We start from the raw sequence: 57671 nt of genomic DNA on the forward strand, positions 1-57671 counted from the left end.
TTTTCATTTATCCCATTGTCCAGTGCATCCCGGTTTGCAACCGGGAGGGTCGGCGGTTCGAACCCGTCAACTCCCACGGTCGAAAGGTTTCAGTTTACTGAAACCTTTTTTCATTTATGGCATTGTTCAGTGCATCCCGGTTTTGCAACCGGGAGGGTCGGCGGTTCGAACCCGTCAACTCCCACAGGTTGAGAGGTTTCAGTTTACTGAAACCTTTTTTCATTTATCCCATTGTCCAGTGCATCCCGGTTTGCAACCGGGAGGGTCGGCGGTTTGAACCCGGCAACTCCCACAGGTCGAAAGGTTTCAGTAAATTGACCTTTTATCATTTAAAGCTGCTGCATAGATCCCAGTTTACAACCAGGAGGATCAGTCCCGATTCCATTCGCGATCAGCGCTGCAAGAAGGTTGAGTTGTTTTTCTTTATATCTTGTAGTTAATAGCAAAAGAAGTCCGGTTCACTGTAAGGTTTTCACTTCTCTCCCCTACTCCTCCAAAAAGTCCAGATCCTTGTTGTGTGTTTCCGGCATGGTGGCAATTGCATAAAAGCCCAGGGCAAAAGCCAGCACCCCGACAATCGCCGCACTGTACAAAGTGCCGACAGAAGGTTTTGCAAACCCATATAGCGAAGTCATCAGTACAACCGTTCCCCGTACCATGTTCGGTACAGTGGTGGCTGCCGTCGCCCGCAGATTCGTACCGAACTGCTCTGCACTGATTGTCACAAACATCGCCCAATATCCGATCCCGAAGCCCATCCAAAGACAAAGCGCATAAACGAGGAAAGAGCTATCGATAATGCCTGACAGGTAAACAACACAACCCAACAGCGTAAACAACATCATCAACGCAACAGCCTTTTTCCGCGAACGCAGGTAATGACTTAAGAAGCCACTAAGCAGGTCACCGGTGGCAAGTCCTATATAACACCACATGATTGCCAGGCCCGGTTTTACTGGTTCCGCAATGCCAAATGCCTCTCCAAACTCATTGGAAAAAGTGGCCAGGATACCTATAACAAACCAGGTTGGCAACCCGATAGCAATACATTTCATATACAGCCTGAAACGCCGGCCGTCAGTGAAAAATGACAAAAAGTTCCCTTTGGTGATCTTGCCTTCATGTTTTATGTTGGCAAACAAACCCGACTCAAAAACGCCGATCCGCAGTAATAGTAACATGATACCCATGCCGCCACCGATAAAATAGGCATTTCTCCAGCCACCGAAATTCTCCACCGTAAAATAGGCGAACACTGCACCAAACAAACCCACACCAGCAACCAACGATGTTCCGATGGCCCTGAGGCGCTTCGGAAGGGATTCCGAAACGAGCGTAATGCCCGCTCCCAGTTCGCCTGCGAGCCCTATCCCTGCTACGAACCTTAGTAACTTATATACATCGGGATTAGTCACAAAACCACAAAGTATATTGGCCACCGAATAAGTAACTATCGAACCAAATAATACCGATAATCTCCCTTTTTTATCTCCCAGTACTCCCCATAATATGCCACCCAGTAAGAGACCGGTCATTTGCCAGTTAAGAATTGCTGTACCAACTTCTGAGACTTCAGCAGGACTTAGCCCCATATCAGTAAGACTTGGGATCCTTACAATTCCAAAAAGGAGTAAATCATAAATGTCGACGAAATAACCAAGAGCCGCAACGATAACCGGCAGACTGAACAAGTGCTGAAGATCTGATTTCTCTTTTTTAATGATCATTATCTTTTTGTGTTAGTGAATTATCACCAGGGTACCGGTTCTGAAAATTACATTTTCGATTCGAATATAATTGATTGATGGTACTTTCCTTGAGCCTTATCTTTTTGACTTAACTGTTTTCCAGGCAACTTTTTTCAGGAAGGCTGAAAAATCATTGGAGACGCTACCTGGTTTAAAATTAAGTTTGGAAGGATCTTCTTTGAACAGGAAGCTGTACCAGACAAGCCCGCCGAGATAACAACCCGCCTCGTTCGCATGATTAGCATCAAAAGTCATTTTGTTGTCTTTGGTCCAGCTGTAACCAATATGTATTGAATTTTCCTGTAGCGGTAACCGGGTGGGGGCAGGATTATTGTAATCAAAATCCCTGTCCTTTTTATAACGCCACTTTTTATCGGATGAAACTGTATAAAAAGCATCGCCGGTTGGTATAACGCGGATGCCTAGCTGTTTTGCTACCGAATGATATGCAGCTCTCGAAAGTTTCCACATTTCCTGTTGCGATCGGGTTGTATCCTTGCCTTTTTTAATCCCGAATTTTTGTGCATCGACACGGTAAGCCCAGGTTTGATGCATCACTACTTCAGCATCAGGTTGAAGCTGTTTGATAAAGTCATAAAGTTTTCGGGCAAAAGGTTGGTAAGTATCCTCGTCACTCGAGAACAATGAATATTGCTGGATAGTAACAATGTCCCATCTGCCCTCGGATAATTTTTCTTTGAGCGATTTACCGCCGTAAGCCTTGCCCCTTGTGGAATCACGGAGATTAACCTCCACTGAATCCCAATGACGTTGCAGGGGACAGCCACCTATTTCAGCCCTGCCAAATTCTAGAGAATGCCCCCCTTCCTTAGCCAGCTGTGGCAGGTAACGCGTAGCATTCTGTGAAAAACTGTTGCCAATAAGAAAAACCCTTAATGTTTTGCCTGGCTGCTGTGCCAAACCAGCAAAACAACTGAGTATTCCCAAATGGATGAAAACGTAGATTCTGGCTATTCCTTTCATAATTTAATGCCCTGTTGATTTCCGGTTAACGCTGATTTAATCATGCCAGCTGATCGCAAACATATATCAGGATTGACAACGAATAACAACAATTGCAATTTGATTTAGAATAAATTTTATTGCATGGATTTCCAGACTATGGCCATTGGTTCTTTCTGGCAAATCATTTTCTCTGAAGATATAGATTTATACTGCATCTCCCGCATCGGGTCAAGCAACAGTACAATTGATCAACATGTTGATCAATCATCGCGATCAATCAACCAGTTAGCAATAAGAAATATCAGGCTGGAAATAAAATGTAGACGGTTATCGGACAGTCTCTTCAGTTACTGGTGATACGCTGTGACTTTTTCGCATAGCCCCATTCCCTGATAATGGATAAATATATTTCCTGGAGTTCCACAAAAGTGGAAGGTTTCAGGTAAAAACCATGGATGCCAAGATCCTTCGCCATTTTAACATGTAATGGCTCTACCACAGATGACCAGATGACAAAAGGAATTTCTTCAAGTGCGGAATTTTTGTGTTCAATCAACTGGGTTCTGAGTTGAAGCCCATTCATGGTTCGGAAGCGAAAGTCGCAGATGATGAGAAGGGGCATCACTTTGAGCTTTAATAAAGCCGGAGTAACATCTTCACAGGCTGTAAAAGAAATCAGCGGATTTTTAATCGCTAACTCTTTATGAGCGTCGGACAGTAAGCGAAGATCATCCTGATCTTCATCGATAATAATGATTGGATTATGGATATTCATAAAGAATCGGAACTATTATACCCGGGGGTTTAACTTTTTAGAACCGGGCAAACTGCGATTTATGATATTGGGATTCTGAACAGGCTGCAATGTAACCGATTTCATGAAAATTGTCGCGCACGGTTTCAGAAAAAATTATACGGAATGCGAGTAAACCATTAGCAACCGGGCGGCTTTAGACTTATTTAATTTTTTTTATATGTCAGATGCCTAATACATCACAGCGGGCTTGCTGAACACGAATTCTGTTGTTACTGTTTGATTGAGCATAAAATCAGCGACGTCGGCACGCGAAATAGTAGCAGCGAAACCTGTCGAAAGAAGGTTTTCACCGGTCCGATATCGTCGACTAAGTTTGCCATTTGTCAGTGTCGGTGGCCGAACGATCGTCCATGACAAATTGCTTTCCACGATCATCTGTTCGCGGGTTTCATGTCCCAGGATTTCATTAGCCAGTATTAAAGGAGCGAGATATTTAACCACAAAACCCGCCTGGCTCCTGCTATCACGGACACCTATAAACGACATGTACACCAAACGATTGACACCGCAACTCTTCATACAACCAATGATCGTTTTGAAACCATCAATCAATGATTGATCATACCGGAAAGGACTTGTTGCACCCAGCGCTGACAGCACAACGTCCTGACCTTCCATAGCCGCCGTCAGTTGTCGCACGTTGTGCAGATCCCCGCGGATCACTTTTAATCGTCCATCGTTGATCTCAAATTTCGACTGCGGTCTCAGGAAAGCGGTCACATAATGACCTTTTTCTATAGCTTGCTTTACCAGGTGGTTGCCCGTGGCACCTGAAGCTCCAAAAACCAGGATATTCATTTATTCAGATTGATTTGATCAACGCTTAACCGGGATTTAATGCCGGCTGTTTACCGGCAGGCAATTTGATTAATGAATAAAAAACGAACTATACCTGATTATGAAAACATCATCACCAATAGTGGTGACCAGGAATGGTAAATAAACAGTGTTGACCTTGTTTACTTATTATTGCGCAGGATCATCGAACCAAAAATTATATTTGACTATATGAAACAGGAGATTGCCCAGATTGCCATTGTTGTAGACGATTACGATGAAGCTATTGCTTTTTATACCCAGAAACTAAACTTCGCATTGATCGAGGATACAAAACTCAGCGAATCCAAACGTTGGGTAAAGGTGAAACCCGTAGGTCCCGGAAGTTGCAGCTTGTTGCTGGCTAAAGCTAACGGTGATGAACAACGTACCCGTGTTGGAAACCAGACAGGCGGACGCGTTTTCCTGTTTTTGCATACAGACGATTTCGACCGCGACTATCAGAATCTTCTCAGGAACAAGGTGACCATTATACGGGAGCCCCTGGTTGAATCATGGGGTAAGGTAGCAGTGTTCCAGGACCTCTACGGAAATTTGTGGGACCTCATCCAACCCGTAATTTTCAGTGCCCCGCCGTCAGCTGATTAAACCGTGGTATTGATCGGTGAACGGCGAAATGGGTGTTCATCAGTAGAGATCTTTGGGAAGCCTGGGTTTGCCGGGCGGGAAGAGAAAATCCATTGGGTATTTCCGGAAATACCGGAACAATATCCAGATGAATTCGGGGTACTCTTTTAGCTTGATTCCCCTTGATTTGACCGCAACGAAAAAAGCCAGGGAAAAGCTTACCAGGAAGTTGATCATACCGATAAGCAGTACCCCAATGAAGACGGTGGCAAGATAAGCAGGTGCGAGATTCTCATATCCCACACCGTACAGACCGATACTTGCATTACCGGCTGCAATGGTGATATGCCTGATGTCGAAATGCACCCCAAGAAACTTTCCAAGTGGACCCGAAACTCCAAGAAAAATCCCGAGCATTACGCTTCCTGCAAAACCACCTGCACTGTTCTGCACGAACCTCGCCAGCCTGTTAAGTGCTTTTGGTGAAAGGGTATGTCTGAATAACGGGTGATCCCTGAGTCTCTCTCCTATCCGTCCGTAAACAATATGATTTTCTACATAACCTGCGATGAGGCCGCTCAGGAACAAAAAGAAGCCCGTGAAGCAGGCATATAATAAAGAAAGGCTATGGTAAGGATGTTGATCAGCAAGTAATTTTAACGCAGCCTCACCGGAAGCTATCTTCACTCCAAAACTCAGGTCATACAGCCAGGCGAGCACAAATGTCAACGGGAAAACAACTAACAGGTTACCCGCAAATGATGCGATCTGGCTCCTTGCCACCTTACCTACCGTTATCGCCAGATTCCATAGATCAGGACGGCCTGAATGTTTTTGCGTGTCGAGTGAACTGGCAACTGCGGAAGCGGTGTATGCAGGCTGTTTAGTGGCCAGTGTGGTGTTGGTACTATCCATCAATACAAAACCGGCAGCATAGTTGGCTCCATACACGGCACCCTGCCAGAATAGCGGCAACGGTAGTTTGCCGAGCAGGTTTTTTGTGATCGCTATAACAGAAATAATAAATCCCCCGCCTGCGGCACTCCAGAACAACTGTAAAAAATCTTTGCGGGTACTACTGATGTATTTCTCGCCCTTTCTGCCCTTGTGTTCGGCGATCTGGTAAGCAACCAATCCCAGGTTTTGGGACAGAAACTCTCCTACACTATTACGTGTGTTGGTATTTCTGATAACCGTAAAAAAATAATTGATGAAGCGATCGGTATCAAACGACTGGTCGCGGTCCAGTACATCTATAATAATAAAAAGTCGTTGTATCTGCTGGCGTAGCCGCACAACAACAAAAGTCTGCGCCAGGCTGGTGCCACGCATGATCCGCTGGTCATGAATATATTTCAGGCTTTGCTCGCAGTTATACAGCGCTTCCTGGATGTTAGAGAAGATGAGTTTTCTTTCTTCAGAAGAGAGATTGTCCTTTTTCTCAAGATATAAATTAGTGAGCCTGTTTTGCTCAATAAACGGGTAGATAGCGTTACTGACATCGTCATAGCTATGCATCAGTTCTTTTTCCAGGCCAAGCATAGCCACCCGGTAGCTCAACAATTGCATGGATTGTTTAAGCTGCATAATCAGCGATGGTTCCTGGATATTAACCTGGATCCCGATGAGCTCGAAAAATTTCATCCAAAGTTCTTTGTCGATACCTTGTACCCATACAAAATCACTTTTACGATAAAACACATGGCTGATCACATAGAGAAAATCATTCTTTTGGAGAAGTTCGGGTAGAATTTTATGTTTCAGTTTACCCATCAGCTCCTGGATAAAACTCCTTGAGCTTACTATGCCACTCTGGGTAAGTGCAGGCACCAGGTTGCTTTTCAAAAACTGACTCAAGAGCGCTCTCCTGATGGAAAACAAGGCAGATCTGTCTTCGTGTAACTGGAAGAGCAATGCCTTCATTTTAGTCTCAGCCTGCTCTATATTCCGGTAATTGTCTGGCCTGATTTTTCGTATCAGATCTACCAGGAGGTCCAGGCCACGATAACCCTGATCCAGTGAAAGCACAAGCGCCTTGCCTTTTTCGGGTGGAAGCCTGGAATCTGATTTTTTGTGAAAAAGTCTCGCCATCAGGATAAAACAGCAGAATTTATAATTTGTTCGCTCCATTGCAGACAAAAAGCATCACCCAAAAGTTGCAGCATCAGATTCAATATTTAATTTTACATTCACCGAACTTTGTAGTATGATTCCGATTAGTAATAATACCAGGCCCCTTTACGAGGAAGAGGTTGATGTACTCACGATGCATGAGGACCCCTGCAACCTGATAGTCTGGAATGATGAGGTGAACACTTTTGAATGGGTAATTGAAACGCTCATGGAGGTTTGCAAACATAGCCGGGAGCAGGCTGAACAATGTGCTTATATTATTCACTACCAGGGTAAATATGCTGTCAAGAACGGCAGCTATGATGAACTGAAACCTTATTGCGACGCTATCACTGAAAGGGGAATCAGCGCTACGATCGAAGTTGTTACCGGCACTTAACATCCCCAAAAACTAACCGGTTCCTGAGCTCCACATGCCGATTTTTGCCCTAGATAAAGCCCTTGTTTTCCCCCCTGTACACCTTTCAGAACCAGATGGCCTTTTAGCCCTTGGTGGAGACCTTTCCCGCGAACGACTTTTATTGGCCTACCGGCAAGGAATCTTTCCCTGGTATGAAGGGGCTGATATTTTATGGTGGTCTCCAGATCCCAGGTTTGTTCTTTTTCCTCCCGAAATAAGGGTCAGCAAAACCATGAGATCACTTATCCGCAAAGGAGAATTCAGCTTCAGGGTGAATACAAGTTTTGACCAGGTGATTGAAAACTGCAAAACCATAAGTCGGCGCGGCCAGGATGGCACCTGGATCTCGGAAGAGGTAAAGCGCGCTTATTCAGCACTTCACGTTGATGGTTATGCGCATTCAGCAGAAACATGGCATGAAGGCAAACTTGTTGGTGGGTTGTATGGGATCCGCATGGGAAACGTATTTTTTGGCGAAAGTATGTTCAGTAACATGAGTAATGCATCTAAGTTTGCTTTTATCAACTATGTTGAGCAGTTGAAAAGTGACGGAGTAGTGCTTATCGATTGCCAGGTTTATACTCCGCATCTTGAATCATTGGGAGCCAGGATGATAGACAGGAACAATTTCCTGGCGCTACTCAATGAACATATCCCATGAAATTGATAACAACCCCCTATGTTTAATGCTTACATAGTTTATCGGGCCAACCCTGGTCACTGGCTCTGGTTTTCGCACTTTCTAGAATCTCGTTCCGAGGTAATGTGGTAAAACGGCGCGCCAGGTGGGCCAGTCATGCGTCCATTCCGCACCCCAGATATCCAATTCATACCAGATATTTTTTGAATACAAAATATCAGCAAACCTCGCAGCAGAACCCGGGTCCTCGTGCGCACCACTTCCTGAAAACAGATGGATATGACCGCTCCTCCTGATCTGCTCCAGGATATTATGATCGGTGAGATTTGGTATATAGTGCATGGGGCTGTTAAAATACACATCATCGTTCCAGTATCCCCCGCTATATTCCGTTAGATCATAAACCCCGCTCATTGCTATGCACCCGTTAATAAGATCCGGTCTTTTAAAAAACAGGTTTGCGCTATGAAGTGCGCCAAAAGAAGCACCACTAATGATAATTGGCGTTTCCTGGCTGGTGTTCTGCCTGATAAAAGGTATCACTTCCTGGTAAACATATTCGTTCCAGGTGTTTTGCCTGTGCACTTTATGATAAGGATCCATCGAATGATTCATCCAGCTTTCCAGGTTGATGCTGTCGATGGAAAACACTTTTACTTTACCACCATCGATAAACGGTCGGAGTGACTCAATGAGCTGAAAACGCTCATATTCCAGGTAATCTGCTGCGGCGGTAGGAATCAGCAATAACGCAAACCCATAGTTACCATACACTGCGATTGGCATTTGTTTTTCAAGCCTGGGACTATACCATGATGTGAGATGCCTTTCCATTCAGAAATTGATGTTTACAAGAAAGATAACAATATTAGTTTATTTAATTGCTGCATTAACATCAAACCATTGAGCGCTGATACAATCATTTTTATTTCATGTAAACAGCATAATGCTTAAGTGTTATTACCCTTAATCTGTTATTGGTAGCAATCACCTTCTTGTATTCCCTGAATGTATCTTTATTATCAATAAACCCAATAATGCACGAGTAGGGCTCCTCCCCCTTGATTATCTTTAGTTTTGGCTCGAAGCCGAGGTTTGGAATTTTCAGTGTATCCTTCTCATTTATTTCCTCATATTCGAGTTTCATCAGAAACCGAAAGGTCTTTGGTGTCTCGAACAACTGAACCCGGAAACGCCAATCGTTCAATGGGTTTTTCACTTTTTCACTATATGTTGCCACTGGTTCTTTTTTTACTGTTACCCGCTCCAAAGGCACATTGTCCGCAACGGAACGGACGCTCGTGGTAGTATCAGCACTGTCCGGGTTTTTATCGCCTGAAGAGTCGCCGCATGAATTCATCACAACACTTACAATTGTGAAACAGACAAGGCTACTGAATAATGTTTTCATCTATAGTATATCAGTAATTACGGAAAGAATTAATTTACAATTATGGTATGAATTAATCTTACGCAATTAACGTTCCGGAAATAAACTGCGATGTGGAATTGAAAATAGTGTCCCCGCCGGGTGATAACCGGGACTAATTAACCGGAATCATCATTAACCGGGGATCATGCGTTTTTTCTCCGGCCTTTTGTCAGCATAATTGTAAACGAGCCCCCTGATGTAATCGTTTTCAGGATATTGTGTGATATATTCTTTTAGTTGATCCAGGCTGGAGACCTGCGTATCCACCGGTACATAACCCATTCCATAGAATCTTCCTTTTTCAATAAGCACACAACTTTGTTCATAATTATCCTTACCATCATCCAATACAGCAAAGGTGGGAAGATGATTATCGAGGAAATCTTTGGCTCGCATGACTCTCTCGTTGTAAGCTGCCACTTCTTCTTTTTTCTCGCAGGCGCCCAGGCAGGGTTTCAGCAGACTGACCGGCAGGCAGGGCCCATCGTCCTTTTGCAGGTAACAAAGTTTCGGGCAAAGATCAAAGTCATGGATAAGCCGTTTTAGCAAACGGTGTCCTTCATGCAACAGCTGGAAAGTATACAACGCCTCCTGGTTTTTCATCTTTTTATTGATGGCCAGCCGGAGGTACCCGTTCTGATCTTCAAATGCGTAGATACCATAGTTGGCCGTAAATCTTTTCTGACTTGCATTGTATTCGGGCCACAGGCGTTTGATCTCAATACTCTCCAGGATAAATGCCATGAGTTCGGTGCCACAGGTTTTGTAAGTGATGCTATAAATATTCCGCATAAACTCCTGCCGTTGCTTACCTGCACCATTATGCGAAAAATGACTTCTTACCCTGTATTTTATGTTCCTGGCCTTACCGACGTAAATAATTTTTCCTTTTTGGTTATGAAAATAATAAACACCGGGGGTATAGGGCAGTTTGTCGATTTCTTCTTTCGGTAAAAACTGGGGAAGGTATTGTTCTTTGGATCCTTTTTTCAGGAACTGCTGCACATGTTCAATACCGTTATGAAGCAGGATGTTTTCAAACAGTGTAACCGTGGCATCTGCATCACCTCCCGCGCGGTGACGGTTTTGAATCACGATGTTGAAATGTACACAAAGCTTACCCAGGCTGTAAGATTGTAAACCGGGGAACACTTTGCGTGCAAGCCTTACTGTGCACAGCTTCTGAACATTCAGTTCGAAGCCGCAAAGCTGCAGATGGTGTTTGATAAATGAATAATCGAAGTTGACATTGTGAGCGATAAACACACAGTCTTTCAGCCGGTCAAAAATCTCTTCAGCGACTTCGTCAAAAGTTGGCGCACTTTCAACCATAGCCGGTGTAATTCCGGTCAATACCTGGATATAATAGGGTATGGGGCGGGCCGGTCGTATAAGTGTTTCATACCGGTCTACTACACAATTTCCATTATGTAACACAATAGCAACTTCAGTTATGTCGTTATTAGCTGCATAACCTCCCGTTGTTTCTATATCGACGATTGCGTACATGATACTAACAAAGTTAGTAATAACGGTGGTAAAAAAATTAGGATTTTCCCATAAATCCTAATTGTCGTCGAATAATATCTCACTATATATAGAAGAGTCCAGGATAATGCTGTCATAGCTGCCAGATCAGGTGCAGGGTAATTTCGTCTCCATGACAGACAAGCGAGCTTAGATGTATCAATGATACCTGCTACCTGTGTAGCCGGTATGAGCGGGTGATGCCTGCAAATCATATGAACAATCCCGGCCGTCCGGGGTTGAAAAATCAACGTTTTTACATGGTGCGGTAAAACGCACCTCAAAATATATGTTGCCGAATGGCAGCTGAACGACTAATCCCTATGAATCCTGAAAATCCAACCCTGTATGGTTTAACCTTTAAATCCAATTGACTATGCAAAACACAAGCACACAGAAAAAAACCACCGCCCTGACACTGGTCACAGCCGCCGTGCTGTATTTCCTGGCACTGGTAGTGTTCTCTTTCTGGTTCACCCAGCGTTAACCGACGCGCGAACGTAATTTTCCAGAGTTACGGTCCACAAATTTTAAGTACCCGCAGCCTTATCTGCGGGTACTTTTATGCCTGATCCGCAATTTTAACATATTAAGCGTTTTTCTCTATTCAGGCACTTGCAGGTTTCAAATTGAAATATTACTTTTGTTTCAGAGCTGGCCCACGCAGTTTTCCCCGATCCCACCCCTTGGAAAGCATTCAGGTATCTTACCAATTACCCCGTCCATTTACCCGGAAAACTATTAGTAATGCAATAGTTCAAACTAAAACTGTAACATATGAAGAAGACAACTTCTTTCCACATCACTCAAAATCTCAAGATCGCGCTATGGGCGTTTGGGTTCCTATTCCTGGTGATGTTCCTTTCTTACCTGTTTTGGTACGCCTAGGGAGGAGACCTATACTTAAGAATTTCACTTAGGGTTTTATAATTTAAGATCATTGTAAATGGTGCCTGGGGGCGGTATGCCTCATGCACCATTTATTTTTTTGCCTCGCAGGTAGCCGCTCATTTACGCCCACAACACATTCTTTTCTTACTTTTGCATCCCGATTCAAAGACCACTTAAGTAAGCATATGGAACTGAGCAAAAATTACAATCCCGCAACGGTTGAAGAGAGATGGTATAAGCACTGGCTGGAAAAACGATACTTCCACAGTCAGCCCGACGATCGTCCGGCCTACAGCGTGGTAATTCCTCCTCCGAATGTTACCGGTGTTCTGCACATGGGCCACACCCTCAATGAAACGGTGCAGGATATCCTTGTTCGGAAGGCCCGCATGAGTGGCTTCAACACCTGCTGGGTGCCCGGGAGCGACCATGCATCCATTGCCACGGAAGCAAAAGTGGTCCAGATGCTCGAGAAAGAAAAAGGCATTAAAAAATCAGATCTTTCCCGCGAAGAATTTTTGCGTTATGCATTTGAATGGAAAGAAAAATATGGGAACATCATCTATCACCAGATAGCCAAACTCGGCTGCAGTGTTGATTGGGACCGTACCACGTTTACCATGGACCCCCACTACTACGAGGCGGTGATGAAGGTTTTTGTTGATCTCTATAAAAAAGAAAAGATCTACCGCGGAGCCAGGATGATCCATTGGGATCCTGCCGCAAGAACCGCACTTAGTGATGAAGAAGTTGAATACCGCGACATACAGGGAAAACTTTATTATGTAAAATACCTCGTTGTTGATGACCAGGCCACCGGCAACCCACACGCTCCGGTTGCCGCTCCCCGTTATATCACGATTGCCACCCAGCGCCCTGAAACGATCATGGGCGACACTGCTGTTTGCGTAAATCCTTCAGATGAACGGTATGATTATCTACGGGGCAAGCAGGTAATTGTGCCCCTGGTAAATCGTAAGGTCCAGGTAATCTTCGATGAATATGTTGATCCATCTTTCGGTACCGGGGCGTTAAAAATCACCCCCGCACATGATATCAACGATTATAACATCGGCCTCAAACATAATCTTGAGGTTATCGATACATTGAATGAGGATGGTACTATCAGCGCTGCTGCAGAGGTTTTTGTGGGCCTTGACCGTTTTGAAGCCAGGAAAAAAGCAGTGGAACAATTGCGGGAAGAAGGTCTTCTTGTAAAGGAAGAAGACTACAGCACCAGGCTCGGTTTTTCCCAGCGAAGTGGCGCAGTCGTCGAGCCCAGGATATCCACGCAATGGTTTGTGAAGATGAAGGAACTCGCTGGTCCGGCGCTTGCAGAGGTACTGGAAGGAAGAATCAGGATCCATCCGGGCGACAAGTTCCTGGCAACTTACAGGTACTGGCTGGAAAATGTAAAGGACTGGTGTATCTCCCGCCAGCTTTGGTGGGGGCAACAGATCCCTGCATGGTATGATGAAAACGGCACCTGTTATGTTGCAGAAACCCTGGATCAGGTGCTGGCTGAGCGCCCGGAACTGAAAGGTGCAAAACTTGAGCAGGACAAGGATGTTATGGACACCTGGTTCAGCAGTTGGCTATGGCCCATTGAAGTTTTTAAGGGGATCACCAACCCCGGTAACGACGAGATCAACTATTATTATCCGACCTCGGTACTGGTCACCGGCCAGGACATTATCTTTTTCTGGGTTGCGCGCATGATCATGTCGGGCATGGAGTTTAAACAGGAAAGGCCTTTTTCCGATGTTTATTTCACAGGGATGGTACGCGACAAGCAGGGACGCAAGATGAGCAAACAGCTCGGTAACTCACCTGACCTGCTTGAACTCATCGAAAAATTTGGCGCCGATGCCGTGAGGTTCGGAATTATGATTTCTTCACCCGCCGGCAACGACCTTTTGTTTGATGAGAGCAGCTGCGAACAGGGTAGGAATTTTAATAACAAACTGTGGAACGCCCTTAAACTGGTTAAAAACTGGGAAGGCCGGATAGGGACGGAAGAGCCTGAAATGGATCATTTCGCTGTTGACTGGTTCAGCAATCGCCTTAACCAGGTTAAGGCAGATGTGGAACTGATGTATAAAGAATTCCGGCTGAATGAGGCGCTCAAAACAATCTACTCGCTGATCTGGGATGATTTCTGTAGCTGGTATCTCGAATGGGTGAAGCCCGGTTTTGAATTACCGGTGAATCAAAAAGTGTATGATAGTACCGTTGGTTTCTTCACTGAACTGATGCAGCTACTTCATCCCTTCATGCCTTTCATAACCGAGGAAATATTTCACCTGCTTGATGAAAGAGAACAGGATCTGACTATCTCCCGGTATGTTGCCGCGGGACCTGTGGATAAGTCAAGTCTGGAACAGGCCTCCCTGTTAAAGGATGTGATTACCAGTCTGCGGGACGTCCGTGTAAAAAACCAGATCAAACCAAAAGAACCGATAAAAGTATATATCGTTTCGCCGGCTCCGGAGACCTACAGCAAAATTCAGGATATCCTCGTCAAACAGGTCAATATCAATGGTATAGCCCTTGCTACGGATCCAGTGGCTAACACCATATCCCTGGTAGTCGGTACGGACAAATTCTATATAGAAACGAACTCAGCTGTTGACAACACTGCTCAGATTTCAGCACTGAACAAGGAGCTTGACTACCTAAGGGGTTTTCTGATATCGATTGATAAAAAGCTGGGCAACGAACGTTTTGTTGCCAACGCAAAACCCGAAATACTGGCCCTGGAGCAAAAGAAAAAAGCTGATGCTGAGGCGAAGATGAAAATTATCGTTGAGAGTTTGTCAGCCATGCAGGTCGATGCAAATCAGCAATGATGGATCATCAAACTTAACCGGGCTACCGTAGTTCAATAGGCAATATAAAGCTCCACTGGTTTTTCCCAACGCCCTGGTTCGATGCATCCAACAGGTAACTATACCTGATGCCGAAACTCAGCGGCTGTTGGTTCCACCATTTGGTATCGAAGAACAACTCGGTGCCTAAAGATCTGAAATTGGCAGCGACAAATTTACCCTGCCGGTTAAAATCGTTAATACGGGTGAAATCATAAAAAAGATTCGCGCGGATCCGCTGGAAATAAACAATACTTGCAAAACCCCAGTCGGGATACACTAAAGGAAGGTGATAATTGACTCCGAGCTTAAACATATGGTGATAATTTTCGGCTGTGTATCCCCGGGAGAACGGGAAACTATTACTAAAAAGCGCATTTCTCAGGGTATCACGTCCCTGGAAGGCGGTATTGAAAACGAGATTATGGGTTTTGAAAAGCCCTGGAAAATACCAGTATGCAGAAGCAAGAAACTGGTTTGCTTCTAACGAACCAGCGGACAAAGAATAATTGACGTTCAGCGTTTGTGCAAACCTGGGGTATATATGCTGACGCGCCTGTTGAACCTGGTTTGAAAAACTCAGTGTGTTCCTGACATATCCAAAAGTTCTGTTATCAAAACTGTCTTTGTACGCGCCTTTGAACGTCCTGGAGTTTGTGACATAATCGGATGCGACACTCAGGCGCCGGTACCATCTGCCGCCTGTAAGGTTTAAGGGCAGGTTCAGGCCAATATTGGCTTCGGCTTCGTCCCAATACACTCGGTTTCCGTTGGCACTTGCACTTCGGTCAAACGTGTAGTTCACGCCACCACGGATCCATGCATATAAGCCACCGTAGTTAAGATTCGCTCCAACTTCTTTACTTTTTTCATTGCTGTTGTAATTGAAATAGAGTTCTGACACGAAAGTGTTAAGCACATTCTCGCCGATCAACGAAAACGTGAAATCCGGCTCATTGAGATATGGGCGGAAACTATGCGGATTAATAAGATTAAACGATTTCCTGTATTTAGTTACCTGGTATTCGCCGCGCGGCATCTTATCCAGGAAGCCGGACGGTGCTGTCTTTGCGATACCCGCGCCGAATACCGGCAACTCCGCGTTAAATACAGATGTTGGCACCTCGGTAAAAACCGGTTTACCAGTCTGCAACCGGTATCCAACAGCTGAAAATCCAGACCAGGCATAATTGCCATCTGACACGCTGAGTTGATAATTGCCGGTTGATGAATTTTCAGCGTCGACTATCACCTGGTAAAGCTTATTCCCGGTCAGCATAAAAAGCCGGTCCGTGCCTGCATACGAGGCCGTAAAAGTGATGGTATCCTTGTTCACTAACGGAAACCCAATGACATTCATCGACCAGGGAATAAGATTTTCAATACTTCCGGTTAGCGGGTCTACTTTTACCAAAGCCATTTCACCAACTTCATTTCTTACGGCAGACAGGATGTTGCCATCTGCCATAAATTTTGGATAAGTATAAAAAAGCCGGTCCGGGTTTGGTATTACCCTTCTCCGCGACGGAGTATCTGTTGTTAGAATATGCAACGAACTTTTTCCCGCAGGATCCACCTCTACCGCAACTATCTCTTGACCATCCCCGGTGATATCAGGAGAAAAATAGCGGGTACGGGTCGTGATGTTTTGTTGTTTCCCTGAACGGATGTCAAGAAGTCTTATATCACCATAATCCTTCCATCCCCATCGCGTCGCCGGTTGATAAGCCGCATAAACGATACGGTTATTTTTGTATGAATAGTACTGGTCCTCCGAAATATCTGTCACCCTTATCTTGTTTGCTTTACCTGTCCGGGGATCCATGATCACAAACGCCGGGATGTTCTTATAATCTGATTTCACCAGCAACACCCGGTCGGCGCTTATCCATTGCGGATAGCGTTCATCTCCCGCGAAATGTTTTCGCCGGCTGGCAAATGATGAGAGGCTATCACCCTGTGCCCCGGCAGTAATTGTTGATCCTGGTTGATTTGCCTGTTGAGCTGTCGACGGTTGATTTGCCTTTTGGCCTGTGGTTGATTGATTTACCTGTTTACCTACCGCCGCTTGTTTGAGTGTTTTTTCAAAATACCCTAACGCATCCTGCCGGAATGCCTGGTAAGATAAACCTGTATGTTTTTTGATCGACCTTTGCCAGGGATAGAACAAACCCCGGAATCGGACCGCGTCGTCGGTGATGGTCGCCCATAAACTATCTCCATATTTAACCCGTCCGTACGCTACTATCAGGTAACCGAGCTGGTAATGATCAGGCACATAATCACGGAGTGATCCGTTTCTTAGCTTTTGCCACGAATAGCTTTTCTCGGCCGCCCAGATTGACCGGTAACCGTTATGAAAATATCCTAAACGGCCCCTGCCCTGCCCGCTCATCAATGTCTCCTGGTAAACGGCATCGCCCTCCCAGAAATAATCTGGTACTGCGGCGCTATTGACGAGTCCCAGGATCTGTTCTCCAAAGATAAAATAAGTGATCCTGGAAACACCTTTCCTGAAATTGTTGAACTGCTGAACATGGCGGTATTCGTGCAGGGCAAGCGACTTGTGCCACGACAAACTGCCAAGCCTGAAGCTGTTTTGCATCGGGGTGAGATAAAATTCGCTCCTCCACGGCCCCAGTCCCACGTATCCGTTGGCGTTAGTAGTCTGGTGTTGAAGGACAATATTGATCTTCCTGATCCTGGATCCGATGGTGTTCAGGGTCGCGTCGTTAAGCCCGCGCGTTATATCGACTATCTCCCCGGCTGTTTTTTCAAGACCCGGAGCGAAGATAACCCTCACCGTGTCGGTATTAATCTGGAGCCATTTTTGCGAAGGTGGGTGTCCGCCGAACACTTGCGCGCTAACATCAGTAACAAAGAGTAGAGATAAAATTTGAACAACAATGCGCCGCATCTGAAACTAATTGAACGTTAAAATACATCTCCCAATTTATAATGCGGAATAAATATCTTTGAACACTCAAAATAATCAGGGGCAGGGAATAAAAATTACATGATGGACAATGAGTTGGTGGTACGGTTTGCCGATGTGGATGACATAAATACAATCGGTTTTTTGGCACAGCAGATATGGCCGGCTGCTTACGGCTCCATCCTGAAACAAGAACAGATCAGCTACATGCTGAACCTCTTTTACAGTCCCGATGCCCTAATAGACCAGATCAAAAGACAAAAGCATTCGTTTGTGCTGGCTGAGCTGGAAGATGAACCGGTTGGATTTGCCTCATTTGGTGCGTTGGACAGTGAAGGCCTTTATAAACTCCATAAACTTTATGTTCTGCCCGGCAACCAGGGGAAAGGTCTGGGCAAAGCCCTGCTTGATTTTATCATTGAGGAGATCAAAACCGGGAATGCAGATCCCGACAGCCCTGGGAATAAAACGCTCTCTCTTCGCCTTGGTGTTAACCGATTCAATCCCGCACTCAACTTTTACGAGCGTCTCGGGTTTGCAAAGATCAAAGAAGAAAAAACCGATATCGGCAACGGGTTCGTTATGGATGACTATATCATGGAAATGAAAATCTCCTGACTAAGGTTCTTATTCTCGATCAAGTACCCGGTTTGCAACTTGTTTGTCAATAATCTCCTGTCAGTTATCATTGACTAATCGTTCACCTTTATCGTCACTTCTCCCTCCGATCGCACGATCCCCGCGCATTCTATCATCTCCCGTGCATAGCTGCTTCCTTCATTTTGGCAGCAGTTTCCTTACCCAGGTATTGTTCAACCAGCCAGTGAACAAGGTAAATAACGGGGGTAAACAATAAAGCAACCAGGAACTTGTAGCTGTACGAAGTGAGCGCCCAGGCGGTACACTGCCCAAAACTAACTCCCCGAAATATATAAAAGGCAATATAGGTTACCACGAAGCTGTCAATCATCTGCGAAAACAGTGTACTGATGGTCGCTCTCGCCCAGATTCTTTTTTCCCCTGTAAATGCCTTGATTCTTCTGAAAATAAAGGCATCCGCGATCTGCCCGATAATAAACGCTGTTATGGAACCTATGATGATATTCATGCCCTGGCCGAAGATGGCAAAAAACGCGGCCTGCATATCCGGCACGCCCTCTTTTGAATAGGAAGTCAGCCAGAAAGCGGTATCGGGTGCCGTCTTTATCGCAAAATAAAATATAAAAAATGCGAAGGCGATGAGGCCGGCAGTAAGCAGGGAAAGGAAGCGCACGCCCTTCACCCCGTAATATTCATTGATGATATCTGTCATTACGAAAATCACCGGCCACGGAATCACGCCGACTGATAAACTAAATGATAGATTCTGCGCGCCAAGTAGCGAGAAATTCGCCTTCTCTATTCCGAGGGTGTCTTCCAGTGAGAAAATCTTAACTCCTATCACCTCTGCAATAATTGCATTTGCTATAAAAAAACCGCCAAGTATAATAAACAGCCTTGTCCCTTTGTCCTTAATTATATTATGAATCATGAGAGGAAGATGAAAATTTGTGCGATCAAAAAAAGGAAGTTAATAATTAATAGCCAACGCGGGAAGGAATTCAGGCTTTCCCTTCGTGTGGAAAAAAGTATTAAAATCATAATTGCCAGCATCGCATTTAATAACATAGATGCATAACCAAGAACAACAACCGTGGAGTAGATCGGGTTCAGTTGGAGGCTGGCGGAATACCTCATTATTTCCGCCATAATGAAGCAGATATTGCATATCAGCGCTATACGGCTGAAAAATATTAAGATCTTCATGGGTTGACTTGGCGTAAAAATGCATTATTTTGCCCAATCAAAAGCGGAAACTTGGCTATTCAGGCGGGCGTTTGCTTCAAAAAATAATAAATATCTGATGAATAAAACTTTGTGGCAGCAGCTCAGGCCCCACGCAATTGCGATTGGTATTTTTTTGGTAGTTACGGTGTTGTATTGCCTGCCCGTCTTTCAAGGACTCGTTCCCAATCAGCAAGACGTACTAAGTTGGAAAGGAATGTCAAAGCAGTCCTTCGAGTTTCATGACAAATATGGCTATTTTCCTTTGTGGACCAACAGCCTGTTCAGTGGCATGCCAACCTTTCAAATCATGGCAGCCTCACAATATAATGTGACTATTGCTTATCTGCACTATGTGTTTACTTTGTTTATGCCCCAGCCCGCGGGCTTATTCTTCCTGGCCTGTATTGGTTTTTACATTCTTACCCAGGTTTTGAAATTAAAAAGCTGGCCCGCAATTTTCGGATCACTTGCGTATGCCTTCTCTTCATATAATGTTATTCTTGTTGCTACCGGGCATACCACGAAGTTTTCTTCAATGGGTTATGCTCCGGCTGTACTCGCTGGTCTGATTCTCCTCACTCAACGAAAATATGTTTTGGGTTTTGTTGCGACGTTTGTGTTCACCACGCTTATGTTTTACCAGAATCACGTTCAAATTGTATACTATACCCTCTTGATTGCCGTTTGCCTGGGAATAGCTTTCCTGGTTCATGTTATAAAAGCAAAAGACTACCAACATCTCCTCAAGGCTGGTGGTTTGGCGATCATCGCAGGGCTTATTGGATTTGCATCGTATTCAGTGACTTTATTGTCAACCTACGACTATGCCAAAGAAACCATGCGCGGCGGAAAGTCTGAACTTACAGCTTCCGTTGATCCAACTGCAACAAAAGAGAACAAATCGAAGAACGGGTTGGATCGCGATTATGCTTTCCAGTGGAGTTATGGTATAAGCGAAACATCGACTTTACTGGTTCCAAATGCCCGTGGTGGCAGCTCCTCTCAGCCCTTACCCGAAGACAGCAAAACTATCGAAGCATTACAGGAATCCGGTCTCCCACAGGAAGCGCTGAATTATGTTTTCAGGGCGGTGTCTCCATATTGGGGTGATCAGCCTTTTACTGAGGGGCCCGTTTATTTTGGAGCGCTCGTTTGCCTCTTATTTATTGCGGGTTTATTTGTTGTCAGAACCTGGCACCTGGGTTGGCTGTTGGCCGCTACGGCCCTCGGTATAGTAATGTCGTGGGGAAGTCATTTTGCTGGATTCAACAATTTTCTGTTCGATTATCTCCCTTTTTATAATAAGTTTCGTGCACCGTCCATGTCCCTTGTGATACCACAATTGACCATGTGTTTGCTTGCTGCAATGGCATTGCAATCAATACTTCATGGTGAATGGGACAAGAAAGAGTTGATGAAGAAACTAAAATTTAGCGGCATTACTTTCGCAGTTGTTCTGGCGATTGTTGGCCTGACTTATATTAACTCGGACTTTCGCGGTGGCAGGGATGGGCAGATACAGGAAGTAATGGGACAGATCACACAGGCGATAAAACAACAAAATCCAAATAACACACAGATTGAACAACAAACAGCTACTGCCACATCTTCAATACTCGGCGGCATAAAAACAGATCGGAAAGCATTGTTTAGCAGTGACTTTGGAAGATCCCTGATATTCGTTTTGTTGGGAGCTGCATTAATTATCCTTACAGTTACTTCAAGGCTTAAGCCAATGTATGCCGGCATAGCATTTTGTGTGCTGATAATGATTGATCTCATCGGGGTAGATACGCGTTACCTCAATAAAGATAAATACGTTACCGAAGAGGAATTGATGGCACCGTTCGCAGCTAATGCTGCAGATATTCAAATTAAGCAGGACACCAGCTATTATCGTGTTTTCGATCAGACAGATCCCTCAAGCGCAAGATCTTCATACCATCATAACTCTATTAGCGGATATCATCCGGCAAAATTATCATTGTATGATGATTTGTTGACTAACCAGATCTATAAGGGTAACATGAATGTGATAAACATGCTCAATACGAAGTATGTGATTACTCAGAATCCGCAAAACGGCCAGCCGGTAGCACAGGTAAATCCAGGCGCACTCGGACCGGTTTGGTTTGTCAGGGAGCTGAAATATGTGAATAGTGCCGATGAAGAAATGAAAGCGCTGGACAGTCTGAACCCGGCGTTAACCGCGGTGGTTGATAAACGTGAACAAGCTAAAATAACATCGCTTCCGCAACCAGATTCTGCCGCAACCATTAAACTGGAATTCAATCGCAACGACGTTATTAAATATAGTTCCAAAGCCGGGGCTCCACAATTTGCCGTTTTCAGTGAGATCTATTATCCCCGTGGCTGGAAGGCGTTTATTGATGGAAAAGAGGCACCGATTGTCAAAGTTAACTACACTTTACGCGGCTTATCGATCCCTGCAGGTTCTCATGTAATTGACTTTAAGTTCGAACCAGAGTCCTTCATCATGGGGGACAAGATTGGACTTGTAATAGGTATCGTTTCATTCCTCCTATTATTTGGCGCAGCCTGGTACGAATGGAAAGAGTATCGCAAAAGGCATTTGTCAACTGTAAAGCCTAAGGCGGCAAGTGTATAGATGGATACTTTTCTGCCTCAAAGAGATAATCTAAGTCGTACCATTCAGGAACAAGCCGCTGTTTTGTTGGAACGGTTAACCGTTTTACCCGTTGAAAAACTGGGTATGCCCTATCATTGTCTTGAATACTTTAAAAGCAGCCATTTCAAAAGGTTGTACTTCTCGATCGAAACCAGTGCACATCTGCTGTACCGATCCATCACTTTGAAAGGCAAGCCGGTGCATGAAACCGTAATCATGGATTATGGCGCTGGTGTGGGCACATTATATATGCTTGCTAAAATGATCGGCTGTAAAACCGTCATTTACAATGACCATCTTGAAGACTGGAAAAAAAGTGCAATGCTCATTGCCAACGCTATCGGTGTCAACATTGATGAATACATAGTGGGCGATGTGCAGAATACATTAGAGAATCTTGCCACAAAAAACATTCAATGTGATATCATCACATCACGTAACGTAATAGAACATATTTACAAATTAGATACTTTTTTTTCTACGGTATACTCATACCAACCGGGCGCACTGATCTATTCTTCAACCACTGCGAATTATCATAACCCGGCTTCTCATATAAAACATATCCTCTGGCACAGGAAATGGGAGAAGTATTTTCTACCGCAGAGAAAAGCCCTGATCCGTGAAAAGATAAAATCGATTTCGGAAAGGGATTTGCTTCGCCTTGCGAAGGCGACACGTGGACTGGCACTCCAGGATTTTGATAATGCCGTGAAAGCCTACCAGGATAACGGTACCTTACCTGATCCTTCCATCCATCATACCAATACAGTAGAAACAGGCAGCGGCGTTTGGTTTGAGCATCTGCTTCCTTTCGACACTTACAGGAAGCTGGTTTCATCTGCGCAATACGACTTGTTCTTTGAGCCAGGTTTCTGGGATACTCACAATACCAGTAAAGCTAAAAATCTATTGGGGAAGGTATTAAATCCAGTGGTCAGGGCCTCCGGAAAATCGGGCATAAAACTGGCGCCATTTATCTATGTAATAGCCGTACCAAAAAGCAATTTAATAGCTTTGAATAAAAATAAATCAACATAATCAGATGGCAAATACTGACCGGGTCGATAAAAGCCTGTTCCGGGATACACACTATCTTGGCAAGCCCGCTGATGATGTTGACAAGATCATAACCAGGCGCATAAACATACTTAATCAATACCCGGATTTTTTTGATAAGAACGCTGACCTGATTGAGGTCGGATCCGGGAGTGGCGCTACAATCACAAGAGTGGCACACCGGTTCAGGTCAGCCCTTGGCATTGACATATTCGATTACTCGGATCCCTTTAAGGAACAGCAGGTAAAAAATAATGATCAGCTTTCAACGTTCAGGAAACTTGACCTGGAAAATGAGCCATTGCCTGGGAGTTATGACAGGCTGATCAGCTTTGAAGTGATTGAGCACCTGAAATCCGATGACAGTATTTCAAAATATAACGAATTACTTCGTCCGGGCGGACTTGCGGCGATAACTGTGCCTAATAAATGGTGGATATTTGAAACCCACGGCGCAAAGTTACCGCTGCTTCCATGGAACCGTGTTCCGTTTTTTTCATGGTTGCCGACAGCTATCCATGAACGTTATGCCAACGCGAGAATTTACACGAGGGACCGGATCCTGGGGCTTTTTGAAAAACATGGTTTTGCAATAGTCGATGCCGTTTACGTTACCGCCCCCATGGATGTTTTAAAAGAAGGAAAACTCAAACGTTTTGTTACCGCCAATATCTTTAAAAATGATACCACCACCTCTCCCTTCCTCGCCACGTCCATATTCGTTCTGGCAAAAAAGAAATAACTCGCAATCAAATGGGTAATTCAGTAAGGATCGTCAGTATTATTCCCTATAAAATATTACCTGCTCAACTCGGTGGAGAAAAAGGAATTGCATTGTTTAATAAATACCTGGCAGAATATATAGAGATAACAGGTATCGCTACCATGAACAATGATCCGTCATATGCAACCAACTATCAATTGCTGAACATACTTTCCAACAGCAAATCGAAATATGCAAACCCTTTGCTGTATTTCAGACTGAGGAAAGAAATTATTAAGAGCAATGCAACGCATCTGCTGATCGAACATCCTTATTTCGGATGGCTTGCCTGGATGCTGAAAAACACCATGAATATTACCTGGGTGGTACATTCCCATAATATCGAATATATGCGGTCAAAGTCAATCGGCCGCTGGTGGTGGAAAGCGCTCATGTGGTATGAAAGGTGGGTGTATAAAAAGGCTGACCTTGTTTTCTTTATTTCTGAAGATGACAAAAAACATGCAGTTGACATCATGGGTATCAACCCTGCTAAATCGACGGCTATCACCTACGGAGTTGAACAATCGTCTATTCCTGCTGATATCCCGGAAGCAAGATCGAAGATCCAGGCGAAGCATGGAATACCCGGAAATGAAAAAATCCTGTTGTTTAATGGTGCGCTATACCATCATACAAACTATGATGCCCTCAAAATTATCCTGGACGTTATTAACCCGGAATTGCTGGCAAGAGGCTTGAACTACAAGATCCTCGTATGTGGCAAAGGCTTACCGGATTTCTTCAACGACCTGAAGGATTATTTACGTAAAAATATCATTTATGCCGGCTTTGTAGACGATATCTCTCTCTACTTCAAAGCTGCTGATGTATTTCTTAATCCCATCATCAGTGGTGGCGGTGTCAAAACAAAAGCAATCGAAGCAATAGCTATGAATTGTACGGTTATTTCAACGGAAATCGGTGCACTTGGTTTAATTCGGGAAGCATGCCATAACAAATTGCAAATTGTGCCGGACCAGGACTGGGCTGATTTCACCAGGCTGGTAATCGCCGCGTTTGATAATAATGATCATACACCACAAGCATTTTATGATTACTATTATTGGGGAAGCATAGCAAAGAAAGTTTCGAAAATTATTGAACAATCAGTTCCAGTTACCAGGCACATTAGCAAGTAGTCAGGAACAAACCAGGTAAAATCACTCAACTTAAGTCAGACGTTGATGCATAACTTAACAAAGATCAAAATTTTTCGCTTCCTTTTATGGATCACTTACCCTGTTGCTGTTATTTTTATTTACCCATTTGTTTTACTAAGAAAAAAACACACCGGACACCTGTTCTTTTTCTTTGACCGCTTTGCGATCGGTGGTGCTCAACGGATTCACCTGGATATTCTTAAAAGCGTGGAAGATGTTCCGAAAATGGTTTTTTTTACACGCAAGTCGCCCAATGATGGTTTAAAAGACGCATTTTATTCCATTCCCAATACCATAAACTTCGACATCCATATCTGGTGCGACTATTTACTGTTCCGACTTTTTTCAGTGCATTATTATTCGTTTTATCTCAACCTTCATAAACGGGTTCATGTTCTGAGCTCAAACAGTACTTTCTTTTATGACATGCTTCCATTTCTGGGTGCCCATGTCCATAAAACAGAATTGCTGCACAATTTCTCGTACGGTAAAAAAGGTATGGAGTTTTTTGGTTTGGCAAACGTCCGACTGCTTGACACCCGGATTGTATACGATAGCTTCACGCTGAGCAATATCCGCCATCAGTATACTGAATATAAAGTGCCGGCTGATTATAACGAAAGAATACTTTTTATTCAGCCCGGGGTGACAGTGCCGGACACCTTGCCACTTAAAACAAGTCCACCCCTACACATTCTTTATGCGGGTCGCGGTGGTCCCCAGAAAAGAGTATGGTTACTCAATAGGATTGCGAGGCATTTTATCAAAGCTGGATCGCCGGTCCAATTTCATTTTGCCGGCCCGCTTGGGGGAGAGATCGATAATGACATTACTGTAGCCAGTCACGTGTATGGTGAAGTAAGAACCAAAGATGAAATGAACCGGCTCTATAGTAAAGCACATATTATTATTCTGACTTCCGCGTATGAAGGCTTTCCAATGGTGATAAAGGAAGGGATGGCTTATGGATGCGTGCCACTGGTAACTGCGCTGGAAGGAAATAAAATGCATTTAAAGAACGGGTATAACTCAATCCTGATTGATGATTTCGGGAATGAAGAAGCAGTGGTTAAGCAGGGTATCACCCAGATTAGTATGTTACTGACAAATATCACTAAACTTAATGAATTGTCATTGACGGCTTATGAATACGCAAAAAAACATTTTGACAAAACACAGTTTCTTAAGACTTACCGGGAATTTCTGATGAATACTCCGGCCTGATTGTTTTTTTCACTTTGTGAAACTGTTGCCTAAACGATTATAAAAGTAACTGGCGGTCATCAGCAATTTCGATGCTGGTCCGAACCTCAACAAGGATCGTGGGAATTTCTGCTGGAAATTAACAAGGTTTCTGACCTGGATTGGAATATCTCCATTATAACCAGCCGCCTTTATTTCATCAACAGATTGGATGTTGAGGTTTCGCATCAGTCTCCACCATGCATCATAGACAAGAAGATTTTCGAATTGCCGGACGCCTGTTTTTCTAACCACACTAAAATGTTCTGGTATTTCGACCTCCCTAACCAGCGAACTGGACCTTGTTACCTGCTGTTCGTTTAATCCGATATTGATGATCGGCTTATCAATATAAACCGCTGTACGATTGTTGAGATAACGCATATAAAAGTCCATATCCACGAGCCATTTGAGATTTTTATCATAAAAATATTGTTGATCATTTCTATGAATAACAACACTGGGCGGACCGATGATATTTTTTGATAGTAACGTTACCGGGTTTTTCTGCAACTGCTTTATTCTGAAAGACCCTGGTTTTACGATCGCAGATTCCTGCCCTTTCACATTAAAATATGCCGAAAAGAAAAAGTCCTTGCCGGGATTTAATTTGATGGCATCAACATAAACCTGCAGGCTGTCAGGACATGCGAACCAATCATCATCGTGAATCAACTTGATCCATTGTCCTTTGGCAAGCCGGATACCTTCGTTCCAGTTTTCTGGGGTACCAAGAGCAGGAGAATTCTTTATATACCTCAAACTAAAGCTGCTGTTATATGCTGATACAAGATGGCGGACAGTGTCATCAGGACTATCGTCTGTAATGATAACTTCAAAGTCCGTAAACGTCTGATCAGAAACAGACTTCAACAGCCGCCCGACATATTCCTCGTGCTTATAGGCAGGAATGCATATTGATATAAAGGGGCGCGATGTTCCAGTTGACATACCAGGCAAGTTAACCAATATGTTAATGCTGACAGGGTTGCCATTTTTTATTCTTCTACGCAGGGCATACCTTTGGCGAAATTAAAAACTATTGAGAGCTTTAGGTCTGCAAGTTATTAAACTGATTAGCCTGATAAGATATTACCAGCTGAAAAACGGTTTAAAGATCTTTTTTGACTTTTTATTTGCGGGTGGATCAATGATCAAAATTAAGAGCGGGGTATTCAAAAATGAAATCTGGCTCAGAAAAGATCAGTCTGACCCCTACATCTTTGACCAGGTCTTTACAGAACAACAATATGATTTTCCACATAATAATCCCAGATCGGTTGAGTGGATCATTGATGCAGGTGCAAATATTGGCCTGGCAGCGGTGTACTTCTCGCAAAAATTTCCGAATGCCCGAATTCTTTCCATAGAACCGGACGTAAATAATTTCCAATTACTGAAAAAAAACACGGTTGGTTATCCAAACGTTATGCATATTCACGGAGCGTTGTGGCACAAAAATGAAAAACTAAAAATTTTCAATACAGAAGAAAAAAGTGCCGGTTATGTTATGGGCCCGGCGGGAGAAATTAATGAAGGTTATGTTCAGTCTTACACAGTCGCGGGCTTAATTGAAGAACACAGGATCAGACGACTCTCCATACTTAAAATCGATATTGAAGGTTCCGAGAAAGAGGTATTCGATAACGGAAGTGATGCTTGGCTACCGGTAACTGAATGTATCATCACAGAATTGCATGATAATCTGAAGCCGGGAACATCACAGGTGTTCTTCAGGGAGATGGGAAAATATGACTGGTTCACTTACCTAAAAGGGGAAAATATTATTTGCGTTAAACCTTAAGGTTAAAGTTTTCTAAGATAACCAGTCGGGTTGAAGGTCATCATGAATTTTTCACGTGAGCGATCAATCACAAAGCCCTTATTGTTTTTAAGAAATCTTTCGATAGACTCATAGGGTCCTGGTCCATGATGCTTATGTACCGGGTGACCATGCACATTCGAGTCTTCAACGATCATATAACTACCAGGAGTTACAAATTTATGATAGATATTCATCTCCTGGTATACATGGCGATCAGAGTGGTCGGAATCGAGAATCACCAGCACTTTTTCGCCGGGTTTTATTGAATCGCGGACTCTTTCAACTACCGCATCTTCAATCGTTGAACCCAATACGTATTCGACCCTTGGATGTACGGGCCGGTTATCATAAGCTTGGATGTCGATTGTCAGAATTCTGCCCTTTCCAATAATGTCAAGAAGTGCAGCCATAAATGATGCACTTCCACCCTTGTTGGTCCCACATTCAATAATAATATCGGGCCTAAGTTCATGAAATATTTCCTGGTAAATCCACATATCGAGGGGGCATTTAAGTATTTTTGTGCCCATCCAATATGTATTGTCCCAGGTTTGTGAATTATTATGATAATAAAGTTTATGAAAAGAGTTAATGATCCACCTACTCAAAGCTGATTCCGGGTTGCTTAAATTCATATGATTTTTTGATATTTATTCATGTTAACTTGGTTAGCACAACGTTACAGGATATTGATAAAAGTAATGTAAACTTGGGAAATGTTTAAAAAATTAGAAACTACATTCAGACTCTACTTTCCCAAAAGAATGAAAGATCGCCATAAATATATGGCGTATTTCCGTGGTCTTAAAGGACTCGAGGTGGGCGGCCCAAGCCTGGCACTTTCATCAAAAGGATTTTTGCCGATATATAATGTCATTAGTGGACTGGATGGATGTAATTTCAGCACTGACACTGTTTGGGAGGGTCACATTTCGGAAGGCCAAACTTTCAGGTATGATAAAAACAAAGTCGGTAGGCAGTTTATCGCTGATGCAACGGACCTGGCGGTGATCAATTCCGGCGCATATGATTTTGTGCTTTCCTGTCACAGCCTTGAACACATTGCCAATCCTATTAAAGCACTGCTTGAGTGGAAAAGAGTCATCAGGGATGGAGGATATATGTTGCTGGTATTACCACACAAAGACAGGACATTTGACAGGAGAAGGCCCTTGACAACACTCGAGCACATGATCGAAGATTATGAAAACGGCACAGGCGAAGACGACAGCACTCACTTCGAAGATGCGGTCAATCTTCATGATGTCACAATGGATCCTGGTCTCAAAGATCCTGCCCTGCTTGCTGAAAGAACTGCGAACAATTTTCAAAACAGGTGTGTCCATCACCATATTTTCAATACTCCCCTCCTCTTAAAGCTCGTCGATTTTACTGGTCTCCAAATTATCCGGGCATCACATTTTACGCCTTTCAATATTATCGTCCTTGTCCAGAAAGTGTCAGGTGGAAAAATAGACAACAGCAGCTTCCTCGATCGCAACAACCGATTATTTAAAAACAATAAGTTTCCTTCTGATAGTCTATGATCTCGACCCACACTGCAGCCGTGGTTGTACTGTATAATCCGCACGAGGAGTATCTACATAACATTGCCACATATGTGGACCAGGTAGCCCGCTTGTTTATCATCGACAATTCGGAATTTCCGGATGAGCGTATATTGAAAGGACTGAGTGCAAATCCTAAAGTTGTTATTATCTCACATAAGATCAACCATGGAATTGCCAAAGCGTTGAATATTGCAGGCCGAAGAGCAATACATGAAGGTTATGCATGGTTGTTAACCATGGACCAGGATTCATCATTTCAACCTGGTGTTTTATCGGCTTATCTTAAAGCAGCTGATGAACATGTCGACAAAAATGCAGTTGCTGTCTTCGGCCTGGCTTATGATAAAAAGTTCCTCTCCTCCTTTGCTCCCGGGGAAAAATACCTGGAAGTGAATTCGCTGATCACTTCGGGAAGCCTGGTTAATCTTCAAATATTTCAAGAATTGCAAGGCTTCGAAGAGAAACTGTTTATCGATGAAGTGGATCATGATTACTGCTACAGGGCAGTACTGTCAGGTTTTAAAGTCGTGGTAGTTAGAACAGGACTCATGTCCCATTCGCTCGGAGAATCCCTGGAGGTCACCGGGAGTCGTGGCTCAGCCCCAAGGCGAAAGATCATACATAGTCCTGTACGGATATATTATATCGTAAGAAACGGTTTATATATCTCGCGGAAATACAAAAAGGACTTCCCTAAAGAGTCGGCTAAACGACGAAAGATAATTTATGTGACAGTAAAAAATAACCTGGTCTACGGGAAACAAAAATTTGCTGTACTTAGATATACCTTGCTGGGACTCTGGCACTTTTTAAAAAACCGGTATTACAAATTGTAATACCGGTTTTTTAAAATAACGTAAAGACCAATCGCGGGTGAAAATTAATTGAAGGTTTTGGACAGTTCCTTGATCTCGCATTCAGACAATCCCCTGTTGTAAACGCGCACCTCATCAACTTTTCCATCAATAGAAGTGATATCACCCTTCCACCATCCGCCGATAATAAACTGTGCAGTTGTACATTTCTTAAGTGTTTTGAAGTTACGGTTTATCGTTGCCTTCAGCGTTCCATCAACATAGATTTTCTGAACCCCATCAACAAAACTTGTGATCAGGTGATACCACTGCCCGGCGACCAGCGACTGGGTCGAAGTACAATAAATGGATGGATCATAGATATGCGCTTTCGAACACGCATCAGCAGCGTTGCCGACTGCGAATTCCCATTTATTGATTCCATCCAGGCTTTGACCTAACCCCCAGGCGAGAGAAGTTGTATTTTCAAAGTTTACTCTCGAAACAATAGCGTGCCTCCGATTGACCGTTTTTGCCATCACAAAAAGCGAGATCGTTACGCTGTCTGTGGTTAACTTACCGTTGTCCTGCACCATGATGTAATCATCAAAGCCATCAAAACCTGCGGCTGTGTTTGGCCGGCCAAGAAAACCGGTAGTAAGGTATGCGCCATTGACAGCGCTTCCGTGCAGACTGTTCCCGCTTTCATCATTAAGGTTTCCGTTAAAAGGATAATAAGCAAGCAGACCTTTGGTAAGTTCAGTTGAACAAACTGGTTTGGGTGTTTCGTCTTCACAAACAGGACATTCCTTCTGGCAGGAAGTGAAGGCAATGACTAGGAACAAGAAGCCAACGATTCGCATAAAAACAAGGGGTTAAGGTTTAAAAAAATTAAGGTGCGTAAATGTAATTTTTTTGTAGTCATTTACTAACAAATCCAGCCAGTTGGAAAAAATTTAATGTCAGATTCCCAAAATTGGAACTTCGGTGTAATTAAACAGTCACTAACGTCACTGAGTGCCGTGTCAAATGTTTTCACGCTCTTCGCTAATGCCGGGGCGGCTTTCATATTATTTTGTTATGGCATTAAGGAAAGAGGCCAGTCCAACCCGTTTATTTTCTGTCAGCAAGTAGCTGATATTACGAGTATAATATCTCAACAGATCATAATGCTCATAAATCTGTTCTGAAACCACTTCGTGAATCTTTGTTAGTCCAACCCGATTTGCTTCATTGAACGCGGCTACAAAACCCGGATCAAGTTTTTTTGTGCTTACCCAGGCAGCAAATACAAAAGGAAGGCCGGTATGATCTTTCCAGGCTGTACCAAGATCGTAAATGTATTTGTTCTTATGCCGCTGCTCAAGGGCGCGGTCACCAATTACGAGACCAGCTGTTCTGCCAGCTATCAAAGGACGATAATCATTCTGCGTGGGTACGATCTCCGGCGTTAATTTCCAGTATTCCTTCAACAGTAATTTTGCAAGTGCCACTGAGGTTCTGCTTTGATAATCCATCAGCACTGTTTCCGCCTCTTCAAGGGGCACATCACTAAAAAGGCACACGGAGGCAACCTCCCCCTCAGTGCCAATACAGTAATCAGTATTGATAAAATGCTCCCTCAATCCAGGAATAACGGCAATCGGAACAAGACCAAGATCTATCTCACCGGTGATAAGCTGCTGAGCAAGTTTCGCGGGATAATTGCCTGTAAATATGATCTCATTCATCACCGGTGAGTTTTCAATACCATAAACAAGGGGCCTGGTATTGAGATAATTCACGATTCCAACCTTTATCTTCTCCAATTCATCTAATTTTGCCCGCAAAGTTACACACTGGCAACTTCTATTCAATCATAATTCATGGAACTAAATGCACTGACAGCCATCTCGCCTATCGATGGCAGATATCGGAAACAACTACATCACCTGGATGAATATTTTTCCGAGTTCGCACTCATGAAATATCGTGTTCTGGTAGAAGTGGAATATTTTCTTTTTTTATCATCCAAGAAGTTTTTTCCGCTGCCTGCTGCCATGAAATCCGCTATACATGCCATTGCAGATGACTTCAGCCTCGCAGATGCGCAAAAAATAAAAGAAACGGAAGCGATTACAAATCACGACGTAAAAGCAGTAGAATATTTTCTCAAAGAAAAGCTGGAGGAACTCAAAGCAGGCGCCTCTAAAGAGTGGGTGCATTTCGGGCTTACTTCACAGGATATTAATAATACGGCCATTCCTTTATCCTGGAAACACGCTATGGAATTTGAGTACCTGCCTTTTCTTCTGAATCTTAACCGCCAGATCGAATTGCTTGCACAGGATTGGAAAGATATATCTATGTTGGCAAGAACACACGGACAGGCGGCAAGTCCCACCAAGCTTGGAAAGGAGCTGATGGTTTTCGTTGAAAGACTGGCTAACCAGATAGAACTTTTTATTCACGTTCCTGTTTCTGCAAAATTCGGAGGAGCTACCGGGAACTTCAATGCCCATGTCGTTGCTTTCCCGGCCAAAGATTGGGTGAAGCTCGGAAACGAGTTTGTTACTGAAATCCTTGGGATGGAAAGACAACAGTTCACCACCCAGATCGAACACTACGATAACCTGTCAGCATCTTTCGATGCCATGAAACGAATCAATACAATTCTTATTGATCTCTCGCGCGATCTGTGGACCTATATCTCCATGGATTATTTCAAACAAAAAACAAAAAAAGGCGAAGTGGGTTCATCGGCCATGCCACATAAAGTAAACCCGATTGATTTCGAAAATGCAGAAGGCAACCTTGGCATTGCGAATGCTTTGCTGGAACATCTTTCGGCAAAACTGCCTGTAAGCCGGCTGCAAAGGGATCTTACAGATTCGACGGTGCTAAGGAACATCGGCGTGCCACTCGCTCATACCATCCTGGCCTTTCGATCAATCGAAAAAGGCCTGGAGAAACTTGTTCTTAATGAAGATAAGATTTACGCTGACCTGGAAAATACCTGGGCAGTAGTGGCCGAAGCAATTCAAACGATTCTGAGAAGAGAAAACTATCCGGCCCCGTATGAAGCGCTTAAAGATTTAACGCGGGGAAAAGGTGGCATTAACAAGCAATCGCTCCATAAATTTATCGATACCCTTGATGTGTCTTCGGCGGTTAAGAAGGAATTAAAGAAGATCACACCACATAATTATACTGGTGTAAATGCAATGTAACCGGCGGAAGATGGTGTCGATTAATGCCCTGGTTCGTACAGGTTGTATTTCCAGATGATGCGGGTATGTTGTCTGCTTATCTGCTCAAAACCTGCCTTGGTCAGCACCTTCATGGAAGCATCATTATCCTCTTCAGTTTCTGCTTTGATGAACCTGATACCGGGAAACTTCTTTGCCCACGAAATCATACCGGCTACAGCCTCCGTCATATAACCCTTTCCACGGGATAAAGGGAACGTACCATAACCAATCTCTACCGCTCCATGTTGATCGGGAGGGCCCTTAAATCCAAGTTCGGCTACCAGGCGGTTACGGGTTTTATCGATCACCATCCATAGCGTATAGAAATAATAATCCTTTTCCGTTGCTTCGCGCATAGCCGGCACAGTTATCTGGTCTATCATCTCCCGGAGATCCTGTGAAAGCACACGGTCGCCGGTTTTCAGTCCAAGCTCTTCTTCAAGCTTATTATTTGGAGCAATATAAAGGTGCAATTGTCGGTTGTCGAGCGCGGCGATCAGGAGACGGTCGGTTTCAACAACGGCACGGTTAACGATCTCAAAAAGACAAAGTTCCTTACCATCCTGCTGAAAGTTATCGAGCCGGGTAAATCCGGCTTTGCTCAAAACATGCATAGAACCATGATTGGTTCTTTCTGTCACGGCCATAAGTTTTGACACAAGCATCTTGCGGAACGCATATTCGACCCCGGTCCCGGTAAGCTCAGTGGCATAACCTTTTCCCCAGTCTTCTTTCAGTAAAGCATAACCGACCTGCCAGTAACTGGTATTTTCAAGAGGGATGATGGCAAATGTTCCCACGAAACGATCGCAGTCCTTTTCATGGACAGCCCATCGACCCGTCATCGGATTTTGCGTGTAAGCATTGATGTTTTCAATCAGAAAATGGCGACACTCTTCCCGGTCTTTCGTTTTCCTGATATACATCATGACGTCCTCGTCACTGTTTAACCGGAAAAAGTTGTCCTCATCTTCAAGGGAAAACCGCCTGACGTACAATCGTTCAGTCTGAAAAATGATATTTGTTGAATGCAGTTTGATAACAATTCAATTCATCAGTCATTGCTCTGTTTATGGATCTCGCTGGTGAAATGAAACTCAATGTCCGGGTTGTTGTTTCTTTCCGTGTTCAGGAACCACTCGCTTTGCGCAAGATAAACCTGGTGACCGTCTTTATCCGTAGCGATGTTGGCTGATTTGAACTTTGTAAACTCCTCTACCTTCTTTGGATCCTTCGAGGTGATCCAGCAAGCCTTGTAAAAAGGTACTGAATTGAACTGAACCGAGGCGCCATATTCCTGCAGCAGGCGATACTGGATAACCTCGAACTGGAGTTCCCCAACACAGCCGATGATCTTTTTATTTCCGCCAAACTGGGTGAATAACTGTGCCACTCCCTCATCAGTCAGTTGCAACAATCCCTTTTCCAACTGCTTGGTTTTCATAGGGTCTTTGTTAACTACTTCCTTAAAAATTTCAGGTGAAAATGACGGAATGCCGGTAAAGTAAAAATCTTCGCCTTCTGTAAGTGTATCACCGATTTTAAAACTTCCCGTATCAAAAAGGCCAACCACGTCTCCGGGATAGGCTTCTTCGATGATATCCTTATCCCTGGCCAGAAAGGAATAGGGATTACTGAATCTGACTTCCTTGTCGAGGCGAACATGATGAAAATACTTGTTGCGTTCGAACTTGCCGGAGCATACCCGCATAAATGCTATACGATCCCGGTGTTTAGGATCCAGGTTTGCGTGAATTTTGAAAATAAAACCGGACATTTTTTCTTCTACCGGGCAAACTTCACGCGCGGAGGTTGGACGGCAGCGGGGAACCGGGGCGATCCGGATAAAGGTGTCCAACATCTCCTTCACCCCAAAGTTGTTTACTGCAGAGCCAAAAAAGACCGGGGCAACTTTGCCTTCCAGATAATTACGGGTGTCCAGGTCACCATGCACCGCCTCGACCAGTTCAACATCTTCCCTAAGGGCGGAAGCGTCTCTTTCCCCTAATTTAAGGTCGAGTACTTCAGTAGATAAATCACTGATATTCACTACATCTTCATCGGATGCCTTAGTATTTGCTGTAAATAGAACCAGGTTTTTATCATGAAGGTTATATACCCCTTTAAACTCCTTTCCACTGTTGATGGGCCAGGTCATAGGGTGAAGCTGGAGATTCAATTCTTTCTCAATTTCCTCGAGCAAATCAAAGCGGTTCTTACCATCACGATCCATCTTATTGATGAAAACGATGACGGGTGTATCCCGCATCCTGCAGACTTCCATAAGTCTCCTGGTCTGCGCTTCTACTCCATTTACACTATCGATTACCAGGATTACACTGTCCACCGCCGTCAGGGTGCGATAAGTATCTTCCGCAAAATCTTTGTGACCCGGAGTATCAAGGAGGTTGATCAGCGTGCCGCGATATTCAAAACTCATCACCGAAGTGGCAACTGAGATACCCCTTTGCCTTTCAATTTCCATGAAGTCACTGGTAGCATGTTTCTTGATCTTGTTGCTTTTTACTGCACCAGCCACCTGGATGGCACCTCCAAAAAGAAGAAACTTTTCTGTCAGCGTTGTTTTACCGGCATCCGGGTGAGAGATGATGGCAAAGGTCCGGCGCTTATTGATCTCATTTATGTATTTCATCCCTTGATAATTGCATTTTTGGCCGGTGTATTAAATCCCACGGATAAGAAGCCAGGCCCTTGAAAATCTTGCCCACCGGCAGTTTTCAGCGCGCAAAGGTAGCATTTCTTTTTTCGGTTTGGTGCGCGAAATATTCGTAAATTTCGTCATAGCCAGAGCTTATGAACTCTCCCTTTGTTTCACCACCGAAAAAGGCCCTGGAGGCTTCTGATCTGCAGGTGCACGACCATCACAGCAATTACCGGGCTGCTAAAGAGGTTTACCTGCACAGGAAAACCAACCGGCAGAATGCTAAAAGCGTATCCCTGATCATTACAGGCATACTGCTAGCTGGCTTCGGACTTAAAAGTTTCCTTCTTCCCAGCAAGTTTATCGATGGTGGAGCCACTGGAATATCCCTTTTGTTAAGCGGGGTAACTCATTATCCGCTGTCCATGTTTATCGTTATTGTAAACCTGCCCTTTATACTTTTAGGATATAAACAAATTGGAAAAGTCTTTGCCGTCAAAACTATCTGCGCAATTTTTGGACTGGCACTGTGCCTTGCACTGGTGGAGTATCCAACTGTAACCACCGATAAATTGCTGGTCGCAGTATTCGGAGGCTTTTTCCTCGGCGCAGGAATCGGGCTGGCGGTAAGGGGAGGTTGCGTGCTGGACGGATCCGAAGTGCTGGCCATTTATCTGAGCCGGAAATCCGGTTCCACGATCGGTGATATCATTTTATTAATAAACATCGTCATTTTCGCTTCAGCGGCCTATTATCTTGGTCTGAACAATGCCATGTATTCGATGCTCACTTACATGTCGGCTTCTAAAACCGTGGACTTCCTCATTGAGGGTCTCGAGGAGTACACAGGGGTGACCATTATCTCTCCAAAAAACGAAGAGATTGCCACGATGATCACCACGAAACTGGGCCGGGGCGTCACCGTTTATAATGGATCAGGGGGATACGGCAAACGGGGATATGTGCGGAATGACCAACAGATCCTGTTTACGGTTATCACAAGACTTGAAATCTCCAGGATCAAGGCTGAGATCGATCTGATAGATCCCTATGCATTTGTTGTGATGCACAGCATTAAGGATACCAAAGGCGGAATGATCAAGAAACGACCGCTAAACGAATAAGGTTAGAAAAATTTTGCTGTCCAGGTTCTGAGGAATTCTTCTCCCGCAGCAAGTTTGTTGATTCCCTCTTTATGATTCAGCAGTTGGTCTGTTCCTTCGGGGTCGGCGATGCCGCACCACGGTTCTATGCAAACGAAATCCCCTCCTTTCGCGGCCCAAAGGCCCAGGTATGGAAACCCGGGAAAGCTGAATTCAAGGCCATTCTGACTTGTCACCGACTTCAGGTTGAGTATTGAAGACTGCAGGGACTTGAGGACGATCGCGTCGTTGGCAAAAAGTGTTTTAGTCAAAGGCAAACGATCCGTCGCTGTCAGTAAAGGCAATGGTGACTGGCCGATGAGACCATCAGCGGTAATTGGCCATCGATTAGCCGTTTCCTTGTTCTCGAACTGGATATAATAGTCTTCATATGCGGTGCCCGGGGTGATTGGAACTTTAAAGGCAGGATGGGCCCCGATCGAGAAATACAAGGGTTCATCTGCCGGATTTACCACCTCGTAACTTGTGGACAGGATATTTTGAAAAAGTGAATATTTGATACGAAGTCTGAATTCAAATGGATAAACTCTCCAGCTTTCTTCATCGGCCGACAGTTTAAAAATACATTCGTCGCCTTTGTGATCTTCAGTCACAAAAGTTTTATCTCTTGCAAACCCATGCCTGGGCAGGCTATAATTTTTATCATTATAGCGGTACCGGTTTTCTTTCAAAGTACCTACGATCGGAAACAGGATGGGCGAATGTTTACCCCATATAGCCGGGTCGCCCTCCCACATATACTCAAGCTGAGTATCCTTATTAAAGATGCTTGTAAGCTCGGCTCCTTTTGGGTTGATCCTGACCCTAAGGTTTTCATTTTCAATCGTAATCATGTCCGGAAATTTCTACTGCAATATTATCGATAAAGATGCCACCGTTCCTCACAAAATTGGTTCAAAACCTGCAAGTCTCTGAAAAGCTGATTATATTTGGTTTATGCGTCGTTTTGTTGCAATTATCTGGTCAAGCCTTAAAATGGCACTGCAGGAATTCAGGTCTAACAAACTGAGGACCTTCCTTTCGTTATTTGGAGTAACGATCGGTATTTTTTGCATTATCAGTGTGCTTTCAACGGTTAACAGCCTTGAGAGGAAAGTACAGAGTGATCTGAAATCACTTGGAAATAATACGATTTACATTGACAAATGGGTATATGCCGGGGGCGATGATTATCCATGGTGGAAATATATGAAGCGCCCCACCCCAAAATATGAAGAGATGCGCGCATTGAAGGGTAAGGTCCCCAGTGCAGCGAATGTTGCTTTTGTGACTGAATTGAACTCGACCATAGAATACGAACAGGATCAGCTTACGGGTGTGACTTATTATGGATATTCCGAAGATTTTCCCAATATCCAGAAAGTAGAGATCATACAGGGACGCACCTTGCTTCAGTCTGATTATGATCAGAATGTGAACGCAATACTGGTTGGCTATGAAGTGGCTGAGAAACTTTTTGGAAAGGCTGAGAAGGCCGTTGGAAAGGAAGTTCGGTTGAAGGGAGGAAGGGGCGCAACCATAGTGGGACTTATCAAAAAGCAAGGTAAAAGCATGATTGGCGGCTGGGAGTTTGACAATAGTATTCACATGGTTCGTGGCCAGTTGAAACAATTGAATCCTGAAGAGTGGTCGCAGCCAAAGATCATGGTCCAGGCCAAACCGGGTGTTTCAACGGCTATGGTGACTGATGAACTCGAAGGGGCCATGCGTTCACTCAGAAAATTAAAGCCAACCCAGGAAGATGACTTTACCCTGAATGATATGAATGCCTTCAGTTCTTTTACAGATACCATCTTCGGAAATATCAACAAAGGTGGCTGGGCGATAGCTGCCTTATCATTGATTGTCGGCATGTTTGGCGTCGCTAATATTATGTTCGTGACGGTCAGGGAGAGAACCAGCCAGATAGGCCTGAAAAAAGCCCTGGGAGCCAAACGCTCGACCATATTAACCGAATTTCTGCTCGAATCGGCTTTCCTGTGTATACTGGGGGGACTGATCGGGCTGATATTGGTTTTCATTCTTACGAAAATTGCCAGTTCGATGATCGGCTTCCCGCTGTTTATTTCTGCCGACATCATGCTTTTGGCTATAGGGATCTGTATCCTGGTAGGGGTACTGGCAGGTATCATCCCAGCCTCTATTGCATCAAAGATGAACCCGGTAGTTGCAATCCGCAGCAAGTAACGAATATGATGTAGATTTGCCCCGGGCCAAACCTACAACACGTGAGTTCAAAATCCATATCAATTCTTGCAATTGAATCATCATGCGATGAAACAGCGGCAGCCATTTGCCGGGATGGAAAAATGCTATCAAACATCATCGCAAACCAAACAGTACATGAGGCTTTTGGTGGTGTAGTGCCGGAGCTTGCTTCCCGTGCACATTTACAAAACATAGTTCCCGTTGTTGACACTGCCGTTGAATCCGCGGGAGTACGGTTAAAAGATATTGACGCCATTGCATTCACCAATGCTCCCGGTCTTATTGGTTCACTGCTTGTAGGTGCCCAGTTTGCAAAATCGCTTGCCGTTTCATTAAACAAACCGCTGATAGCGGTTCATCACATGCAGGCACATGTGCTGGCAAACCTGTTGAGCGATCCTCCCCCATCGTTTCCATTTCTTTGCCTCACGGTAAGCGGTGGTCATACACAGATCATATTATGTACATCAACGGAAAACCTGATCGTTCTTGGTGAAACAAGGGATGATGCAGCTGGTGAAGCATTTGATAAAACAGCGAAGATCCTTGGCCTTCCCTATCCCGGTGGTCCGCTGATCGATAAATATGCCCGTGAAGGCAACCCGTTAAAATATAAATTTCCGGAGCCTAAAATTGACGGACTTGATTTCAGTTTCAGCGGATTGAAAACTTCGATCTTATATTTTCTGCAGGACAATCTTAAACAGGACGCGGCATTCATAGAAAAAAACCTGGCCGATATCTGTGCATCCATTCAACATCGGATCGTAACCATATTATTGAACAAACTCGAAAAGGCAGCAATAGAAACCGGCATAACACAACTGTGCATCGCCGGCGGAGTTTCTGCAAACAGCGGACTGCGTGCAGGTCTAACTGCCCTGGGCGAAAAACACAAATGGCGGACTTTTATTCCGAAGTTTGAGTACTGCACTGATAACGCGGCGATGATCGCAATAACTGCATACCATAAATTCATAGCAGGTAAAACAGATCCCCTAAATATCCAGGTTAGTGCCAGGGCTGAATGGTGAAGAAAAGAAATTCAAATAATTTTTTCCAGTTCAAACAATTCCGGATCAGCCAGGAGCATTGTGCGATGAAAGTTTGCACAGATGCCTGTATACTGGGAGCCTGGTACGCTGCTCAGTTATCCAACAAGGAAAAGCCTGGTGGATCGAACATCGCGGACAGTAAAAAAATACTTGATATAGGAAGCGGTACGGGTCTGTTAATGATGATGCTTGCACAAGCCAGCAATGCCACTATACACGGAATTGAAATTGAATCTGAATGTTACCAGGAGATGCACCTCAACATCAATCAAAACGAATGGTCCACGAGGTTAACTGGTTTACATGGCGATGCAAGAGATTATTTGTTCCCTCACAAATATGATTTCATTATCAGCAATCCACCATTTTACGAAAACGACCTTTCTTCAGACATAGAAGGTAAAAAACTGGCGATGCATAGCAAAGCGTTGAAACTGGAAGAACTTGCTGATGTTATCGAAAAAACTCTGGTGATGACAGGCACAGCAGGTATTATGCTCCCTTATCATCGTGCTGCTGCATTTGAATCACTTGCAAATGAACGCGGATTGTTTAAATCAGAAGAGTTGCGGGTCCGTCAAACGCCGGGACATAATTGGTTCAGGTCAATTAGCAGTTACACATTTATCCGGCAACACGATTCTCCGGTGACTGAGCTGACGATCAAAGATGCTACAGCAAACTACACGGATGAATTTACGCGTTTGCTCGGGGCGTTTTATTTGTATCTGCCGGATCAGGATATTCCTGCATAAGCACTGAGGTATCCTGATCAGGATATTCCTGCATAAGCACTGAGGTATTCATAATGAGGCATTAGTTTACCCTTTTGCACCATTGTAGCACGGGTTATGATGTCAGAGCCTTTACCAACAAGGTCCTCTAATACATATTTTATCAGCTGTTCCCCGAAGTAGCGACTGGCGTCCCTTGGCAGTTCATTGGGCAAATTACCAACCGCCATTATATCCACAGAGTCTTTCAGGTATGGCGCCGTTTTCTGAAATGTTTTACGGTCGACCCCATACACCGGATCTTCAATAGTCTGATCACCGAGGTTAATAGGCACAGAACCATTTGCATCGTCGGTGATGTCGGCAATAGTTTTTATAATAAAAGCTTCATCAGAAATATCAGTTTTATTAAACAATCTGGGTACTGTTTTGTCCCAGTAGACACCATTCAGCAGGATGTCTGTCTGCTCAGCATAGGGAAGGAAAACACAGTCAAATTTCTCAGGGTGCATATGGAACTCTTCGCGGTTGTAGTTAGCCGTTAGTTTGTTTTTATAAAGATCACCTCCTTTCAGTTGTGTATAAACGGGATAAGCAAATCGTCTTTTGAGATACATATCAGGTTCCACTTCATGAATGCCAAGCAGGTTCATGATTTCGAGAATTCCGTGGGCAACCCTTCCAGAGCCGGTCACTGCAATTTTTACGTTGGGCAGGCGAAGCCCGAAATAGGTATGAATCAGTTCACGGAAATTTCTTTGTTTATATACCCGGTCGATATGATATAAACCTGTCCGTTGGCCATAAGCCATCATACCGTTGTGGGCACCGACTATTCCCGCAAAAAAACCGAATCCGATGATACGTTGACCATCTTCATGTTCGAGACACTCATAGTCAATCAGCGTTATTTTTTTATCAATAACCGATCTGAAAAGCTGCTGATTATATGCCTGTTGCTTTTTGGTGTGGGAGAAAAATAAATAAGTCTTGCCCGGAATCAGCTCTGCGGCGGGCACCTCCTTGATGCCCATAAGAATGTCACAATCATCAACATTATCTTTTACAGTGACTCCTGCCATTTCATATTCACGGTCACTGAAACAGCGGTTTGGGGAAGACTGCGCAATGATTTTTACCTCAGCTGAATTTTTCTGGATCCATTTACATTGGGCCGGGATCAGTGCCACCCGGTTATCCGCCGGTATTTTGCCTTCCCTGATGAGTCCGATTGTTATCATAGTATATGAACGGTTTCTACAAAGTTGTGCTTTGGGAACCTGACTGCCAAATAGTATTATAAAGCGTTTGTACAATTCATACTGCCAATTGAACATTCCACACCATGAGGGATAACATCACGATTCAGGCCGGATTACATTTGCGAAACGATGGCACAAGCTATCACATAACAATCGGAATGATACACAGCGCCGCTTTTAATTTGCAACCATGAAACAGTTCTTGTTCGTCTTTTTATTCCTTTTACCAGCATTTGCGTTTTCGCAGATATTGCTGAAACCGGGACACCCTTGTATAGAATACCAGAGGATCTCGGATGAAAAGGCGAGCATGATCTGGTATCTTATGCAGGATACGACAAAAATAGAGATAGGCCGGGTTTCCAGTGACATCCGCACAGACAGTGTAAACCTCACTGTGATAACTACTGTTAAGATGCGCCATGCGCCTGCGGCATCGGTCGACAGTATCGTGGCCGACCGTAATTCCTTAAAGCCGGTTTATCATGCATCTTACAACCATCAGCGTGATATGATCATTCGTTATGACAGTATGATCACCGGTTATTACGCGGATAAACAAAAGAACTCAACCATAGCCATTAACGACAATCCATCAATGGATTGTTTCGATAGCAACCTCTACCCTACGCTTATCCGCTGGCTGCCTTTGAAAACCGGCTTTTCAAAAGATCTTGCCATCTACGATTTCAACCCAAACGGTAAGACGGGAGTGATGAAAGTATCAGTAATCGCGGTAAGACGGTGCGACTATCTATACCAGGATAAGGAGGTGAAAAAAGTTTACCTGGTAACTGTTAAGGATGACATATCAAGTGGCACCACCACTTACTATATTGATGTTGAAACCCGCAAACTCTGGAAAATGATCATCGCTTCCGGTGAGCAAAAGATGATGATGGAGGCGGTTTGAATGGAGACAGATCAGGTGAGCAAAAGATGATGATGGAACCAGTTTGAATGGAGATAGATCATAATGCCAAGTCTGGAGATCCTTAATTCAACTTGCCCTGGGCTCTTAACGCATTGATTAACCGGCTGTCGTTCCGCTGATCCGGAATGGGCGTTGCAGGGTTCGAACTCATGATATACATGCGGATCTTGTTGAGGGCAAAATGTTCCATCGAAATGTGGGCATTACATATTGAACTTGAATAGCTGGGCTTGTTTACAAAATAGTAGATCAGTTCCTTATCTACGGTAACTGCCAGCGGCTCATTGTCCATGAGCTTTTTGATCTTTTCACCCGCTTCGTTGCTGATGAGAAATTCTGAATTATTCTTATTATACGACCGTATTGCGCTATTGCTGATTAGTGGAGTCTCCGCAAGTTCTGCCCTTGAGCTATCAATTTTACAGGGCCCTGAACTCCTGGTAATTTTGAATTTATAAATTTCAACTATTTTACCTGTCCCCGCATCAGATTTATTACAGGAAGCGGCAATAATAAAACAAACACCGAAAATCAGGGCTCGTAATCTCATTCTGGTTTTTTTCTGATGACAACCGGGATTGACCGAGCGTTGTATTTATCACTTAAAAAGGCTTTCTCCACCGGTAGGCTGGTGAATCGATATATCTTCGACTAAGAATGATATATTGCCCATCAGCTGATTTGTTACCAACGAGCGTGATGTATCGTATGCTGTGTTATATCCCGGGGCTGTCAATTTACCTGTTTAGCCAATCTGCAGACCATTCTGGACAGGCTTGTCAGTAGTGAGCAATGTTACTTCAGGACCGTTTACTGCCCCCAATACCAGGCATTGGCTTTTCATGTTTGCTATTTGTTTTGCGGGAAAGTTTATCACACAAATAACCTGTTTGCCGATCAGCTCGCTGGCAGAATACAATTGAGTGAGCTGCGCTGATGATCTCCTGACACCCAGCTCTCCAAAATCTATCTCAATCCTGAAGGCAGGTTTGCGGACTTCTGCAAAAACTTCCGCCTTTATTACCGTGCCTACCCTTATATCCAATTTTTCGAAGTCCGGCCATGCAACCAATTCCTTTATTGTTTCCATAACACAAATTTCGAGTATTGATCTGAAAGTTGGCATAAGCAGATCCGCCCATCCATTTTCTACTTTTTCATTTGTGAGTTTGTCCTGCATGCCCCGGGAAGATGTCCGGTTAACAAGTGGTATTATCAACAAAGATTTGCGTTATTGCATAAAAAAGAATGGCAACAAAAAGTTCGAAAAAATCGGCACCACCAGCAAACGAAGAACAGGTCTCTTTGATCATTGAGAAGTTGGATTCCCCGCTGGGTAAGCTTGTCCAGAAGATCAGGAAAGCTATTCTCGAAACAGACCCGGCGATTGCTGAACAGGTGAAATGGAATTCGCCGGCATTCTATTACACCGGTGACATAAAACCATTTGATCCGAAAGAATACAAGCGTGACATCGTAGTCATTAATCTCCACCGCGGCAACCCGCTGTTGATTTTTCCGACCGGGGCAACAATCACTGACACCACCGGCCTGTTGGAAGGGAATTATAGTGACGGTAGAAGAATTGTAACTGTCAAAGATGAAAAGGACTTCGAAAGCAAAAAGGATGCATTGCAGATAACAATAAGGCAGTGGTTAACGCAGGTGGAAAAACCCTAAGACTATCGAAGACAAGTCTATAAAAAAAATCCTCATAACAGCCTGAAAACAGCATATTACGAGGATCGTGTGCCCAGAACAGGAATCGAACCTGCACTACCTTTCGATAACAAGATTTTGAGTCTAGCGCGTCTACCAATTCCGCCATCTGGGCTCAAACCGCATCAGTTGCTGATGCAATGAAAGGGATGCAATATTACGACATCACGCTCTTTCAGCCAAACGGGAAATTAAATAAATTTCCGAATGAGCTGTCCGAACATGAAAACAACTTCCAATCAGCGGCAACAGCTTTTTTTGGGAAAAATCCAGCGCCGTATAAACTTCAATATTTTCACTGCCACTACTATTCAATTTGATGACTGACCATTTCACCGGCAAAGATACCTCTAACTTAAACAGTCATGTTTTTAAGATCGGCAAAAATCCGTTAAACCTACTGGCCTTGACCGCATTTAGATTCATTACTCACTTCTGCAGAATAAAAAACAACCCTGAATAGTAATCGTCTTTATGATCTTCGATCTTAAACAATTTGAGAACGGCAAAATACGGAACAAGCAGCGCGAACAATAAATAGCGAAACACTTTACTTTTAACGGCATACACTTTCCGCCTTAGTATATCCCATATCACGGTGAACCCGTTTCCCAGCCGCTGGGACTGTATCTTCGAAAAGCTGGCAAATTCCGCTATAAACGTGCTTTCTGTCAACCTTATCCTGTCCTTAATATCACGATAAACAAAAGGAGTACTTATAAAGGCGGTACCACCGGGCTTCAATAACCGGTGAATCTCTTTAATGGCCCTGGTATAGTGGTCGAGATACAGGAACACCTCTATACAAATGATGCTGTCAAATGAAGCATCTTCGAAAGGAAGTCCTTCCTGTATATCTCCGTAGAGCACCCCGAACTCTTCGTTAGGGCTAAGGTCAACCGCAGTAACAGATGCATTGAATAAGTGATTATACCTCGGACGCATTGCACCTACATCAAGCATTTTCCCGGTGATAAGGTGTTTGTTATTTTCGAGGGCCTTTTCAACAAGGCAACGATGGTAGGTTTTAAAACGGTAATCTTTAAGGGACATATCTTTCAGATTGTATGTTAATTTATGCTAATATCTCAGTATCGACAAAACAAATCAGGCAAGCAACAAGCCGTTCGTGGAGTTTTAGAGAATTCGCCCGGGAATTATTGTAACATTTGACTGTCCATTACGTCTCTGGGAATAGGAGAATCCTAAAACATTATCATATGATCAGAAACTTCTTCAAAATTGCTTTCCGGAACATCGCCAAAAGCAAAACCTACAGCTTTATCAATATCCTGGGACTTGCGGTTGGCTTAGCAGTTTCGATGTTGATCGGACTCTGGATCTATGACGAATTATCATTCAACAAATATCATCCCAATTATGAAAAGATAGCGCAGCTTTATACTACCCAGACCTTCAACAATGAAACAGGTACCCATCGTGCGATTGCCATTCCTATAGCCGCCGAGCTACGTTCAAAATACGCGGCCGATTTTAAGTATGTGGCACTCGCATCCTGGAACTTTGGGCACGTACTTGCGGTTGGCGATAAAAAGATCAGCCAGGAAGGGATGTGGGTAGAAGAAGACTTTCCAAAAATCTTCCCACTTAAAATGTTGCAGGGAAGCATATCTGCTTTAAAGGATCCATCTTCCATACTCCTCACAAACACGATCGCCAAAACATTATTTGGCAAAGAGGATCCAATGAATAAAACGATCAGACTTGACAGCCACACAGAGGTAAAGGTGGCTGGTGTTTATGAAGATTTTCCGCATAATTCATCATTATACACCACCAAATATCTATTGTCGTGGAAGAAATATGGCGAGAACGAAGAATGGATAAAAAGGGCACAAACTCAATGGAACAACCACTCCTTTCAATTATATACACTATTAAATGACAATATTGATTTTGATAAAACAACCGCCAAGATAAGGCTGATTCCGAAGGCACATGTTGAAGAGGGCAAAGAAGAGATCCTGCTTCACCCGATGAAAAAATGGCATCTGCATAGTGAGTTTAAAAATGGAAAGATTGTTGGTGGACGGATAGAATTTGTATGGTTGTTTGGGATCATCGGCATTTTTGTGATGCTTCTTGCCTGCATCAATTTTATGAACCTGTCTACGGCAAGGAGCGAAAAACGAGCCAAGGAAGTGGGGATAAGAAAAACCATAGGATCATTGCGTAGCCAGCTGATCAGCCAGTTTTTAAGTGAATCGGTATTTGTGTCCCTGATATCCTATGTTGTTGCAGTGATACTCGTGTTGTGCCTTCTTTCATTCTTCAACGGCCTGTCAAATAAAGAAATGCGGTTCCCATGGACCAAGCCGGGTTTTTGGGCTATCACGCTTTTTTTCACGATCCTTACCGGCTTAATTGCCGGCAGCTATCCTGCATTTTACCTTTCAGGTTTCCGCCCGGTAAAGGTGCTGAAAGGAACCTTTCGTGCAGGGAGGTTCGCAGCATTGCCGAGGAAGGTTTTAGTCGTCATCCAGTTTACGGTATCCATTGCCCTGATCATCGGAACCATTATCGTCTTCAGGCAAATCCAACATGCCAAGAGCCGACCCGTTGGCTATACCCGCGAAGGCACACTCACTGTTATGATCGGCACGCCTGAGCTTGGAAAAAATTTGCAAAATATAGAACAGGAGCTGTTGACTACAGGCGCAATCACCAGCATGGCCGTGTCATCGAGTCCTTCAACCGGCGTGTGGTCCAACCAGATCGGGTTTGAATGGAAAGGTAAGGATCCGACCGATGTTCCGCTTTTTGGCATTGTAGCAGTGAGTCATGATTTCGGGAAAACGCTTGGATGGCAAATAAAAGAGGGAAGGGATTTTTCAAGAAGCTTTCCAACTGACACCGGAGCTTTCGTTTTAAATGAAGCAGCAGTTAAGCTGACCGGTTTTAAAAAACCAGTAGGTGAAATTATAAGATGGAACGATGTGGATCGACGAGTTGTCGGAGTTGTCAGGGACATGGTGATGGAGTCCCCTTACAGCCCTGTGCAACCAACTATTTTTTTCCTGGATTATAACTGGAGAAATGTTATTACTCTCCGCATAAATCCTGCATTATCAGTGAAAACTGCACTTGCCAAAATAGAGCCGGTGTTTAAGAAATTCAATCCAGGCGCTCCCTTTGAATACAGGTTTACGGATGAAGATTATGCTGAAAAATTTTCTGATGAAGAACGAATCGGCAATCTGGCGACTTTTTTTGCCATACTCGCAATCTTTATTTCGTGTCTCGGTTTATTCGGTCTGGCATCATTTGTGGCGGAACAGAAAACTAAGGAAATAGGCATCCGGAAAGTGCTGGGTGCCACTGTAACGAACGTCTGGGGCATGTTGTCGAAGGATTTTGTTTTGCTGGTGCTTATTGCCTGTGCGATAGCTATACCACTGGCCTGGTATTTCCTGTATGGTTGGCTCGAACGTTATGAATATCGCACACAGATATCCTGGTGGGTATTTATTGTAGCAGTAACCGGAAGCATGATGATCACTTTACTTACGATAAGTTTCCAGGCAATCAAGGCCGGCCTGGCAAATCCTGTGAAAAGTCTTAGGTCGGAATAAAGTCTGAGGTCCAGATAAAGATCTGAAGTCAGCCTGGAAAGGGTCGTCAAAATTGCATGATCCTTTCAATTGAATTTTTCCCGGTAAGCCTTGGGAGACAGACCAACTGTTTTTTTAAATAATTGTCTGAATGATTTCAGATCATTATATCCTGTTTCCAGCATCACCTCAAGGATTGATTGCCGGGATTGTTCCAACAGCTTCTTGGCTGCTTCAATCCGTGTTTTTTGCAGGTATTCGATCGGAGTAATCCCGGTGGCAAGCTTGAAGCGGCGTACGAGGTTACGCCGGCTGGCCGGAACCTCTACCAATAGCTGCTCAATCGTATTGCTCGTGTTGAATGACTGACTGATCTTTTGCTGTACCAGGCTGACCAGCTCATCACCATGATTTTTTGAAGGGAGGAATGTACTGAAATAAGACTGCTGTTCACGATCCATATCGATCGCGAAATACTTTGCAGCTCTTATCGCTATGTCCCTGCCACAGTAATTCTCGACAAGCTTTAACATCAGGTGCCAGCTACTGGTAGCACCTCCGCTCGTATATACATTATCGTCCTCGGTTACGACGGCCCGCGATTGCATGATCACATCAGGAAATGCCTTTACAAACGCACTTACTGATTGCAAATGGGTAGTGGCCCGACGGTTATTCAAAAGACCCGTTGCTGCCAGCAAAAAAGCGCCGGTGCAAAAACTGGCTACGGCAGCCCCCTCCTTGTATTGCTTCTGCAACCATTCGATAGCCTCACGGTTATCAGTGACCGCAGCCCTGGGATCAACGTTTCCAAATGCAGGCAAAAAGATCAGATCCTGCTTTCCGGAGTTTTGAATGTGATTGTTCTGATAACCTGGATATTTTACGGGATCTGTATCCGATGTATGAAACAAACTGATTTCAAAAAACGGTACGCCGGATTGTTCTTTTCCGTAAAGGTTTACTGTTTCAAACATATCCAGCATGGCAGCCATACTTAACAGGCGGTGGTTCCTGGCTAATAAAATCGCAAGCTTTGTCATAAATAAGGTTTCAAACCCGAATTTAATCGTTTTGTCTTAATTGCCCCCTTTTTTCGAGCAAGGCTTGTAATTTTCTGATTTTTTCCGGACAATACCGGCCTGGTAACATCTTCGCCTATGCATGCAAACGTCCCTTAGTCTTCAATGCGGTCCATGTTGCAGGGTACCAGTTTTTACCGCCCTCTTATTAGCTGTTTCATATGTACGTCGATTCCTGCGAGTGGTGCGTATTGGAAGTTGTGCTATAGGTAGGGTATGCCCCGCGTTCTTTAAGTTATGCTTCGGTAATGTAAATCGTGCTCCACTTTTTGAAAGTCAAGTTCCCCATTCTTTAAATTGTACTTCGCTTTTTGTAAGTCATGGTCCTAACCTCTAAATGATGCTTCACTTGTTATAAGTTATGCTTCTTTCCATTTGAAGTATCATCAGATACTATCCGCTTCGCATATACATGGGTGAAGCACCGGATTAACCTGCTTGTTTTGTCGGGATTTCAGGTTCCAGGCTCCCTCTGATTTAATTTTTCAAATCAGTGGCACGAGTTTTTAATACATTAATTATTATTAACTCTTTAAAAAATTATCATGGCAACAAAGAAAAAAGCCGCACCGAAAAAAGGAGCATCACGTAACGCAGCTCCTAAAAAAGGCGCACCCAAAAAAGCCGCTAAGAAATCTGCACCAAAAAAATCCGCTCCGAAAAAGAGCTCAAATAAATCGATGGATGATTCTTCTGCCCTGATGGAACTGTTTGTTGATGGACTAAAAGATGTGTACTGGGCTGAAAGTCATCTTATCAAAAATCTCCCTAAAATGCTCAAAGCAGCCGGGGCACCGGAATTAAAGACTGCTATTACAGATCATATTGAGGTAACCAGGCAACAGGCAAGCCGCCTCGAAAAAGTGTTTGGTCTCCTCGAGAAAAAAGCACAGGCCAAGAAGTGTGATGCCATGGAAGGTTTAGTGAAAGAAGGTAACAGCATTATAGAAGAAACCGAAAAGGGCACTGCTACACGTGATGTAGGTATCATACTCGCTGCCCAGAAGATTGAACACTATGAGATCGCAACTTATGGCGGCCTGGCTCAGCTCGCCAAAACACTTGGCCTCGACGAGATAAAGAATCTGCTCGGACAAACACTTGATGAAGAGAAACAAGCCGATGAATTACTTACCCAGGTGGCAGAAAGAAATATCAATGTAAAGGCTTCACAGGAAGACTAAGGGCTGAGTGAACGTCAAAACATAAATCTAAAAATGGCGGCCGGCGATGATTCACCGGCCGCCATTTTTATTTAAGCGCCCCATCGCATGCTCACTGCTTGTTAATCATTCCCTCAAGCTGTTTGATCACCTTCTTCATGTTAATGCCTTTTCCAAGAACAGGCTTGAACAGATCACCGGTCGACTTGAGACGATCCATAGCATTCATTATGGTGAAATCCTGTATACGCAAACCTTTTTTAACTTCTTCCCAATGTAATGGCATAGACACGGGGGCAAAGGGTTTTGGTCTTACAGAATAAGGCGCTGCAAGCGTTGCCTGTGGTCTGTTTTGCAAGAAATCAAGATATATACGGCCCTTGCGATTCGCAGTTAACCGTTCAATACTCGTGAAGTCAGGAATCCGTTCGTTCACCAGCCGCACAATCATCCGGGCAAATTCTTTTGAGTGTTCATAATCGTATTGGGCGCCAAGCGGAATATAGATATGCAAGCCGGTCGACCCCGATGTTTTAGGATAAGAGGGCACGGAAAGGGCGTCGAGTATTTCGCGCGTCACGTTAGCGGCTTCAATCACCTGCTCAAAATCGTTTTTATCCGGGTCGAGGTCGATAACGCACCAGTCAGGATTGTCGGGCGACTGCACCCGACTGCTCCAGGGATTCATCTCGATGGTACCTAATGAAGCCATATACAACAAACTTGCTTCATTTGAGCAAACAAGAAATTCCTTGTCACGTCCGTCTTCTTCACTATGATATGGGAAGGTCTGAATCCACCCGGGAACTTTACCACTAACGTCTTTCTGATAAAAACTTTTACCTGCTATTCCATTTGGATGCCGGTTCAGGGATTGCGGTCTATCCTTTAGATATGGCACCATAAGCGGGGCAACCTGGTAGTAATAGTTGAGCATGTCCCGTTTCGTGTATTTCTGATCGGGCCAGTAAATCTTACTCAGGTTTGTAAAAGTGATGAGATGACCATTCATCTTTTTCACCTGTCTTTCTTCGGAAGGATTGAGCAGCGTGCCCCTGTCTTTTTTTATCCCTGCGCTAAAAAGACTGTCAGCATCGTTCTTCACAGGGGAACTACCCGTAACCTTCTTTACAGGAGAATTACCCATAGCTTTCTTTACAGGAGCATCGGTAGCCTTCTTCACAGGAGAGTTACCCGCACCCCTCTTTACTGGAGCGCCCGTACCCTTCTTCACAGGAGCTTCGTTCTCAACCGTCACTTCGTTCAGTGTTTTAGGCACTTCGAGTACCACCTCGCCTGCTTTTTTATCTTCCCGCATGCCTTCAAAAGACGGATGACGCATTACCCCATCGCTTGTCAGCTCCCGATACGAAACTTCTGCGATGAGTTCAGGCTTCAACCAGGTGGCAGACGCTTTTGGCGGATCAGGCCGGAACCTTGAAGGTTTATTTATATCCGGAACTTCAATAAACGGACAAGATTTCCGAATGAGTGGCTTAAATTTCTTCATCATTTCCTGTTGCATCTTCTGTGTAAAACCAGTTCCGATCTTCCCGGTGTAATGCAACTTGCCATCTTTCATCACGCCAACCAGTAATGAGCTGAACAGTTTGGAAGAACCCTCATTGCTCGTGTACCCGCCTATGATCACCTCCTGCCTCGTAGAGGTTTTGATCTTAACCCAGGCTGGCGACCTTGCCCCGGGAACATATTCGCTGTCTGCCTTTTTAGCGATGATGCCTTCCAGATTCATTTCTTTCGCCATTTCAAAGAATGCAGTGCCGGTAGATTCAAAGTCAGCACTAACGAAAATGGTGTCGTTTTTTTCCGGCAATAGATCCACCAGCATAGCCCGTCTTTCGATCAATGGTTTTTCCATTAACGATTCTCCGTTTAACCAAAGCAAGTCAAATACATAAAACCGAAGGTCACCATCGGCCTCGCTGCGCCAGTTCTGCAGATTTCCGAAGTTTGCATGACCTTTGTCGTCCGCCACCATGATCTCACCATCCAGTATTGCGTTGATGCCAAGTTGGGATAGCGCGAGATGGACCGGGTAAAACTTTTCATTAAACGACTTGTCGTTCCTTGAACGAAGTTCAACTTCTTTCTTATTGATATAAGCAAGTGCACGATAACCATCCCATTTTACTTCGTAGATCCAACCCGGCTTGTCAAATGGTTTATCGATCAAGGTTGCGAGCATGGGACTTAAATGTTGGGGCATTTCCGTCCTGTTTGGCTTTATATCCCGGTGGGCTGCCGGGAGAGCCGCCTTCGAAACTTTCTTTTTTTTAATAATCGCCGAACCTTTTTTTATTGGCATGGTAATTTATATTGACTGGAATTAACCATGCAAATCAGGCACCAACAAATGAGGCATAATATTGTGATATAGCCGGGAGTAGCGCCTGGCACGGTTTGCATAGTGATCAGTAAGGTTCAGCTCAGACCGGAAACAACATAACACAACTGAGAAACCCTGTTTTCTATTATTGAAACAGGGTCTTTTTTTGCGGAACACCCTGGCTCCCCATAAACAATTACACCTACGTTACAGCACCAAAAGGAAAACTTAGCGTGATGGCATGATTTAAGTATCGCTGGATTAACACTTTGGTACAACATTTCAGGATGAAAGCTTACCTATGTCTGTCTCAACTGAAGAAACAATACAACGGGAAAATCTATTCCAGGATGTGTTCGATGCACTCCCTGTTGCCGTGACCTTGATAGATAGGAAAGGCGTCGTGCAGTTTGCCAACAACGCTTTTCTTGAAATGAGCGGATGGAATTATGGCGAGGTTATTGGCAAACGATTCAATACACTATTCCAGGCTCAGTTCGACTTTACAGATAATGAATTGAATAAGCATGATAAGCCCGGCTACGAATCCATTAAACACGATGACCAGGGCAAACCCGGAAAAAATTCCTTCCCACCTTCAAACGACAATTCACAGAAGCCGGGTACCTGCCAGTTAGTGCTCAGACTTCCGGGACATCAGCATCCTTACAGTGTGCAGGTAACAAACGTTTGTGACTTTTACTGCTTCACTTTTAATGGACGCGACCAAAAAAGGCCTTCGGATCATGCAAGTCATGACGCCGAATCTTTACGGCTTGCGTTACAAAACGAAACGCTGATTGAAAAGCTGAATACGATTGTTCAGCATAACCGGGACCTGCAACGATCTAACCAGGATCTGTACCAATATGCGTATGTGGCAAGTCATGATCTCCAGGAGCCGCTGAGAAAGATCAAAATCTTCAGTGATATTCTTGTAGGCAGTGGCCAGCTAAGTGGGAAAGAAAAGTTTATTGCCAACAAGATAATGATGGCTTCTGAAAGGATGAGCCTACTCGTTAGGGATCTGCTCAATTACTCTAAGTTGTTAAAAGCTGATGCGGTCTTCGAAGAAGTAGACCTCAACGAGATCGTCAAAGCCGTATTAATAGACTTCGAGGTTAAGATACAGGAGAAAAATGCTGTTGTTCATTTCCCTCAAATGCCGGCGATCCAGGGGATAAAATTGCAGCTCAATCAATTGTTTTATAACCTGCTTGGGAATGCCTTGAAATTCACGATTCCCGGCCAGGCACCGGAAGTATTGATCAGTGTCCGGGAAATAGATGATGTTAAGGCGAAGCAGTATATAGCTAAGCCTTTTCGTGAAACCTGTTATCTGCATATCCGGTTTGCTGACAACGGTATCGGTTTCGAACAGGAACAGTCTGAGCAGATCTTCGAAGTTTTTTCGCGGTTATACCCCAGGGAGGTATATGAAGGTTCCGGAATAGGACTTGCCTTATGCCGCCGGATTGTCCAAAACCATCGGGGTTGCCTTTTTGCTACCTCAGCGCCGGGGAAAGGTTCTTCATTCGATATTATCATCCCTACCCGGCATCCTCCTGGCGCGGGCAAAAAAAAGGGCCAGAATGAAGATTCAGCCCCGTTATAATCCAATATCCTATGAAAAACCTGATGCAATAATAGGCCATGCCCGCCTTCGGCCAAAATCGGGTTGAGTGAATGACCGGAAATTTGTGTGGGTGGCACTAAAAACATTGTAAATGACAAACGCCTCTCAATACATGGCACAAGCCCTACAATGCCTTAGGGGGACCTTACTCATTTATCGGCCCAATTGATTTACCCAGGTTGTCAGTAATATAAATAAGAGTTACCGCGCCGACGATACCGGCGATAACTGCTACGATAAGAAGCTTTTTCATGATAAACTTTTTATTAGGTTAAAAGGAATTCTTTATGTTATCCCCTGACTGGCCGGCTCTGATCCCTGACTCTTTTTATGCTGTCATGCGAATGAAGCAGTTCATCGAGCTGATCCGAAATCATTTCCCTGAGATAACCTGATAACTCCTCACATTGAATGGCTGTCCTGTATGCATCCGTAGTAGCATCCTCGTTGATTTCACAATTCTGAAATATATGGTGCCTCGTTTTGCCCGCGAATGTGGTTCTCACATTCATCCACGCCCGGTAGATTTTGCCTTCCAGGCTAGTTCCACGTTCAGCTTCTCCTCCAAGAATATCCACTTCGCGGGAAAGTACCTTGTTGTTTCGCTCAGATCCTTCAATCATTCTCAAAAATAATGGTGCAAGGGACTGGTCCCCGGCCTTCAAATCCTTAATTGCCAGTTTATAAGCCTGGATCCTGTCATTGTTGATTTCTATCAGGTCATTGAGTATTTCTATGGTTTCCATAGATATAGTGGTCATAAGCTTTCTTTAATGCTTCTTTACATAAAAATCTTATGCCATAAGAAAACAAGCGGAATCAGGCGGTCTGATCCTTCAGAACCTTGATCAGGTGGTGGGATTCCCTGATGCGGGATCGATGCTCAGTGAGCAGATCGCGGAGATAAGCGGCAACATCTTCTGCCTGGAGTGAAAAATCATATCCCATCAGCAATGCCGTTTCGCAGACTTCAGTATGATCGAGGATATTCAGCCGGTTTCCATCCTGGGGATGGTTCATTTTTGCAAGGGCGAGCTGGTAAATCTTTCCGCGCTTTAATGGCGACAAGTCAATAGACTCACCCATTGCCTGCAACTCAGTAGCTAAAGTAATTTTGTTTTGATGGCTTTCTCCTATTATCCGTGCCATAAGAAAGCGGAGCTCGTTATCTGCGGGCGAAAGTGAAGCAATCAGTCGCTCATAACGCGAAATGCGTTCATTGTTCAATTCTATCAGGTCATTTAAAACCTCTGCGGCAGTTTGGTCTGTCATGTTTAGATGCAGTCAGCTAATGCTGATATATAAATATAGTCCATTTTTACATTCAGCACTGACGGTTTCTAACCCTCATGTAGAACCGATCAGCGTCGATTAGGTTTGTTTGCATTGGTTGTATCAGTTGGTATCACCAGGTTGAGGTTAGCTTCTTTGACAACCGAATTAAAGTAGTTCGTCGCATCAGCTATCGTATTCTGTAGAGAATCATAACGCGACCTGAGTTCCAGGACAAGTGGAGCCGCGCGCCATTTCGGATCTTCGCCTAACTGGTTGAAAATTTTCCTGATATTGCCATCGATTTTTTTCTGATAATTTACAAATGTCAGTATGTCTTTGCGGGTAGTTACGGGTCTCCGGAAATCCAGGCTCACAACGGGTTGACGCTCCAGGAGATCCGTTACTCCGTACAAACGGATATCCTGGTCTACTGAAACATTTGACATCAGGTCCATAGCGAGATCGCCCATTTGTTGATACCTTAGTTCGAGGGTATCATAAGCGGATACCACCGGCTCAAGCGGAACAGTATCCGGGTCATCAGAACATTGAGTAGAACAAATCACAACCAAGAACAAAACTAATAAACGAAGATTCATAAATGATTCCCGGGGCTGAGGTTTAGCTCCTTAAAGATCACACATTTTACCAGATCTTTCTATATTTGAAGCTTATATTCAATCAAAAAAAAACGAACTGCCCGCATGGGCCATTATTCTAACATCATGAAGCAATCAATAATTGTTCTCTCAGTCCTGCTGGCTAGTTTTGGTACGATGGCGCAGTCAACTGCCCGGGAAAAAGGTGGCAACCCTGTCTTCCCCGGTTGGTACGCGGACCCTGAGGGCATTATCTTCGACAAAACGGTTTGGATCTATCCCACTTTTTCAGCACCATATGAAAAACAAGTTTTCTTCGATGCCTTCTCTTCAAAAGACATGGTCAACTGGAAAAAGCATGAACGTATACTGGATA

General features: G+C 44.1%; 51 protein-coding genes and 1 tRNA gene (1 of these 52 running past the window's edge). 25 read left to right on the forward strand and 27 right to left on the reverse strand.

The window, feature by feature from the left end; all coding sequences use genetic code 11:
* The coding region (locus ACX0G7_RS08980) for a hypothetical protein (protein WP_458923118.1) at positions 1-192 on the forward strand (192 nt) is incomplete at its 5' end.
* A 293-nt stretch (positions 193-485) separates the two neighbouring features.
* On the opposite strand, the gene ACX0G7_RS08985 is transcribed toward ACX0G7_RS08980, so the two are convergent.
* The 4 genes from ACX0G7_RS08985 to ACX0G7_RS09000 all read right to left on the reverse strand — a co-directional run bounded on the left by ACX0G7_RS08985 (position 486) and on the right by ACX0G7_RS09000 (position 4329).
* A complete protein-coding gene (locus ACX0G7_RS08985) occupies positions 486-1727 on the reverse strand; it encodes an MFS transporter (RefSeq protein ID WP_458923119.1) in 1242 nt (413 codons plus the stop codon).
* Between the two features lie 96 nt (positions 1728-1823).
* Complete coding sequence (locus tag ACX0G7_RS08990) at positions 1824-2732, reverse strand: DUF4886 domain-containing protein (RefSeq protein WP_458923120.1); 909 nt, start codon at positions 2730-2732, stop codon at positions 1824-1826.
* Between the two features lie 325 nt (positions 2733-3057).
* Positions 3058-3489: a response regulator gene (locus tag ACX0G7_RS08995; RefSeq protein ID WP_458923121.1), complete on the reverse strand. Its 432-nt coding sequence runs from the start codon at positions 3487-3489 to the stop codon at positions 3058-3060.
* Positions 3490-3699: 210 nt separating this feature from the next.
* Positions 3700-4329, reverse strand: a complete 630-nt coding sequence (locus tag ACX0G7_RS09000; protein ID WP_458923122.1) for an NAD(P)-dependent oxidoreductase — start codon at positions 4327-4329, stop codon at positions 3700-3702.
* Positions 4330-4539: 210 nt separating this feature from the next.
* On the opposite strand from ACX0G7_RS09000, the gene ACX0G7_RS09005 reads away from it, so the two are divergent.
* Positions 4540-4956 carry a VOC family protein gene (locus ACX0G7_RS09005; RefSeq protein WP_458923123.1) on the forward strand — a complete coding sequence of 139 codons (417 nt, stop codon included), beginning with the start codon at positions 4540-4542 and terminating at the stop codon, positions 4954-4956.
* Positions 4957-4995: 39 nt separating this feature from the next.
* On the opposite strand, the gene ACX0G7_RS09010 is transcribed toward ACX0G7_RS09005, so the two are convergent.
* Positions 4996-7026, reverse strand: coding sequence for a hypothetical protein (locus tag ACX0G7_RS09010; protein WP_458923124.1), 2031 nt, complete (start codon positions 7024-7026; stop codon positions 4996-4998).
* A gap of 115 nt (positions 7027-7141) precedes the next feature.
* On the opposite strand from ACX0G7_RS09010, the gene ACX0G7_RS09015 reads away from it, so the two are divergent.
* Positions 7142-7447 (forward strand): ATP-dependent Clp protease adaptor ClpS, encoded by a 306-nt coding sequence (locus ACX0G7_RS09015; RefSeq protein ID WP_458923125.1) that lies wholly within the window; start codon positions 7142-7144, stop codon positions 7445-7447.
* A 34-nt stretch (positions 7448-7481) separates the two neighbouring features.
* A complete protein-coding gene (aat, locus tag ACX0G7_RS09020) occupies positions 7482-8129 on the forward strand; it encodes a leucyl/phenylalanyl-tRNA--protein transferase (RefSeq protein WP_458923126.1) in 648 nt (215 codons plus the stop codon).
* 81 nt (positions 8130-8210) lie between these two features.
* Here the strand turns inward: aat and ACX0G7_RS09025 are convergent, their stop codons facing one another.
* From ACX0G7_RS09025 to ACX0G7_RS09035, 3 genes are all read right to left on the reverse strand, one after another.
* Positions 8211-8942 carry an esterase family protein gene (locus ACX0G7_RS09025; RefSeq protein ID WP_458923127.1) on the reverse strand — a complete coding sequence of 244 codons (732 nt, stop codon included), beginning with the start codon at positions 8940-8942 and terminating at the stop codon, positions 8211-8213.
* Between the two features lie 91 nt (positions 8943-9033).
* Positions 9034-9519, reverse strand: coding sequence for a hypothetical protein (locus tag ACX0G7_RS09030; protein WP_458923128.1), 486 nt, complete (start codon positions 9517-9519; stop codon positions 9034-9036).
* A 153-nt stretch (positions 9520-9672) separates the two neighbouring features.
* Entirely contained in the window at positions 9673-11049 is a 1377-nt protein-coding gene (locus ACX0G7_RS09035; RefSeq protein ID WP_458923129.1) for an exonuclease domain-containing protein, read from the reverse strand.
* A gap of 1094 nt (positions 11050-12143) precedes the next feature.
* Between ACX0G7_RS09035 and ACX0G7_RS09040 the strand changes: the two genes are divergently transcribed.
* A complete protein-coding gene (locus ACX0G7_RS09040) occupies positions 12144-14807 on the forward strand; it encodes a valine--tRNA ligase (protein WP_458923130.1) in 2664 nt (887 codons plus the stop codon).
* Positions 14808-14829: 22 nt separating this feature from the next.
* On the opposite strand, the gene ACX0G7_RS09045 is transcribed toward ACX0G7_RS09040, so the two are convergent.
* Positions 14830-17742 (reverse strand): TolB family protein, encoded by a 2913-nt coding sequence (locus ACX0G7_RS09045; protein WP_458923131.1) that lies wholly within the window; start codon positions 17740-17742, stop codon positions 14830-14832.
* 102 nt (positions 17743-17844) lie between these two features.
* On the opposite strand from ACX0G7_RS09045, the gene ACX0G7_RS09050 reads away from it, so the two are divergent.
* Positions 17845-18378 (forward strand): GNAT family N-acetyltransferase, encoded by a 534-nt coding sequence (locus ACX0G7_RS09050; protein WP_458923132.1) that lies wholly within the window; start codon positions 17845-17847, stop codon positions 18376-18378.
* 133 nt (positions 18379-18511) lie between these two features.
* Here the strand turns inward: ACX0G7_RS09050 and ACX0G7_RS09055 are convergent, their stop codons facing one another.
* Positions 18512-19291 carry a queuosine precursor transporter gene (locus ACX0G7_RS09055; RefSeq protein ID WP_458923133.1) on the reverse strand — a complete coding sequence of 260 codons (780 nt, stop codon included), beginning with the start codon at positions 19289-19291 and terminating at the stop codon, positions 18512-18514.
* Positions 19292-19663: 372 nt separating this feature from the next.
* Between ACX0G7_RS09055 and ACX0G7_RS09060 the strand changes: the two genes are divergently transcribed.
* From ACX0G7_RS09060 to ACX0G7_RS09080, 5 genes are read left to right on the forward strand one after another with little or no spacing between them, the layout of a single operon-like run.
* Positions 19664-22216: a YfhO family protein gene (locus ACX0G7_RS09060; protein ID WP_458923134.1), complete on the forward strand. Its 2553-nt coding sequence runs from the start codon at positions 19664-19666 to the stop codon at positions 22214-22216.
* Complete coding sequence (locus tag ACX0G7_RS09065) at positions 22217-23278, forward strand: methyltransferase domain-containing protein (RefSeq protein WP_458923135.1); 1062 nt, start codon at positions 22217-22219, stop codon at positions 23276-23278. It begins immediately after the preceding gene.
* Between the two features lie 4 nt (positions 23279-23282).
* Positions 23283-24038 carry a class I SAM-dependent methyltransferase gene (locus tag ACX0G7_RS09070; RefSeq protein WP_458923136.1) on the forward strand — a complete coding sequence of 252 codons (756 nt, stop codon included), beginning with the start codon at positions 23283-23285 and terminating at the stop codon, positions 24036-24038.
* Between the two features lie 11 nt (positions 24039-24049).
* Positions 24050-25201, forward strand: coding sequence for a glycosyltransferase family 4 protein (locus tag ACX0G7_RS09075; RefSeq protein WP_458923137.1), 1152 nt, complete (start codon positions 24050-24052; stop codon positions 25199-25201).
* Between the two features lie 45 nt (positions 25202-25246).
* The gene (locus tag ACX0G7_RS09080) at positions 25247-26446 is read left to right on the forward strand and encodes a glycosyltransferase family 4 protein (RefSeq protein WP_458923138.1); all 1200 of its coding nucleotides are present in this window, start codon (positions 25247-25249) and stop codon (positions 26444-26446) included.
* A 9-nt stretch (positions 26447-26455) separates the two neighbouring features.
* On the opposite strand, the gene ACX0G7_RS09085 is transcribed toward ACX0G7_RS09080, so the two are convergent.
* Positions 26456-27415, reverse strand: a complete 960-nt coding sequence (locus ACX0G7_RS09085) for a glycosyltransferase family 2 protein (RefSeq protein WP_458923139.1) — start codon at positions 27413-27415, stop codon at positions 26456-26458.
* Between the two features lie 199 nt (positions 27416-27614).
* Here ACX0G7_RS09085 and ACX0G7_RS09090 point away from each other — a divergent pair, with 199 nt between their 5' ends.
* On the forward strand, positions 27615-28268 hold the full coding sequence (locus ACX0G7_RS09090; RefSeq protein ID WP_458923140.1) for an FkbM family methyltransferase: 654 nt from the start codon (positions 27615-27617) through the stop codon (positions 28266-28268).
* Positions 28269-28270: 2 nt separating this feature from the next.
* Here the strand turns inward: ACX0G7_RS09090 and ACX0G7_RS09095 are convergent, their stop codons facing one another.
* Positions 28271-28924: a CmcI family methyltransferase gene (locus ACX0G7_RS09095; protein WP_458923141.1), complete on the reverse strand. Its 654-nt coding sequence runs from the start codon at positions 28922-28924 to the stop codon at positions 28271-28273.
* An 81-nt stretch (positions 28925-29005) separates the two neighbouring features.
* Here ACX0G7_RS09095 and ACX0G7_RS09100 point away from each other — a divergent pair, with 81 nt between their 5' ends.
* Entirely contained in the window at positions 29006-29836 is an 831-nt protein-coding gene (locus ACX0G7_RS09100; protein ID WP_458923142.1) for a class I SAM-dependent methyltransferase, read from the forward strand.
* Positions 29833-30696, forward strand: coding sequence for a glycosyltransferase (locus ACX0G7_RS09105; protein ID WP_458923143.1), 864 nt, complete (start codon positions 29833-29835; stop codon positions 30694-30696). The genes ACX0G7_RS09100 and ACX0G7_RS09105 overlap by 4 nt, the downstream gene beginning before the upstream one ends.
* Before the next feature lie 44 nt (positions 30697-30740).
* On the opposite strand, the gene ACX0G7_RS09110 is transcribed toward ACX0G7_RS09105, so the two are convergent.
* Together ACX0G7_RS09110 and ACX0G7_RS09115 are read right to left on the reverse strand one after the other, a co-directional pair.
* The gene (locus tag ACX0G7_RS09110; protein ID WP_458923144.1) at positions 30741-31517 is read right to left on the reverse strand and encodes a LamG domain-containing protein; all 777 of its coding nucleotides are present in this window, start codon (positions 31515-31517) and stop codon (positions 30741-30743) included.
* Positions 31518-31724: 207 nt separating this feature from the next.
* Positions 31725-32462, reverse strand: coding sequence for a menaquinone biosynthetic enzyme MqnA/MqnD family protein (locus tag ACX0G7_RS09115; protein ID WP_458923145.1), 738 nt, complete (start codon positions 32460-32462; stop codon positions 31725-31727).
* 57 nt (positions 32463-32519) lie between these two features.
* On the opposite strand from ACX0G7_RS09115, the gene purB reads away from it, so the two are divergent.
* On the forward strand, positions 32520-33863 hold the full coding sequence (gene purB, locus ACX0G7_RS09120; protein WP_458923146.1) for an adenylosuccinate lyase: 1344 nt from the start codon (positions 32520-32522) through the stop codon (positions 33861-33863).
* Positions 33864-33883: 20 nt separating this feature from the next.
* Here purB and ACX0G7_RS09125 read toward each other — a convergent pair whose 3' ends face one another.
* Together ACX0G7_RS09125 and ACX0G7_RS09130 are read right to left on the reverse strand one after the other, a co-directional pair.
* Complete coding sequence (locus ACX0G7_RS09125; protein WP_458923147.1) at positions 33884-34882, reverse strand: GNAT family N-acetyltransferase; 999 nt, start codon at positions 34880-34882, stop codon at positions 33884-33886.
* Between the two features lie 56 nt (positions 34883-34938).
* Positions 34939-36537, reverse strand: coding sequence for a peptide chain release factor 3 (locus ACX0G7_RS09130; RefSeq protein ID WP_458923148.1), 1599 nt, complete (start codon positions 36535-36537; stop codon positions 34939-34941).
* A 161-nt stretch (positions 36538-36698) separates the two neighbouring features.
* On the opposite strand from ACX0G7_RS09130, the gene ACX0G7_RS09135 reads away from it, so the two are divergent.
* A complete protein-coding gene (locus ACX0G7_RS09135; protein WP_458923149.1) occupies positions 36699-37670 on the forward strand; it encodes a YitT family protein in 972 nt (323 codons plus the stop codon).
* Between the two features lie 2 nt (positions 37671-37672).
* Here the strand turns inward: ACX0G7_RS09135 and ACX0G7_RS09140 are convergent, their stop codons facing one another.
* Positions 37673-38542, reverse strand: coding sequence for an aldose 1-epimerase family protein (locus ACX0G7_RS09140; protein ID WP_458923150.1), 870 nt, complete (start codon positions 38540-38542; stop codon positions 37673-37675).
* 103 nt (positions 38543-38645) lie between these two features.
* Between ACX0G7_RS09140 and ACX0G7_RS09145 the strand changes: the two genes are divergently transcribed.
* Genes ACX0G7_RS09145 through ACX0G7_RS09155 form a run of 3 tightly spaced genes read left to right on the forward strand, consistent with a single transcriptional unit; the run spans position 38646 to position 41727 of the window.
* Positions 38646-39896, forward strand: a complete 1251-nt coding sequence (locus ACX0G7_RS09145) for an ABC transporter permease (protein ID WP_458923151.1) — start codon at positions 38646-38648, stop codon at positions 39894-39896.
* Between the two features lie 41 nt (positions 39897-39937).
* Positions 39938-40951: a tRNA (adenosine(37)-N6)-threonylcarbamoyltransferase complex transferase subunit TsaD gene (gene tsaD / locus ACX0G7_RS09150; protein WP_458923152.1), complete on the forward strand. Its 1014-nt coding sequence runs from the start codon at positions 39938-39940 to the stop codon at positions 40949-40951.
* Positions 40945-41727, forward strand: a complete 783-nt coding sequence (locus ACX0G7_RS09155) for a tRNA1(Val) (adenine(37)-N6)-methyltransferase (protein WP_458923153.1) — start codon at positions 40945-40947, stop codon at positions 41725-41727. The genes tsaD and ACX0G7_RS09155 overlap by 7 nt, the downstream gene beginning before the upstream one ends.
* A gap of 17 nt (positions 41728-41744) precedes the next feature.
* Here ACX0G7_RS09155 and ACX0G7_RS09160 read toward each other — a convergent pair whose 3' ends face one another.
* The gene (locus tag ACX0G7_RS09160) at positions 41745-42947 is read right to left on the reverse strand and encodes an NAD(P)-dependent oxidoreductase (protein ID WP_458923154.1); all 1203 of its coding nucleotides are present in this window, start codon (positions 42945-42947) and stop codon (positions 41745-41747) included.
* 211 nt (positions 42948-43158) lie between these two features.
* Here ACX0G7_RS09160 and ACX0G7_RS09165 point away from each other — a divergent pair, with 211 nt between their 5' ends.
* Positions 43159-43881 carry a DUF3108 domain-containing protein gene (locus tag ACX0G7_RS09165; protein WP_458923155.1) on the forward strand — a complete coding sequence of 241 codons (723 nt, stop codon included), beginning with the start codon at positions 43159-43161 and terminating at the stop codon, positions 43879-43881.
* A gap of 82 nt (positions 43882-43963) precedes the next feature.
* On the opposite strand, the gene ACX0G7_RS09170 is transcribed toward ACX0G7_RS09165, so the two are convergent.
* Entirely contained in the window at positions 43964-44452 is a 489-nt protein-coding gene (locus ACX0G7_RS09170; protein WP_458923156.1) for a hypothetical protein, read from the reverse strand.
* Positions 44453-44647: 195 nt separating this feature from the next.
* On the reverse strand, positions 44648-45082 hold the full coding sequence (locus ACX0G7_RS09175) for a tRNA-binding protein (RefSeq protein ID WP_458923157.1): 435 nt from the start codon (positions 45080-45082) through the stop codon (positions 44648-44650).
* A 68-nt stretch (positions 45083-45150) separates the two neighbouring features.
* Between ACX0G7_RS09175 and ACX0G7_RS09180 the strand changes: the two genes are divergently transcribed.
* The gene (locus tag ACX0G7_RS09180) at positions 45151-45582 is read left to right on the forward strand and encodes a DUF1801 domain-containing protein (RefSeq protein ID WP_458923158.1); all 432 of its coding nucleotides are present in this window, start codon (positions 45151-45153) and stop codon (positions 45580-45582) included.
* A 70-nt stretch (positions 45583-45652) separates the two neighbouring features.
* Here ACX0G7_RS09180 and ACX0G7_RS09185 read toward each other — a convergent pair.
* Both ACX0G7_RS09185 and ACX0G7_RS09190 read right to left on the reverse strand, forming a co-directional pair.
* Positions 45653-45736: transfer RNA gene (locus tag ACX0G7_RS09185), tRNA-Leu, on the reverse strand.
* 314 nt (positions 45737-46050) lie between these two features.
* Positions 46051-46674, reverse strand: coding sequence for a class I SAM-dependent methyltransferase (locus tag ACX0G7_RS09190; RefSeq protein ID WP_458923159.1), 624 nt, complete (start codon positions 46672-46674; stop codon positions 46051-46053).
* A 167-nt stretch (positions 46675-46841) separates the two neighbouring features.
* Between ACX0G7_RS09190 and ACX0G7_RS09195 the strand changes: the two genes are divergently transcribed.
* Positions 46842-49214, forward strand: a complete 2373-nt coding sequence (locus ACX0G7_RS09195; protein ID WP_458923160.1) for an ABC transporter permease — start codon at positions 46842-46844, stop codon at positions 49212-49214.
* A gap of 65 nt (positions 49215-49279) precedes the next feature.
* Here the strand turns inward: ACX0G7_RS09195 and ACX0G7_RS09200 are convergent, their stop codons facing one another.
* On the reverse strand, positions 49280-50236 hold the full coding sequence (locus tag ACX0G7_RS09200; protein ID WP_458923161.1) for a GlxA family transcriptional regulator: 957 nt from the start codon (positions 50234-50236) through the stop codon (positions 49280-49282).
* A 584-nt stretch (positions 50237-50820) separates the two neighbouring features.
* On the opposite strand from ACX0G7_RS09200, the gene ACX0G7_RS09205 reads away from it, so the two are divergent.
* Positions 50821-51459: a YciE/YciF ferroxidase family protein gene (locus ACX0G7_RS09205; RefSeq protein ID WP_458923162.1), complete on the forward strand. Its 639-nt coding sequence runs from the start codon at positions 50821-50823 to the stop codon at positions 51457-51459.
* A 91-nt stretch (positions 51460-51550) separates the two neighbouring features.
* Here ACX0G7_RS09205 and ligD read toward each other — a convergent pair whose 3' ends face one another.
* Positions 51551-53764, reverse strand: a complete 2214-nt coding sequence (ligD, locus tag ACX0G7_RS09210; RefSeq protein ID WP_458923163.1) for a DNA ligase D — start codon at positions 53762-53764, stop codon at positions 51551-51553.
* 322 nt (positions 53765-54086) lie between these two features.
* On the opposite strand from ligD, the gene ACX0G7_RS09215 reads away from it, so the two are divergent.
* Positions 54087-55400: an ATP-binding protein gene (locus ACX0G7_RS09215; protein ID WP_458923164.1), complete on the forward strand. Its 1314-nt coding sequence runs from the start codon at positions 54087-54089 to the stop codon at positions 55398-55400.
* Between the two features lie 311 nt (positions 55401-55711).
* Here the strand turns inward: ACX0G7_RS09215 and ACX0G7_RS09220 are convergent, their stop codons facing one another.
* The 3 genes from ACX0G7_RS09220 to ACX0G7_RS09230 form a co-directional block, all read right to left on the reverse strand.
* On the reverse strand, positions 55712-56182 hold the full coding sequence (locus ACX0G7_RS09220; RefSeq protein ID WP_458923165.1) for a PA2169 family four-helix-bundle protein: 471 nt from the start codon (positions 56180-56182) through the stop codon (positions 55712-55714).
* A 58-nt stretch (positions 56183-56240) separates the two neighbouring features.
* Positions 56241-56693: a hypothetical protein gene (locus tag ACX0G7_RS09225; protein WP_458923166.1), complete on the reverse strand. Its 453-nt coding sequence runs from the start codon at positions 56691-56693 to the stop codon at positions 56241-56243.
* A gap of 89 nt (positions 56694-56782) precedes the next feature.
* Positions 56783-57262, reverse strand: coding sequence for a hypothetical protein (locus ACX0G7_RS09230; RefSeq protein WP_458923167.1), 480 nt, complete (start codon positions 57260-57262; stop codon positions 56783-56785).
* Between the two features lie 159 nt (positions 57263-57421).
* Between ACX0G7_RS09230 and ACX0G7_RS09235 the strand changes: the two genes are divergently transcribed.
* On the forward strand, positions 57422-57671 hold the 5' end (the start) of the coding sequence (locus ACX0G7_RS09235) for a glycoside hydrolase family 43 protein (protein ID WP_458923168.1). Its footprint extends 719 nt past the window's final position; only the first 250 of its 969 coding nucleotides appear in the window; its start codon is at positions 57422-57424; its stop codon lies beyond the right edge, outside the window.

The organism is Flavitalea antarctica (assembly GCF_054461535.1).

What these genes read in the sequence shown, in the direction of transcription:
- ACX0G7_RS09190 (WP_458923159.1), bottom strand. Translation starts at nt 46,674, where the DNA reads ATGTCCCTTAAAGATTACCGTTTTAAAACCTACCATCGTTGCCTTGTT.
- ACX0G7_RS09085 (WP_458923139.1), bottom strand. Translation starts at nt 27,415, where the DNA reads ATGTCAACTGGAACATCGCGCCCCTTTATATCAATATGCATTCCTGCC.
- aat (WP_458923126.1), top strand. Translation starts at nt 7,482, where the DNA reads ATGCCGATTTTTGCCCTAGATAAAGCCCTTGTTTTCCCCCCTGTACAC.
- ACX0G7_RS09055 (WP_458923133.1), bottom strand. Translation starts at nt 19,291, where the DNA reads ATGATTCATAATATAATTAAGGACAAAGGGACAAGGCTGTTTATTATA.
- ACX0G7_RS09095 (WP_458923141.1), bottom strand. Translation starts at nt 28,924, where the DNA reads ATGAATTTAAGCAACCCGGAATCAGCTTTGAGTAGGTGGATCATTAAC.
- ACX0G7_RS09075 (WP_458923137.1), top strand. Translation starts at nt 24,050, where the DNA reads ATGGGTAATTCAGTAAGGATCGTCAGTATTATTCCCTATAAAATATTA.
- ACX0G7_RS09100 (WP_458923142.1), top strand. Translation starts at nt 29,006, where the DNA reads ATGTTTAAAAAATTAGAAACTACATTCAGACTCTACTTTCCCAAAAGA.
- ACX0G7_RS09160 (WP_458923154.1), bottom strand. Translation starts at nt 42,947, where the DNA reads ATGATAACAATCGGACTCATCAGGGAAGGCAAAATACCGGCGGATAAC.
- ACX0G7_RS09035 (WP_458923129.1), bottom strand. Translation starts at nt 11,049, where the DNA reads ATGTACGCAATCGTCGATATAGAAACAACGGGAGGTTATGCAGCTAAT.
- ACX0G7_RS09195 (WP_458923160.1), top strand. Translation starts at nt 46,842, where the DNA reads ATGATCAGAAACTTCTTCAAAATTGCTTTCCGGAACATCGCCAAAAGC.
- ACX0G7_RS09110 (WP_458923144.1), bottom strand. Translation starts at nt 31,517, where the DNA reads ATGCGAATCGTTGGCTTCTTGTTCCTAGTCATTGCCTTCACTTCCTGC.
- ACX0G7_RS09165 (WP_458923155.1), top strand. Translation starts at nt 43,159, where the DNA reads ATGAAACAGTTCTTGTTCGTCTTTTTATTCCTTTTACCAGCATTTGCG.
- ACX0G7_RS09170 (WP_458923156.1), bottom strand. Translation starts at nt 44,452, where the DNA reads ATGAGATTACGAGCCCTGATTTTCGGTGTTTGTTTTATTATTGCCGCT.
- ACX0G7_RS09220 (WP_458923165.1), bottom strand. Translation starts at nt 56,182, where the DNA reads ATGACCACTATATCTATGGAAACCATAGAAATACTCAATGACCTGATA.
- ACX0G7_RS09130 (WP_458923148.1), bottom strand. Translation starts at nt 36,537, where the DNA reads ATGAAATACATAAATGAGATCAATAAGCGCCGGACCTTTGCCATCATC.
- ACX0G7_RS09205 (WP_458923162.1), top strand. Translation starts at nt 50,821, where the DNA reads ATGGCAACAAAGAAAAAAGCCGCACCGAAAAAAGGAGCATCACGTAAC.
- ACX0G7_RS09040 (WP_458923130.1), top strand. Translation starts at nt 12,144, where the DNA reads ATGGAACTGAGCAAAAATTACAATCCCGCAACGGTTGAAGAGAGATGG.
- ACX0G7_RS09030 (WP_458923128.1), bottom strand. Translation starts at nt 9,519, where the DNA reads ATGAAAACATTATTCAGTAGCCTTGTCTGTTTCACAATTGTAAGTGTT.
- ACX0G7_RS09105 (WP_458923143.1), top strand. Translation starts at nt 29,833, where the DNA reads ATGATCTCGACCCACACTGCAGCCGTGGTTGTACTGTATAATCCGCAC.
- ACX0G7_RS09025 (WP_458923127.1), bottom strand. Translation starts at nt 8,942, where the DNA reads ATGGAAAGGCATCTCACATCATGGTATAGTCCCAGGCTTGAAAAACAA.
- ACX0G7_RS09175 (WP_458923157.1), bottom strand. Translation starts at nt 45,082, where the DNA reads ATGCAGGACAAACTCACAAATGAAAAAGTAGAAAATGGATGGGCGGAT.
- ACX0G7_RS09090 (WP_458923140.1), top strand. Translation starts at nt 27,615, where the DNA reads ATGATCAAAATTAAGAGCGGGGTATTCAAAAATGAAATCTGGCTCAGA.
- ACX0G7_RS09050 (WP_458923132.1), top strand. Translation starts at nt 17,845, where the DNA reads ATGGACAATGAGTTGGTGGTACGGTTTGCCGATGTGGATGACATAAAT.
- ACX0G7_RS09215 (WP_458923164.1), top strand. Translation starts at nt 54,087, where the DNA reads ATGTCTGTCTCAACTGAAGAAACAATACAACGGGAAAATCTATTCCAG.
- ACX0G7_RS09000 (WP_458923122.1), bottom strand. Translation starts at nt 4,329, where the DNA reads ATGAATATCCTGGTTTTTGGAGCTTCAGGTGCCACGGGCAACCACCTG.
- ACX0G7_RS08985 (WP_458923119.1), bottom strand. Translation starts at nt 1,727, where the DNA reads ATGATCATTAAAAAAGAGAAATCAGATCTTCAGCACTTGTTCAGTCTG.
- ACX0G7_RS09135 (WP_458923149.1), top strand. Translation starts at nt 36,699, where the DNA reads ATGAACTCTCCCTTTGTTTCACCACCGAAAAAGGCCCTGGAGGCTTCT.
- ACX0G7_RS09140 (WP_458923150.1), bottom strand. Translation starts at nt 38,542, where the DNA reads ATGATTACGATTGAAAATGAAAACCTTAGGGTCAGGATCAACCCAAAA.
- ligD (WP_458923163.1), bottom strand. Translation starts at nt 53,764, where the DNA reads ATGCCAATAAAAAAAGGTTCGGCGATTATTAAAAAAAAGAAAGTTTCG.
- ACX0G7_RS09060 (WP_458923134.1), top strand. Translation starts at nt 19,664, where the DNA reads ATGAATAAAACTTTGTGGCAGCAGCTCAGGCCCCACGCAATTGCGATT.
- ACX0G7_RS09070 (WP_458923136.1), top strand. Translation starts at nt 23,283, where the DNA reads ATGGCAAATACTGACCGGGTCGATAAAAGCCTGTTCCGGGATACACAC.
- ACX0G7_RS09015 (WP_458923125.1), top strand. Translation starts at nt 7,142, where the DNA reads ATGATTCCGATTAGTAATAATACCAGGCCCCTTTACGAGGAAGAGGTT.
- ACX0G7_RS09200 (WP_458923161.1), bottom strand. Translation starts at nt 50,236, where the DNA reads ATGACAAAGCTTGCGATTTTATTAGCCAGGAACCACCGCCTGTTAAGT.
- ACX0G7_RS09225 (WP_458923166.1), bottom strand. Translation starts at nt 56,693, where the DNA reads ATGACAGACCAAACTGCCGCAGAGGTTTTAAATGACCTGATAGAATTG.
- ACX0G7_RS08995 (WP_458923121.1), bottom strand. Translation starts at nt 3,489, where the DNA reads ATGAATATCCATAATCCAATCATTATTATCGATGAAGATCAGGATGAT.
- ACX0G7_RS09180 (WP_458923158.1), top strand. Translation starts at nt 45,151, where the DNA reads ATGGCAACAAAAAGTTCGAAAAAATCGGCACCACCAGCAAACGAAGAA.
- ACX0G7_RS09145 (WP_458923151.1), top strand. Translation starts at nt 38,646, where the DNA reads ATGCGTCGTTTTGTTGCAATTATCTGGTCAAGCCTTAAAATGGCACTG.
- ACX0G7_RS09045 (WP_458923131.1), bottom strand. Translation starts at nt 17,742, where the DNA reads ATGCGGCGCATTGTTGTTCAAATTTTATCTCTACTCTTTGTTACTGAT.
- ACX0G7_RS09155 (WP_458923153.1), top strand. Translation starts at nt 40,945, where the DNA reads ATGGTGAAGAAAAGAAATTCAAATAATTTTTTCCAGTTCAAACAATTC.
- purB (WP_458923146.1), top strand. Translation starts at nt 32,520, where the DNA reads ATGGAACTAAATGCACTGACAGCCATCTCGCCTATCGATGGCAGATAT.
- ACX0G7_RS09010 (WP_458923124.1), bottom strand. Translation starts at nt 7,026, where the DNA reads ATGGCGAGACTTTTTCACAAAAAATCAGATTCCAGGCTTCCACCCGAA.
- ACX0G7_RS09005 (WP_458923123.1), top strand. Translation starts at nt 4,540, where the DNA reads ATGAAACAGGAGATTGCCCAGATTGCCATTGTTGTAGACGATTACGAT.
- ACX0G7_RS09065 (WP_458923135.1), top strand. Translation starts at nt 22,217, where the DNA reads ATGGATACTTTTCTGCCTCAAAGAGATAATCTAAGTCGTACCATTCAG.
- ACX0G7_RS09080 (WP_458923138.1), top strand. Translation starts at nt 25,247, where the DNA reads ATGCATAACTTAACAAAGATCAAAATTTTTCGCTTCCTTTTATGGATC.
- ACX0G7_RS08990 (WP_458923120.1), bottom strand. Translation starts at nt 2,732, where the DNA reads ATGAAAGGAATAGCCAGAATCTACGTTTTCATCCATTTGGGAATACTC.